The sequence below is a fragment of the Variovorax sp. 10L421 genome (genome assembly GCF_056395365.1).
Window position 1 is genome coordinate 1 of sequence record NZ_JBFTJJ010000021.1, and the last position, 55052, is coordinate 55052.

The 55052-nt window shown below is 68.4% G+C and carries 54 protein-coding genes (1 of these 54 running past the window's edge); 33 read left to right on the forward strand and 21 right to left on the reverse strand.

Features of this window, described 5'->3' with window-relative positions:
- Nucleotides 1-542, forward strand: a 542-nt coding sequence (locus AC1DFC_RS22515; RefSeq protein WP_478180031.1) for a tripartite tricarboxylate transporter permease, incomplete at its 5' end; no start/stop codon positions are given.
- 106 nt (nucleotides 543-648) lie between these two features.
- Here AC1DFC_RS22515 and chrA read toward each other — a convergent pair.
- Nucleotides 649-2013, reverse strand: coding sequence for a chromate efflux transporter (gene chrA / locus AC1DFC_RS22520; RefSeq protein WP_478180032.1), 1365 nt, complete (start codon nucleotides 2011-2013; stop codon nucleotides 649-651).
- Between the two features lie 20 nt (nucleotides 2014-2033).
- Nucleotides 2034-2792 (reverse strand): TSUP family transporter, encoded by a 759-nt coding sequence (locus tag AC1DFC_RS22525; protein WP_007833532.1) that lies wholly within the window; start codon nucleotides 2790-2792, stop codon nucleotides 2034-2036.
- Between the two features lie 444 nt (nucleotides 2793-3236).
- Between AC1DFC_RS22525 and AC1DFC_RS22530 the strand changes: the two genes are divergently transcribed.
- Nucleotides 3237-3536: a hypothetical protein gene (locus tag AC1DFC_RS22530; protein ID WP_413312313.1), complete on the forward strand. Its 300-nt coding sequence runs from the start codon at nucleotides 3237-3239 to the stop codon at nucleotides 3534-3536.
- Between the two features lie 22 nt (nucleotides 3537-3558).
- Here the strand turns inward: AC1DFC_RS22530 and AC1DFC_RS22535 are convergent, their stop codons facing one another.
- The 5 genes from AC1DFC_RS22535 to AC1DFC_RS22555 all read right to left on the reverse strand — a co-directional run bounded on the left by AC1DFC_RS22535 (nucleotide 3559) and on the right by AC1DFC_RS22555 (nucleotide 9713).
- Nucleotides 3559-5232: a thiamine pyrophosphate-binding protein gene (locus AC1DFC_RS22535; RefSeq protein ID WP_413336285.1), complete on the reverse strand. Its 1674-nt coding sequence runs from the start codon at nucleotides 5230-5232 to the stop codon at nucleotides 3559-3561.
- A 157-nt stretch (nucleotides 5233-5389) separates the two neighbouring features.
- The gene (locus tag AC1DFC_RS22540; RefSeq protein WP_007833529.1) at nucleotides 5390-6610 is read right to left on the reverse strand and encodes a pyridoxal phosphate-dependent aminotransferase; all 1221 of its coding nucleotides are present in this window, start codon (nucleotides 6608-6610) and stop codon (nucleotides 5390-5392) included.
- Nucleotides 6607-7503 (reverse strand): amino acid ABC transporter substrate-binding protein, encoded by an 897-nt coding sequence (locus tag AC1DFC_RS22545; RefSeq protein ID WP_007833528.1) that lies wholly within the window; start codon nucleotides 7501-7503, stop codon nucleotides 6607-6609. Before AC1DFC_RS22545 ends, AC1DFC_RS22540 begins: the two co-directional genes overlap by 4 nt.
- A gap of 129 nt (nucleotides 7504-7632) precedes the next feature.
- On the reverse strand, nucleotides 7633-9171 hold the full coding sequence (gene amaB / locus AC1DFC_RS22550) for an L-piperidine-6-carboxylate dehydrogenase (protein WP_007833527.1): 1539 nt from the start codon (nucleotides 9169-9171) through the stop codon (nucleotides 7633-7635).
- A gap of 122 nt (nucleotides 9172-9293) precedes the next feature.
- Nucleotides 9294-9713 (reverse strand): MAPEG family protein, encoded by a 420-nt coding sequence (locus tag AC1DFC_RS22555; RefSeq protein ID WP_007833526.1) that lies wholly within the window; start codon nucleotides 9711-9713, stop codon nucleotides 9294-9296.
- Between the two features lie 98 nt (nucleotides 9714-9811).
- Here AC1DFC_RS22555 and AC1DFC_RS22560 point away from each other — a divergent pair, with 98 nt between their 5' ends.
- Entirely contained in the window at nucleotides 9812-10357 is a 546-nt protein-coding gene (locus AC1DFC_RS22560) for a hypothetical protein (RefSeq protein ID WP_478180033.1), read from the forward strand.
- Nucleotides 10354-10665: a hypothetical protein gene (locus AC1DFC_RS22565; RefSeq protein WP_007833524.1), complete on the forward strand. Its 312-nt coding sequence runs from the start codon at nucleotides 10354-10356 to the stop codon at nucleotides 10663-10665. Before AC1DFC_RS22560 ends, AC1DFC_RS22565 begins: the two co-directional genes overlap by 4 nt.
- 2 nt (nucleotides 10666-10667) lie before the next feature.
- Here AC1DFC_RS22565 and AC1DFC_RS22570 read toward each other — a convergent pair whose 3' ends face one another.
- On the reverse strand, nucleotides 10668-11528 hold the full coding sequence (locus AC1DFC_RS22570) for an IclR family transcriptional regulator (protein ID WP_478180034.1): 861 nt from the start codon (nucleotides 11526-11528) through the stop codon (nucleotides 10668-10670).
- A 218-nt stretch (nucleotides 11529-11746) separates the two neighbouring features.
- On the opposite strand from AC1DFC_RS22570, the gene AC1DFC_RS22575 reads away from it, so the two are divergent.
- The 7 genes from AC1DFC_RS22575 (at nucleotide 11747) to AC1DFC_RS22605 (ending at nucleotide 18460) form a co-directional block, all read left to right on the forward strand.
- A complete protein-coding gene (locus AC1DFC_RS22575) occupies nucleotides 11747-12826 on the forward strand; it encodes an ABC transporter ATP-binding protein (RefSeq protein WP_478180035.1) in 1080 nt (359 codons plus the stop codon).
- The gene (locus tag AC1DFC_RS22580; RefSeq protein ID WP_413334194.1) at nucleotides 12823-13683 is read left to right on the forward strand and encodes an ABC transporter permease; all 861 of its coding nucleotides are present in this window, start codon (nucleotides 12823-12825) and stop codon (nucleotides 13681-13683) included. The genes AC1DFC_RS22575 and AC1DFC_RS22580 overlap by 4 nt, the downstream gene beginning before the upstream one ends.
- The gene (locus tag AC1DFC_RS22585) at nucleotides 13680-14474 is read left to right on the forward strand and encodes an ABC transporter permease (protein ID WP_007833510.1); all 795 of its coding nucleotides are present in this window, start codon (nucleotides 13680-13682) and stop codon (nucleotides 14472-14474) included. The genes AC1DFC_RS22580 and AC1DFC_RS22585 overlap by 4 nt, the downstream gene beginning before the upstream one ends.
- A complete protein-coding gene (locus AC1DFC_RS22590; RefSeq protein ID WP_007833505.1) occupies nucleotides 14475-14780 on the forward strand; it encodes a (2Fe-2S)-binding protein in 306 nt (101 codons plus the stop codon).
- Nucleotides 14777-16180, forward strand: a complete 1404-nt coding sequence (locus AC1DFC_RS22595; RefSeq protein WP_413334192.1) for an FAD-dependent oxidoreductase — start codon at nucleotides 14777-14779, stop codon at nucleotides 16178-16180. The genes AC1DFC_RS22590 and AC1DFC_RS22595 overlap by 4 nt, the downstream gene beginning before the upstream one ends.
- A gap of 61 nt (nucleotides 16181-16241) precedes the next feature.
- A complete protein-coding gene (locus AC1DFC_RS22600; RefSeq protein WP_007833500.1) occupies nucleotides 16242-17396 on the forward strand; it encodes an NAD(P)/FAD-dependent oxidoreductase in 1155 nt (384 codons plus the stop codon).
- A gap of 20 nt (nucleotides 17397-17416) precedes the next feature.
- Nucleotides 17417-18460, forward strand: a complete 1044-nt coding sequence (locus tag AC1DFC_RS22605) for an ABC transporter substrate-binding protein (protein ID WP_413312295.1) — start codon at nucleotides 17417-17419, stop codon at nucleotides 18458-18460.
- Between the two features lie 42 nt (nucleotides 18461-18502).
- Here the strand turns inward: AC1DFC_RS22605 and AC1DFC_RS22610 are convergent, their stop codons facing one another.
- The 3 genes from AC1DFC_RS22610 to AC1DFC_RS22620 form a co-directional block, all read right to left on the reverse strand.
- Nucleotides 18503-19333: an alpha/beta fold hydrolase gene (locus tag AC1DFC_RS22610; RefSeq protein ID WP_007833495.1), complete on the reverse strand. Its 831-nt coding sequence runs from the start codon at nucleotides 19331-19333 to the stop codon at nucleotides 18503-18505.
- Nucleotides 19334-19617: 284 nt separating this feature from the next.
- Nucleotides 19618-21246, reverse strand: a complete 1629-nt coding sequence (locus AC1DFC_RS22615; RefSeq protein WP_007833494.1) for a GMC family oxidoreductase — start codon at nucleotides 21244-21246, stop codon at nucleotides 19618-19620.
- Nucleotides 21247-21412: 166 nt separating this feature from the next.
- Nucleotides 21413-22921 (reverse strand): CoA-acylating methylmalonate-semialdehyde dehydrogenase, encoded by a 1509-nt coding sequence (locus AC1DFC_RS22620; RefSeq protein WP_478180036.1) that lies wholly within the window; start codon nucleotides 22919-22921, stop codon nucleotides 21413-21415.
- A 118-nt stretch (nucleotides 22922-23039) separates the two neighbouring features.
- Between AC1DFC_RS22620 and AC1DFC_RS22625 the strand changes: the two genes are divergently transcribed.
- The 6 genes from AC1DFC_RS22625 (at nucleotide 23040) to AC1DFC_RS22650 (ending at nucleotide 28090) form a co-directional block, all read left to right on the forward strand.
- The gene (locus tag AC1DFC_RS22625) at nucleotides 23040-23987 is read left to right on the forward strand and encodes a LysR family transcriptional regulator (RefSeq protein ID WP_007833492.1); all 948 of its coding nucleotides are present in this window, start codon (nucleotides 23040-23042) and stop codon (nucleotides 23985-23987) included.
- Between the two features lie 157 nt (nucleotides 23988-24144).
- A complete protein-coding gene (locus tag AC1DFC_RS22630) occupies nucleotides 24145-25311 on the forward strand; it encodes an MlaE family ABC transporter permease (RefSeq protein ID WP_478180037.1) in 1167 nt (388 codons plus the stop codon).
- A gap of 12 nt (nucleotides 25312-25323) precedes the next feature.
- Nucleotides 25324-26163, forward strand: coding sequence for an ABC transporter ATP-binding protein (locus AC1DFC_RS22635; RefSeq protein WP_007833475.1), 840 nt, complete (start codon nucleotides 25324-25326; stop codon nucleotides 26161-26163).
- Between the two features lie 14 nt (nucleotides 26164-26177).
- On the forward strand, nucleotides 26178-27137 hold the full coding sequence (locus tag AC1DFC_RS22640) for an MlaD family protein (RefSeq protein ID WP_007833473.1): 960 nt from the start codon (nucleotides 26178-26180) through the stop codon (nucleotides 27135-27137).
- A 20-nt stretch (nucleotides 27138-27157) separates the two neighbouring features.
- Nucleotides 27158-27838: an ABC-type transport auxiliary lipoprotein family protein gene (locus AC1DFC_RS22645; RefSeq protein ID WP_478180038.1), complete on the forward strand. Its 681-nt coding sequence runs from the start codon at nucleotides 27158-27160 to the stop codon at nucleotides 27836-27838.
- Nucleotides 27839-27868: 30 nt separating this feature from the next.
- Complete coding sequence (locus AC1DFC_RS22650) at nucleotides 27869-28090, forward strand: hypothetical protein (RefSeq protein WP_007833468.1); 222 nt, start codon at nucleotides 27869-27871, stop codon at nucleotides 28088-28090.
- A gap of 4 nt (nucleotides 28091-28094) precedes the next feature.
- On the opposite strand, the gene AC1DFC_RS22655 is transcribed toward AC1DFC_RS22650, so the two are convergent.
- Nucleotides 28095-28940 (reverse strand): IclR family transcriptional regulator, encoded by an 846-nt coding sequence (locus AC1DFC_RS22655; protein ID WP_007833466.1) that lies wholly within the window; start codon nucleotides 28938-28940, stop codon nucleotides 28095-28097.
- Nucleotides 28941-29083: 143 nt separating this feature from the next.
- Between AC1DFC_RS22655 and AC1DFC_RS22660 the strand changes: the two genes are divergently transcribed.
- The 6 genes from AC1DFC_RS22660 (at nucleotide 29084) to fahA (ending at nucleotide 35663) form a co-directional block, all read left to right on the forward strand.
- Nucleotides 29084-30043, forward strand: a complete 960-nt coding sequence (locus AC1DFC_RS22660; protein ID WP_007833464.1) for an MBL fold metallo-hydrolase — start codon at nucleotides 29084-29086, stop codon at nucleotides 30041-30043.
- A 138-nt stretch (nucleotides 30044-30181) separates the two neighbouring features.
- Entirely contained in the window at nucleotides 30182-31819 is a 1638-nt protein-coding gene (locus tag AC1DFC_RS22665) for an FAD-dependent oxidoreductase (RefSeq protein ID WP_007833462.1), read from the forward strand.
- A gap of 8 nt (nucleotides 31820-31827) precedes the next feature.
- On the forward strand, nucleotides 31828-32025 hold the full coding sequence (locus tag AC1DFC_RS22670; protein WP_007833460.1) for a DUF2783 domain-containing protein: 198 nt from the start codon (nucleotides 31828-31830) through the stop codon (nucleotides 32023-32025).
- A 47-nt stretch (nucleotides 32026-32072) separates the two neighbouring features.
- Entirely contained in the window at nucleotides 32073-33386 is a 1314-nt protein-coding gene (gene hmgA / locus AC1DFC_RS22675; RefSeq protein WP_478180039.1) for a homogentisate 1,2-dioxygenase, read from the forward strand.
- Nucleotides 33383-34360: a Bug family tripartite tricarboxylate transporter substrate binding protein gene (locus AC1DFC_RS22680; protein WP_413334180.1), complete on the forward strand. Its 978-nt coding sequence runs from the start codon at nucleotides 33383-33385 to the stop codon at nucleotides 34358-34360. The genes hmgA and AC1DFC_RS22680 overlap by 4 nt, the downstream gene beginning before the upstream one ends.
- 37 nt (nucleotides 34361-34397) lie before the next feature.
- The gene (gene fahA / locus AC1DFC_RS22685) at nucleotides 34398-35663 is read left to right on the forward strand and encodes a fumarylacetoacetase (protein WP_413334178.1); all 1266 of its coding nucleotides are present in this window, start codon (nucleotides 34398-34400) and stop codon (nucleotides 35661-35663) included.
- A 126-nt stretch (nucleotides 35664-35789) separates the two neighbouring features.
- On the opposite strand, the gene mrdA is transcribed toward fahA, so the two are convergent.
- The 4 genes from mrdA to AC1DFC_RS22705 form a co-directional block, all read right to left on the reverse strand.
- A complete protein-coding gene (gene mrdA, locus AC1DFC_RS22690) occupies nucleotides 35790-37760 on the reverse strand; it encodes a penicillin-binding protein 2 (RefSeq protein WP_007833442.1) in 1971 nt (656 codons plus the stop codon).
- A gap of 176 nt (nucleotides 37761-37936) precedes the next feature.
- On the reverse strand, nucleotides 37937-38458 hold the full coding sequence (gene mreD / locus AC1DFC_RS22695) for a rod shape-determining protein MreD (RefSeq protein WP_007833440.1): 522 nt from the start codon (nucleotides 38456-38458) through the stop codon (nucleotides 37937-37939).
- On the reverse strand, nucleotides 38455-39414 hold the full coding sequence (gene mreC / locus AC1DFC_RS22700) for a rod shape-determining protein MreC (protein ID WP_007833437.1): 960 nt from the start codon (nucleotides 39412-39414) through the stop codon (nucleotides 38455-38457). The genes mreD and mreC overlap by 4 nt, the downstream gene beginning before the upstream one ends.
- An 86-nt stretch (nucleotides 39415-39500) precedes the next feature.
- A complete protein-coding gene (locus AC1DFC_RS22705; protein ID WP_007833435.1) occupies nucleotides 39501-40544 on the reverse strand; it encodes a rod shape-determining protein in 1044 nt (347 codons plus the stop codon).
- Nucleotides 40545-40759: 215 nt separating this feature from the next.
- On the opposite strand from AC1DFC_RS22705, the gene gatC reads away from it, so the two are divergent.
- From gatC to gatB, 3 genes are read left to right on the forward strand one after another with little or no spacing between them, the layout of a single operon-like run.
- Nucleotides 40760-41059, forward strand: coding sequence for an Asp-tRNA(Asn)/Glu-tRNA(Gln) amidotransferase subunit GatC (gatC, locus tag AC1DFC_RS22710; protein ID WP_413334176.1), 300 nt, complete (start codon nucleotides 40760-40762; stop codon nucleotides 41057-41059).
- Nucleotides 41059-42549, forward strand: coding sequence for an Asp-tRNA(Asn)/Glu-tRNA(Gln) amidotransferase subunit GatA (gene gatA / locus AC1DFC_RS22715; protein WP_413334174.1), 1491 nt, complete (start codon nucleotides 41059-41061; stop codon nucleotides 42547-42549). Before gatC ends, gatA begins: the two co-directional genes overlap by 1 nt.
- 1 nt (nucleotide 42550) lies before the next feature.
- Nucleotides 42551-44041, forward strand: coding sequence for an Asp-tRNA(Asn)/Glu-tRNA(Gln) amidotransferase subunit GatB (gene gatB / locus AC1DFC_RS22720; protein WP_478180040.1), 1491 nt, complete (start codon nucleotides 42551-42553; stop codon nucleotides 44039-44041).
- 102 nt (nucleotides 44042-44143) lie between these two features.
- Here gatB and AC1DFC_RS22725 read toward each other — a convergent pair whose 3' ends face one another.
- Both AC1DFC_RS22725 and pyrE read right to left on the reverse strand, forming a co-directional pair.
- On the reverse strand, nucleotides 44144-44836 hold the full coding sequence (locus tag AC1DFC_RS22725; RefSeq protein WP_007838034.1) for a DUF4124 domain-containing protein: 693 nt from the start codon (nucleotides 44834-44836) through the stop codon (nucleotides 44144-44146).
- Nucleotides 44837-44850: 14 nt separating this feature from the next.
- Nucleotides 44851-45534, reverse strand: a complete 684-nt coding sequence (gene pyrE, locus AC1DFC_RS22730; protein WP_007838033.1) for an orotate phosphoribosyltransferase — start codon at nucleotides 45532-45534, stop codon at nucleotides 44851-44853.
- Between the two features lie 12 nt (nucleotides 45535-45546).
- Here pyrE and AC1DFC_RS22735 point away from each other — a divergent pair, with 12 nt between their 5' ends.
- Nucleotides 45547-46350 (forward strand): exodeoxyribonuclease III, encoded by an 804-nt coding sequence (locus AC1DFC_RS22735; protein WP_478180041.1) that lies wholly within the window; start codon nucleotides 45547-45549, stop codon nucleotides 46348-46350.
- Nucleotides 46351-46393: 43 nt separating this feature from the next.
- Here the strand turns inward: AC1DFC_RS22735 and AC1DFC_RS22740 are convergent, their stop codons facing one another.
- Entirely contained in the window at nucleotides 46394-47248 is an 855-nt protein-coding gene (locus tag AC1DFC_RS22740; RefSeq protein WP_007838031.1) for a M48 family metallopeptidase, read from the reverse strand.
- A gap of 61 nt (nucleotides 47249-47309) precedes the next feature.
- Between AC1DFC_RS22740 and AC1DFC_RS22745 the strand changes: the two genes are divergently transcribed.
- The 6 genes from AC1DFC_RS22745 to AC1DFC_RS22770 all read left to right on the forward strand — a co-directional run bounded on the left by AC1DFC_RS22745 (nucleotide 47310) and on the right by AC1DFC_RS22770 (nucleotide 54481).
- Nucleotides 47310-48695 (forward strand): AmpG family muropeptide MFS transporter, encoded by a 1386-nt coding sequence (locus AC1DFC_RS22745; protein WP_042674259.1) that lies wholly within the window; start codon nucleotides 47310-47312, stop codon nucleotides 48693-48695.
- Nucleotides 48696-48832: 137 nt separating this feature from the next.
- A complete protein-coding gene (locus AC1DFC_RS22750) occupies nucleotides 48833-50038 on the forward strand; it encodes a beta-ketoacyl-[acyl-carrier-protein] synthase family protein (protein WP_478180042.1) in 1206 nt (401 codons plus the stop codon).
- Between the two features lie 112 nt (nucleotides 50039-50150).
- Nucleotides 50151-51011, forward strand: coding sequence for a beta-ketoacyl synthase chain length factor (locus AC1DFC_RS22755; RefSeq protein WP_007838762.1), 861 nt, complete (start codon nucleotides 50151-50153; stop codon nucleotides 51009-51011).
- Nucleotides 51012-51128: 117 nt separating this feature from the next.
- On the forward strand, nucleotides 51129-51851 hold the full coding sequence (locus AC1DFC_RS22760; RefSeq protein WP_007838761.1) for a response regulator transcription factor: 723 nt from the start codon (nucleotides 51129-51131) through the stop codon (nucleotides 51849-51851).
- A 15-nt stretch (nucleotides 51852-51866) separates the two neighbouring features.
- Nucleotides 51867-53066, forward strand: a complete 1200-nt coding sequence (locus AC1DFC_RS22765; protein ID WP_478180043.1) for an ATP-binding protein — start codon at nucleotides 51867-51869, stop codon at nucleotides 53064-53066.
- A gap of 143 nt (nucleotides 53067-53209) precedes the next feature.
- Entirely contained in the window at nucleotides 53210-54481 is a 1272-nt protein-coding gene (locus tag AC1DFC_RS22770; RefSeq protein ID WP_042673984.1) for an O-antigen ligase family protein, read from the forward strand.
- A 45-nt stretch (nucleotides 54482-54526) separates the two neighbouring features.
- Here AC1DFC_RS22770 and AC1DFC_RS22775 read toward each other — a convergent pair whose 3' ends face one another.
- Nucleotides 54527-54736 (reverse strand): zinc-finger domain-containing protein, encoded by a 210-nt coding sequence (locus tag AC1DFC_RS22775; RefSeq protein ID WP_007836801.1) that lies wholly within the window; start codon nucleotides 54734-54736, stop codon nucleotides 54527-54529.
- An 8-nt stretch (nucleotides 54737-54744) separates the two neighbouring features.
- Nucleotides 54745-55052: the end of a branched-chain amino acid transaminase gene (locus tag AC1DFC_RS22780; RefSeq protein WP_007836800.1), read on the reverse strand. 643 nt of this gene lie beyond the right edge of the window; only the last 308 of its 951 coding nucleotides appear in the window; its start codon lies beyond the right edge, outside the window; the stop codon is at nucleotides 54745-54747.

Consider the following 55052-nt stretch of genomic DNA (forward strand, 5'->3'; position numbering starts at 1 on the left):
TGGGCATTCCGCCCAACGCGGTGATGGCGCTGATGGTGGGTGCGATGACGATCCACAACATCCAGCCCGGCCCGCAGGTGATGACCAGCAACCCCGAGCTGTTCTGGGGCCTGATCGCCTCGATGTGGATCGGCAACGCGATGCTGATCGTGCTGAACCTGCCGCTGATCGGCATGTGGATCAAGCTGCTGACGGTGCCCTACAAGTTCCTGTTCCCGGCGATCGTGCTGTTCTGCGCGATCGGCGTGTACTCGACCAACAACAACACCTTCGACATCTGGATGGTGGCGGCTTTCGGCTTCATCGGCTACCTGTTCCTGAAGCTGCGCACCGAGCCCGCCCCGCTGCTGCTGGGCTTCATCCTGGGCCCGATGATGGAAGAGAACCTGCGGCGCGCGCTGCTGCTGTCGCGCGGTGCGTGGAGCGTGTTCGTCACGCGGCCGCTGTCGGCGGGACTGCTGGTGGCTGCGGCGCTGCTGCTTGGCATCGTGCTGCTGCCGGCGATCAAGGCCAAGCGCGAAGAAGCCTTCGTCGAGGAGTAATTGGCTCGCCCCCAGGCTGCGCGCACTTCGTGTCGCTGCGCCAACCCCCTTCCGGGGGCAACACCTGCGGCCCGGCGGAGCCGGTTCCGCGGTGTTCCTGGAATAGTCAGCGCTGGAGTAGCGGCAGCAGCGCCTGTTGCCAGGCCAGTCCGAGCAGGGCCGCGCCGAGCACCACCGGGATCACCCCGGCCTTGAAGCGGAACAGCGCCACGGCGGCGATCAGCCCGATCGCCGCCGATGCCGCGTCGAAGCCACCGCCCGCGCCCTTCGGCCACAGCACGTGCCAGGCGAAGAACACCGCGAGGTTGACGATCACGCCCACCACGGCCGCCGTGATGGCCGTCAGCGGCGCGGTGAGCTTCAGGTTGCCGTGCGTCGATTCGATGAACGGCCCGCCCAGCAGGATGAACAGGAACGATGGCAGGAAGGTGAAGAAGCTCACCACCGTCGCCGCCACCGCGCCCGCCAGGAACAGCGACTGCCCGCCGAACAACGCCTGGTTCCAGCCGCCCACGAAGCCCACGAACGACACCACCATGATCAGCGGCCCCGGCGTGGTTTCACCCAGCGCGAGCCCGTCGATCATCTGCGTGGCGCTGAGCCAGCCGTAGTGGTCGACCGCGCCCTGGAACACGTAGGACAGCACCGCATAGGCGCCGCCGAAGGTCAGCAGCGCGGCCTTGGTGAAGAACCAGCCCATCTGCGTGAGCGCGCCGTGCCAGCCGAACAGTGCCGCGAGGGCGCCGATGGCGACGAGCCACAGCGCGAGGAACACGCCCAGCACGCGCAAGAAGCGGCCCCAGCCGAAGCGCGCATGCGCGGGCGTCGGCGTGTCGTCGTCGATCAGTGCGGGACCGACCGAGGCGGCCGCCGCGGCGTGAGCGCCGCCCGGCGCGAAGCGCTCTGGCGCCACCCGGCTGCCAAGGTAGCCGATGGCCCCCGCCACGAGCACGATCAGCGGAAACGGCACGCGAAGCGCAAAGATCGCCACGAAGGCGGCCGCCGCGATCGCCCAGAGCCAGGCGTTCTTCAGCACCCGCGAGCCGATGCGCCATGCCGCGAACAGCACGATGGCCGTCACCGCAGGCTTTACGCCGTAGAGCAGCCCCGCCACCGCCGGCACCTGTCCATACGCCATGTAGACCCACGACAACGCGATCAGGATGAACAGCGACGGCAGCACGAACAGCCCTCCCGCCACGATGCCGCCCCAGGTGCGGTGCATGAGCCAGCCGATGTAGGTCGCAAGCTGCTGCGCCTCGGGGCCGGGCAGCACCATGCAGTAATTCAGCGCATGGAGGAATCGCTTCTCCGAGATCCAGCGGCGGCGCTCCACCAGTTCCTGGTGCATCAGCGCGATCTGCCCGGCAGGCCCGCCGAAGCTGATGAAGCCCAGCTTGAGCCAATAGCCGAAGGCCTGCCAGAAGCTGACGGGGACGGGCGGCTCGGCAGGCGCTTCGGAGGAGGACATCGGCTGACTTTCGTGTTTCGCTATTTCAGGAACGCGTCGTAGGCGGTCTTCAGGATCAGCGCGCTCACCACCACGATGAACACCACCCGCACGAAGCCCGCCCCGTGCTTCAGTGCAACCCGCGTGCCGAGCAGGCTGCCCGCCACGTTGGCCACCGCCATCACCAGCCCGTAGTGCCACCAGACATGGCCCTTGGCAGCCAGCAGGATCAGCGCCGCGGCGTTGGTCAGCGTGTTGATGATCTTGGCCGAGGCCGAGGCGTTGAGGAAGTCGTAGCCCATCCAGCGCACGAACAGGAACACCAGGAAGCTCCCCGCGCCCGGCCCGAAGAAGCCGTCGTAGAACCCGATCGTCAGGCCGATGGTGCAGGCCGCCAGCGTCTCGGCCCGGCCGGAGAAGCGCGGCGCATGCATCCGCCCCATGTCCTTGCGCGCCAGCGTGTAGAGCAGCACGCCCAGCAGGATGACCGGCAGCGCCCGGCGCAGGAAGTCGCCCGGGAATAGCGTGACGCCCCAGGCGCCCAGCATCGAGCCGGCGAAACCGAGCACCGCGGCAGGCCAAAGCGCGCCCCAGCGCATCTGCACCCGCTGGCTGAACTGGGCCGCGGCGGCTGCCGTGCCCCAAATGGACGCACTCTTGTTGGTGCCCAGCAGCGTTGCCGGCGTCGCGCCCGGGAACACGGCAAACAGCGCCGGCACCAGGATCAACCCGCCTCCGCCCACGATCGAATCGACAAAACCCGCGAGCAGCGAAGCGCCCGTCACCACCAGCATTTCCATGGCGGCGATTGTCTCACTCGTGGCGCTATCGAAAATATAGCTTCATGTGCACGCGTGGCCTTTGTGGGAGGTCAATTTGGCACTGAGGAAAAACCCTTCGGGCACGGCGCGCGCGGGCATAAAAAAGGCGCCGACCAGCGGCGCCCTTCAAAGTCAAACACGGCATCTCGTACGGAGCCTTGGAAGCATTTTTATAGTTGCTCGAGATTTGTCTCCTCGGACCCTCGGCAGCACGAGCAGGGCCCGTTCGCGAGTGCGCAGACTTTAGGGGGCGCACCGCCTCAGTGCATTGGGAATTACCCGCTTTGCCGGCCCGGAAAGCCCGATTCGCAAACCAAAGTGTTTCCGATGGTTAACGGCGCGGCACAATTCATGCACGCGCGGTCAGGCCCCGATCTTGCACATCAGGAAGAACCCGGGAGTCGCCCACCCGACGGAGGAAGCATGCCATCCATGTCCGAAAGCGAACGCATCGCCCTCGCCGCGCGCCTTCATGTGGCGCTTCGGCGAAAGCACGGGCGCGTGACCGACACCGAATGGATGGCCACCAACGCCGAATACGCCGCCGAGATCGTGCGCATGACGCGCGCGCATGCCGCGGACACCAGGGACGAGGAGCTCTACCAGCTCGCGATGCGGCTCGAACAGGCGATGGAACCTTTGGCTCGGGCCAAGCGGCTGGCGGCGCGGCAGCCCGACGGCGCCCTGCCCACACCCACTCGCCACGCGGACGGACTGGGCTGACGCCTTCCTGCCGCGGCGCTGTTCAGGACGCGGCCAGCGCGGCCTTGCGGATCGACTGCAGCGTGCTGCCCGGCGTGATCGCTTCCGGATCGAGCAGGCAGTGCAGGATCGCCGGCTTGCCGCTCGCACGCGCACGGGCCAGCGCGGGGCCGAACTCTTCGGTGCTGGTCACGCGTTCGCCGTGGCCGCCGAACACTTCGGCATAGCCGCGGAAATCGGGGTTCTTCAATTGCGTGGCGCTGATGCGGCCGGGATAGTGCTTTTCCTGGTGCATGCGGATCGTGCCGTACATGGCGTTGTCCAGCAGCACCACGATGATCGGCAGGCCGTACTGCACGGCGGTGGCGAACTCCTGGCCGTGCATCATGAAGTCGCCGTCGCCCGCGAACACGACCACCTCGCGCTGCGGCCACAGCCTCTTGGCGCCGACGCCGGCCGGCAGGCCGTAGCCCATCGAGCCGCTGGTGGGCGCGAGCTGGCTCGCGAAGGCGCGGAACGGCCAGAAGCGGTGCACCCACGTGGCGAAGTTGCCCGCGCCGTTGCAGAAGATGGTGTCGGCCGGCAGCACTTCGCGCAGGTGCTGCATGACCTCGCCCATCTGCAGCGGGCCGGGAATGCGGATGGGGGCCGGGTCGCTCCAGCGCAGGAAGTCTTCGCGTGCGGTCTTTGTCTCTGCCTGCCAGGCCGGCGCTTGGGCGGGGCGCAGCGTGGACACCGCTTCGGCGAACGCCCGCGGCGTGGCGTGAATGCCCTGCGCCGGGCGGTAGAGCTTGCCGAGCTCGTTGGCATCGGCGTGCACATGCACCAGGGCCTGCTTCGGTTGCGGGATCGCCAGCAGTTCGTAGCCTTGTGACGGCACTTCCGACAGGCGCCCGCCGACCAGCAGCACGAGGTCGGCATTGCGGATGCGCTCCAGCATGCGCGGGTTGGCGCCCAGGCCCAGGTCGCCCGCATAGCAGGGGTGCTCGGCCGACATCAGCATCTGGCGGCGGAACGAGCAGTACACGGGCAGCGAGAACGCGGCCGCGAAATCAGCGAACTGCAGCGCCGCCTGCTCCGACCAGCGGCTGCCGCCGAGGATGACCACCGGGCGCTGCGCCTGCGACAACCGCTGCTGCAGCTCGGCGAGCTGCGCCGCGCCGGGATGGGTTTCGGTCACCGCGTAGGGCTGCGCGTCGGCCACCGCTGCGGCCTCGGTCAGCATGTCCTCGGGCAGCGCGATCACCACCGGCCCGGGTCGGCCGGAGGTGGCGACATGGAAGGCACGCGACACGAGCTCGGGCACACGCGCCGGATCGTCGATCTGCACCACCCACTTGGCCATGGTGCCGAACACCGCGCCGTAGTCCAGCTCCTGAAAAGCCTCGCGGCCCATGGCGTCGCGCGCGACCTGGCCCACGAACAGCAGCAGCGGCGTCGAGTCCTGGTGCGCGATGTGCACGCCGGCCGCCGCGTTGGTGGCGCCGGGGCCGCGCGTGACGAAGCAGATGCCGGGCTGGCCCGTGAGCTTGCCCTGCGCCTCGGCCATCATCGCCGCGCCGCCTTCCTGGCGGCACACGGTCACGTCGATCGATGCGTCATGCAGCGCGTCGAGCACGGCCAGAAAGCTTTCGCCGGGCACGCAGAACAGCTGCCTGACGCCGTGGGTGATGAGCTGGTCGACCAGGATCTGGCCGCCGGTGCGGGAGGAAGTCATGCTGTGTCCAATGGAATGAAGGTGTTGGGTCTTGCTCCTTCCCCCTCTGGGGGAAGGCTGGGATGGGGGCAAGCGGCGTGGGATGAGCCGACGGCAATTGACATGCCGCCTGCCCCAACCCCTGCCCTCCCCCAGCGGGGAAGGGAGAAATGCGGGGTCATTCGAGGGCTTCGCATGCAGCAGCGATGCGCTGGCATGCCTCTTCCAGCTGCGCCATCGACGTCGCATACGAGATGCGGAAATACGGCGCCAGCCCGAACACGCTGCCCGGCACCACCGCCACCTCGAACTCCTGCAGCAGGTAGCGGCAGAAGTCGCTGTCCGTCTGCAGCAGCGTGCCGCCGCGCGTGCGCTTGCCGAGCGCGCCGGCGCAGCTGGCGAAGGTATAGAACGCGCCTTCGGGCACGCGGCAATGCAGCCCCGGCGCGCGGTTCAGCGCGGCCACCACGAAGTCGCGCCGCGCCTGGAAGTCGGCGCAGCGCTCGGCCACGATCTCCTGCGGCCCGGTCAGCGCCTCGATGGCCGCGGCCTGGCTGATCGACGAAGGGCACGAGGTCGTCTGGCTCTGCACCACGGCCATCGCCGCGACCAGCGCGCGCGGCCCCGCGCCGTAGCCCACGCGCCAGCCGGTCATCGCATAGGCCTTCGATACGCCGTTGACGGTCAGCGTGCGTTCGCGCAGGCGCGGCTCCACCGCCACCGGCGTCGCGAATGCCAGTCCGTCGTAGAGGATGTGTTCGTAGATGTCGTCGGCCAGCACCCACACCTGCGGATGCCGCAGCAGCACCTCGCACAGCGGCTTCAGCTGCGCCGCGCTGTAGGCCGCGCCGCTCGGGTTCGACGGCGAATTGACGAACAGCCAGCGCGTGCGCGGCGTGATCGCCGCCTCGAGCTGCGCGGCATCGAGCCGGAAGCCATTCGCCTCGGTGCACGCCACCGGCACCGGCACACCGCCGCAGATCTGCACGATGTCGGCGTACGAGGTCCAGTACGGCGCGGGCAGGATGACTTCATCGCCCGGGTCCAGGCTGGCCATCAGCGCGTTGAAGATCACCTGCTTGGCGCCTGCGCTCACGCTGATCTCGTCGAGTGCAAAGTCGAGCGCGTTGTCGCGCTTGAACTTCAGCTGCACTGCCGCCTTCATCGCCGGGCTGCCGTCGAGCACCGTGTAGCGCGTGTCGCCGCGCCCGATGGCGCGCACCGCCGCGTCGCGCACATTCTGCGGCGTGTCGAAGTCGGGCTCGCCCGCGCCCAGCACGATCACCGGACGGCCCGCGCGCTTGAGCGCGTTGGCGTGGTCGGTGATGCGCAGGATTTCCGAGACGCCGATGGCGCGCACGCGCTGCGCCGGCGAGAAGACGACAGTGTCCGTGGTCACTTGGCGTAGGCCTCCAGTGGCTTGTCGTTGGGTTCGAGCATCAGCTGCTTGAGCGCCGTGCTCATCGGCAGGTTCAGGCTCGTGTTCTTCGGCGGGATGGCCGCCACGAACCACTTGGCGTAGATCTTCTCCAGGTCGCCGCTCTTCATCATGCGGCGCAGCGAATCGTCCACCGCGGCCTTGAAGGCCGGGTCGTCCTTGCGGAACAGCAGCGCGATCGGCTCCGAGCCCAGCGGCTCGCCCACGATGCGGTAGGCCGCGGGGTTCTTGGAGTTCGCGATGATCCCGGCCAGCAGGTTGTCGTCGAGCACGAAGGCGTCGGCGCGGCCCGACTCCATCAGCAGAAAGCTCTCGAGGTGGTCCTTGCCGAGCATCGTGTTGTACGAGACGTTCTGCGCGCGCTCGCGCTTGCGCAGCAGCTGCACGGCGGTGGTGCCGGTCGATGCCGACACGTTGCGGCCCGCGAGCTGGTCGAGGTTGGCGATGCCCGAGTCGACCTTGGTCGCCATGCGCACTTCGCTCACGTACGTGGTGAGCGCGAACGCCACCTGCTGCTGGCGTGCGGTGTTATTGGTGGTGGGGCCGCAGCCGATGTCGAGCGTGCCGTTCTGCACCAGGGGGATGGTGTTCTGCGCGGTCACGGCCATGTATTCGAGCTTCGCCTGCGGCACGATGTCCTTCAGCACGCGCTCGCACAGCTCGACGTGGTAGCCCACGTACTTCTCGCCCGCGCCCAGCATGTAGGCCATCGGCGGCGAGGCTTCGCGCACGCCGAGCACCACCTTGCCGCTGGCCTTGATCTTGTCGAGCGTGCCGCCGGCGGTTTGCGCGGCGGCGCCCAATGCGAACGCGAGCGATGCTGCGGCGGCGATGGTCTTGAATCTCGTCCTCATGTCTTCTGTCTCCTGGTGGTTATTCTTGATTCGCGGGACATCGCGGAACCAGCTTCGCCGGGCCGCAGATGCCGCCCCCCAAAGGGGGTTGGCGCAGCAACACGAAGTGCGCGAAGCCTGGGGTGAGTCTTACTCTCCGATGTCGAAGGTCACGCCCTGCGCCAGGGGCAATGCCGTCGAGTAGTTGATGGTGTTCGTCGCACGGCGCATGTACGCCTTCCAGCTGTCGGAGCCGGCTTCGCGGCCGCCGCCGGTTTCCTTCTCGCCACCGAAGGCGCCGCCGATCTCCGCGCCGCTCGGGCCGATGTTGACGTTGGCAATGCCGCAGTCCGAGCCCGAGCTCGACATGAAGCGCTCGGCCTCGCGCACGTTCAGCGTGAAGATCGACGACGACAGGCCCGCGCCCACCGCGTTGTGCCATTCGATGGCCTCATCGAGCGAGCTGTAGCGCACCACGTAGAGGATGGGCGCGAAGGTCTCGCGCAGCACCGGGCCGTCGTGCGTCTTCAGCTCGACCAGCGCGGGGCGCACGTAGTACGCGTCCTTGGTGCCGAGGCCTTCGACGCGCTGGCCGCCGTGCACCGTGGCGCCGGCCTCGCGGCTTTCGCCGAGCGCCTTCTGCATGCCGTCGAAGGCTGCGCGGTCGATCAGCGGGCCGACCAGCGTGCCGGCCTCGCGCGGATCGCCCACCTGCACGTTGCCATAAACCTTCGCAAGCTTGGGCACCAGCGCGTCGTACACGCTGTCGTGCACGAACAGGCGGCGCAGCGTGGTGCAGCGCTGGCCGGCCGTGCCCATGGCAGCGAACGCGATGCCGCGCAGCGTGAGGTCGAGGTCGGCCGAGGGCGTGACGATGGCCGCGTTGTTGCCGCCGAGTTCGAGAATCGCGCGGGCGAAGCGCGCGGCCAGCTTCGGTCCCACCTGGCGGCCCATTGCCGTCGAGCCGGTGGCCGAGAGGATCGGCACGCGATGGTCATCGACCAGCACCTCGCCGATGTCACGCTGGCCCAGCAGCAGGCCGAGCAGGCCCTCGGGCGCATCGCCGAAGCGCGCGACGGCGCGCTTCGCGATGGCATGCACGGCCAGTGCGGTCAGCGGCGTCTTCTCGGAAGGCTTCCACACCACCGAGTCGCCGCACACCAGCGCCAGCGCCGCGTTCCACGACCACACGGCCACCGGGAAGTTGAAGGCCGAGATCACGCCGCACACGCCCAGCGGATGCCAGGTTTCCATCATGCGGTGCTCGGCGCGCTCGGTGGCCAGCGTGAGGCCGTAGAGCTGGCGCGAGAGGCCGACCGCGAAGTCGCAGATATCGATCATTTCCTGCACTTCGCCCGCGCCTTCGGACGGGATCTTGCCGGCCTCCAGCGTGACGAGGCGCCCGAGGTCGCCCTTGGCGGCGCGCAGCTCTTCGCCGAGCAGGCGCACCAGCTCGCCGCGGCGCGGGGCCGGCACGCTGCGCCAGGCCTTGAAGGCTTCGTGCGCGTGGCCGATGGCAGCGGTGGCCTCGGCCGGCGTGGTCTGCGGCACCTGTGCGATGACCTCGCCGCTGACGGGCGAGCGCACCGTCAGCGCGCCCCCGGTGTGGGCCTCGGGGGGCACGCCCAGGCGCTGCAGCAGCTGCTCGACTTCGGTGGGGACGGAGGGGGAGGTGTTGGCTTCGGACATGGACGCGCTCCGGGAAGGAGGAGAAAGGAGGACCCGGCCAATATCTGCGAATCCCGCGCGCTTGCCTAGTGAAAATATGGAAGGACCTGATGCGTTTCAGGAATGAACTCGCACGTTCATGGCTAGCGCACCAACCGGGCGGCAGCCATCACCCACAGCACCACCAGCATGCCGTTGCTCGCGGCGAACAGCACCAGCCGGTGGATCACGTGGTTGTAGGTCAGGTGCACCACGCTGTGCAGCGCGCGCAGGCCGACGTACACCCAGGCCAGCCAGATCGCCGCGGGCGTGGGAAGCGCCGCCACGTAGAAGAGCAGGCACACCACATAGAACAGCACCGGCAGCTCCAACAGGTTCATGTAGTTGCGATTCGGGATACGCACGGCGTCGGGCACGGCAGCCGATTCGCCCAGCTTGAAATCGATGCCCCGGACCTCGCGGCGCCGCACGGCACGGATGCGCACGATGGGGATGAGCAGCAGCACCAGGCCAGTGAGGCCGGCGAGGGCGAATACGGGGTAGAGGATCGAGGGGTTGTTCATGAATGGGACTCCTCGCGCGGACACGAGGAAAGCTGAAATTTCCGCTCGATATGATGCCCGCGACGCCTCAGCGTCAAGAACTAAAAAAGGGAGTAACAGTGACGACAGAAGCAGTCTCGGTCGGTCGAATCCAGCATTCGGCACCGACCTTCACGCTCTATGGGCGCATCGCCGCAGCACCCATAGGCAAAGTTGGCAAGCCGCATCCAAGCTTGCACATTTCGCTCATCATTGACGACGCATACAACGGCATCACCGTCATTGACGGGCAACCCACAATGGCGGAAGCGGGCCTGCGCAACGTGCTGCGGATCAGAACCAACATGTACACAAATTCGCTGCCCCCGGGTGTCGTGGTCAAGATTCCATTGGCGGCGCCCAATGGCATGAGTCCCGAGACGTTCTCTCAGGAACTGATAAAGCGGGACCTGAATTTTTCTAGCTACGTGTCGCCCTACAGCTTCCCTGCACGGCTGCGGGGCGACAGGATGAACCCCGGCGAATACAACAGCAGCTCGTATCTCGCCGCGCTTCTCAAAAGCGTGATGGGCTACGTTCCCGAGCTCAGAGTCGCGGGCTACCAGACGCCCGGCTGGGAAGAGCCCATGCCGCTGCACTTCTTCAAAGGTGAGGCGATCCGATGAAGCCCGGCTGGCGTCTCGGGCTGAATGTTGCCGCCTGGACCGTGGCGATCCCGATCCTGGGGATCATCGGCTCGGTGCTTGGCAAGACGATGTTCCGCTCGGGCGAAGCCGAAGTGATCATGGCCCACGCCATAGAGGTGGTGCTCGTTCTGTGGGCGGCCGTCATTTATTGGCGCTGCGTTCCTTCGACACCGAGCGTGCTGCGGCGCGCGATCTACCTTGCGCTTTTTGTGGCGACGATGCTTGTCGTGGGCTACTTCGCACTGGGCGCGGCCGTCATGGTCGTCGTCTTGCTCTTCGGCCTCTGACTTCAGGCCGGAGCCTCGGGCAGGCTGATGCGCTGCCCAGCCGGCGAGCTTGCCAGGCTCTGCGCGGGCCTCCTCAACGTCGCATCGAACGGATTGATCTTCGGCCCGATGGCCGCGGCCTCGCGCTTGAGCAGTTCGACCACCGTCGGCATGCGGTCTGCATTGAGCCGGTCGGCAATCGTGCCCACGCTCAGTGCCGCCACGGCACGCCCCTCGCGGTCGAGGATCGGCACGGCCACGCCCGCCATGCCTTCGAGCAGGCCCGTGTTGCGCCCCGCATAGCCCGCCTGCCGCACGCGCTCGATCTCGGTGCGCAGGTACACCTCGTCGTACACGCCGTACTCGCGCACGCGTGAGAGGTTGAAGCGGATCACCTCTTCGCGCTCGGCCTCGGGCAGGAAGGCCAGGATCGCCAGCGCGCCCTGCCCCACGCCCAGCGCGATGCGCCCGCCGATGTCGCCTGTAAACGAGCGAATCGGGAACGGCCCTTCGCTGCGGTCAAGGCACACCGCGTCGAAGCCACTGCGCGCCAATAGAAAGATGCTGTCGCCCAGGCTCGCGCACAACCGCAAGAGCACCGGCCGGCAAATGGAGCGCAGGTCGCCCGGGTTGCCCGCGCTCGCGGCGAGCGCGAAGAAATCGATGCTCAGCCGGTAGAGCTTGCTGCGCTCGTCCTGCTCGACCATGCCTTCGGCCATGAGCGATTGCAGCAAACGGTGCGTGGTGGCCTGCGTGAGGCCCACGGAACGTGCGATCTGGGTCACGCGGCCGCCTTCGGCCTGCACCGCGCCGAGCGCGCGGATCACCGAAAAGACGCGCGGCACGCCGCCGCTGGCCGCCGGCGACGCCGAAGAGGTCTCCATACCTTGCTCCTGTGGAATCCGATGTATCAATCGCAGCCATCATATTCCATTGATCGGAATAAATTGAATAAAGATTCTGATTAATGGAATACCCGAGGCGATCTGGCGCAATCGTTGCAATAGAGTGAATCAAGAGCAGCAAGCTGTCCATGGCCCGCACCAGGATGAATCCAGGTGCCTGGAGCCATCTTTTTCGCCCCCGAAGAAAGGCCCGTTCCATGTCATTCCTCCGGCTTACCGACGTGACCAAGTTCTATGGCGCCACCCGCGCGGTGTCGGCCATGAACCTCACGGTAGAAAAGGGCGAGTTCGTCTCGCTGCTCGGCCCTTCGGGCTGCGGCAAGACCACCACGCTGCAGATGATTGCGGGCTTCGAGGCGGTGAGCAGCGGCCGCATCGAGCTCGCGGGCAAGGACATCACGCACGCCAAGGCCAACACGCGCGGGCTGGGCATCGTGTTCCAGACCTATGCCCTGTTTCCGCACATGACGGTGGCCGACAACGTGAGCTTCGGCCTCGAGATGCGCAAGATGCCCAAGGCCGAGCGCGCCGAACGCGTGAAGCAGGCGCTGGCGCTGGTGCACCTCGAAGCGCATGCCACGCGCTATCCGCGCGAACTCTCGGGCGGCCAGCGGCAGCGCGTGGCGCTGTCGCGCGCGCTGGTGATCGAGCCGCCGGTGCTGCTGCTCGACGAGCCGCTGTCCAACCTCGACGCCAAGCTGCGCGAGGAGATGCAGTTCGAGCTGCGGCAGATCCAGCGCAAGGTCGGCACCACCACGGTGATGGTCACGCACGACCAGAGCGAAGCCATGTCGATCAGCGACCGCGTGGTGGTGATGGAAGGCGGCTGCGCCACGCAGATCGACCATCCGCAGCGCGTGTACGAACACCCGAGCACGCGCTTCATCTCCACCTTTGTCGGCAAGGCCAACCTGCTCGATTGCCGCGTGTCCGGCAGCGGCGCCGCGCGCACCTGCGTCGAAGTCGGCGCGCTCTCGCTCGACGTGGACGACACGGGCTTCGGCGTCGACACGGCCGCGCTGCTGAGCGTGCGGCCCGAGAAGCTGCAACTCGTGCCGACGAGCCGGGGCCGGCTCGACGGCGAGGTACAGGAACGCTTCTTCCTCGGCAGTCAGTGGCTCTACCGCGTGGCCACGCCCATCGGCGACCTCACGGTGCTGAGCCCCAACGATGGGCGCGATGCGCTCGAAGAAGGCGCCCGCACCGGCATCGACTGGCCGGCGCACTGCATGCGGCTGCTGCCCGCGGACGCCACCGCGAAGGCCGTGATGGCATGAGCACCTTGCAGAACAAGGCCACGCCCTGGTGGCTCTCCGGCCCCGCGCTGCTGCTGTTCAGCGCGCTGCTGCTGGTGCCGCTCGCACTCACGGCCGTGCTGTCGTTCAACGTGTACGACCCGGCCACCGGCCCGAAGTCCGGCGAGTTCACGCTGGCGCACTACGCGCTGGTGTTCTCCGACTCGTACTACCTCGGCATCTTCTGGCGCACCTTCTGGGTCTCGGGCCTGGTCACGCTGATCTGCGTGCTCGTCGGCGCACCCGAGGCCTACGTGCTGAGCCGCATGCGCAACCCATGGCGCTCGGTGCTGCTGCTGGTGGTGCTCGCACCGCTGCTCGTGTCGGTGGTGGTGCGCGCCTTCGGCTGGAGCATGCTGCTCGGGCCCGAGGGCGCGGTGAACGCACTGCTGCAATTGCTGGGCGTCGGGCCCGTGAAGATCCTCTACACCAACACGGCGGTGATCATCGCGCTGGTGCACGTGATGCTGCCCTTCATGGTGATCCCGGTGTGGACCTCGCTGCAAAAGCTCGACCCCGGCGTGGAGAACGCGGCGCTCTCGCTCAATGCCACGCCCTTCACCACGCTGCGGCGCATCGTGCTGCCGCAGGTGATGCCGGGCATTCTCTCGGGCAGCCTGATCGTGTTCGGCCTGGCCGCGAGTTCGTTCGCGATTCCCGGCTTGCTCGGCGGGCGCCGGCTGAAGATGGTCGCGACCATCGTCTACGACGAATACCTGAGCGAACTCAACTGGCCGCTGGGCGCGGCCGTGGCGCTGGTGCTGCTGGTGGCCAACCTCGTGGTCATGCTCAGCTACAACCGCCTGGTCGAAGGCCGCTACAAGAAGGCATTGGGATGAAAAGAAACGGCCCCATCGCCCTCGCGTTCAACGCGCTCGTCATCACCTTCATGCTGGCGCCGCTGGTGGTCGTGTGCATCGTGGCGTTCACGCCCGAGAACACGCTGACCATTCCGACCACCAGCTTCTCGCTGCGCTGGTTCAAGGCGGTGTTCGCGCACCCCGACTTCATGCAGTCGTTCTGGAACAGCCTGTGGCTCGCACTGAGCTCGGCCACCATCGCCACGCTGCTCGCGGTGCCGGCCGGCATGGCGATCACGCGCTACGCGTTTCCGGGGCGCGACTTCCTCAACGGCCTGTTCCTCTCGCCGCTGATCGTGCCGCACCTGGTGCTGGGCGTGGCGCTGCTGCGGCTGTTCGCGCTGGTCGGCGGCACCGGCAGCTTCGGCTGGCTGGTGATGGCGCATGCGCTCATCGTCACGCCCTACACGCTGCGGCTGGTGGTGGCGGCGCTGGTGGGCTTCGACCGCAGCGCCGAGCAGGCCGCGCTGTCGCTGGGCGCGAGCCAGGCCACGGTGTTCCGCCGCATCACGCTGCCGATGATCCTGCCGGGTGTCACGGGCGGCTGGATGCTGTCGTTCATCAACAGCTTCGACGAAGTGACGATGTCGATCTTCGTGACCGCACCGAGCACGGTGACGCTGCCGGTGCGCATGTACATGTACGCGACCGAGTCGATCGATCCGCTGATGGCCGCGGTGTCGGCGCTGATGGTGGCCGTCACGGCCTTCGCAATGGTGCTGCTCGACCGTGTCTACGGACTCGACCGCGTGCTGGTGGGGCGCAGATAGATGACCATGACTGCACACGCCCTGCTTCACCGCGTGGCCGAGAAAAGCGGGCGCGAAGCCGTGCCCTTCACCCTCGATGGCGCGCCCGCGAGCGCGCTGGCCGGCGACACCGTGCTGACTGCCGTGCTCACGCAATGCGACCAGCTGCGGCGCAACGAATTCAGCGGCCTTCCGCGCGCGGGCTTCTGCATGATGGGCGCCTGCCAGGACTGCTGGATTGCCACGGACGAAGGCGAGCGGCTGCGCGCCTGCTCGACCTTCATCGCGCCGGGCATGGCGCTGGTCACCGGAAAGAACGGCGCATGACGAAGGCAGACGCAATCCGCCCCGTGATCGTCGGCGCCGGCCCGGCCGGTGTGCGCGCCACGCAGACACTGGTGGCGCATGGCCTGCGGCCCGTGGTGATCGACGAGGCGCCGCGCGCCGGCGGGCAGATCTACCGCCGCCCGCCAGCCGGCCTCGCGCAGCGCACGGCGCGAACGCTCTATGGTTTCGAGTCGAAGCGCGCCGATGCCGTGCACGCGGCCTTCGACGCGCTGCAGGGCCGCATCGAGCATCTGGGCGACAGTCTGGTGTGGAACGCCCAGGACCATCGGCTCGACGTGATGCACAACCCCACGCGCAGCAACCGCCGCGTGCCCTACAGCCACCTGATCGCGGCGACGGGCGCCACCGACCGCGTGCTGCCGGTGCCGGGCTGGACGCTGCCCGGCGTCTACACGCTGGGCGGCGCGCAAGTGGCGCTCAAGTTCCAGGGCTGCGCCATCGGGCAGCGCGTGGTGTTCATGGGCACGGGGCCATTGCTGTACCTCGTGGCTTATCAATATGCAAAGGCCGGCGTGAAGGTGGCCGCGGTGCTCGACACCGCGCGCCTTGCCGACCAGCTCGCGGCCACACCTGCGATGCTGACCCAGCCCGCGGTGTTCGCGAAGGGCGTGTACTACGTCGGCTGGCTGCGCGCGCACGGCGTGGCCTTGCACAGCGGCGTGCGTCCGTTGCGCGTGCTCGGCGACGAACAGCAAAGCCGCGTGACCGGCGTGGCCTGGCAGGACGGTGCCGGAGAACGCACGCTGGCCTGCGACGCCGTCGGCTTCGGCTACGCGCTGCGCTCCGAAACACAGCTGGCCGACCTGCTGGGCTGCCGCTTCGACTACGCGCCGCTGCACCGCGCGCACCTGCCGGTGCGCGATGCGGCTGGGCGCTCCAGCGTCGAGGGCGTGTACCTCGCGGGCGACGGCGCCGGCATCATGGGCGCGGACGCGGCCGAGTGGGCGGGCGAACGAGCGGCGCTGGCGCTGCTGGCGGACAACGGCGTGGCGGTCGATACGGCACGCGCAGCCGAACTCGAACGCAGGCTGCACAAGCTCGCTGGCTTCCGCCGGGGCCTCGAACGCGCCTTCCCGGTACCGCAGGACTGGGCCGCGCATGCGCCCGACGAGCTCGTGATCTGCCGCTGCGAAAACGTCACGGCGGGCACCTTGCGCCAGACCGTCGCCACGGCCGGTGCCGACGAGCTGAACCGGCTCAAGGCCCTGTCGCGCGTCGGCATGGGCCGCTGCCAGGGCCGCATGTGCGGCGTGGCCGCGGCCGAGATCCTCGCGCATGCGACGCAGCAGCCGCTGCAGCAGGTCGGCCGCCTGCGCGGGCAGGCGCCGATCAAGCCGATCCCGATCCGGCTCGTGCCCGCCGAGGGGGCCGACGCATGAGTGCCGCGCCGGGCCGCCCCAAGCAAGCGCGCACCGCAGCGCGAAGCGCGGAGGTTATTGAATGAGCTCGATCAAGAAGTTGCAAACCGACGTCGCCATCATCGGTGGCGGCATCGTCGGCTCCTCCGCCGCGCTGGCCTTGCGCCGCATGGGCGCCAGCGTGGTGCTTCTCGAGCGCGACCTCTGCGGCTCGCGCTCCAGCGGCGTGAACTTCGGCGGCGTGCGCCGGCAGGGCCGCTCCCTGAGCCAGTTGCCGCTGACGCAGCGCGCGCACCGCATCTGGGGCCGGCTGCCCGAGCTGCTGGGCACCGACGGCGAATACGTCCGCTCGGGCCATTTCAAGATCGCGCGCAGCGAAGCCGACATGGCCTCGCTGGAGCGCTATCGCGCGATGAGCAGCGACTTCGACCTGGGCCTCGAACTGATCTCCGCCACGCGCCTGCGACAGCAATGCCCCTGGCTCGGCACTCGCGCCGTGGGCGGCTCGCTGTGCGCGGAAGACGGGCAGGCCAATCCGCGTCTCGTGTCGCCGGCCTTCGCGCTGGCGGCGCAGCGCGCGGGTGCGCTGGTCTTCGAGCGGCATAAGGTCGACGAGGTCGCGCACGACGGCGCCACGTTCATGGTGCGCAGCGGCAACGCGCTCGAAGTGCAGGCGCCCCTGCTGCTCAACTGCGCGGGCGCATGGGCCGGCGCCATCGCGGCGCAGTTCGGCGAGAAGCCGCCGATGTTCTCGCGCAGCCCCATGATGGCAGTGACCGAGCCGGTGCCGCACTTCATGCAATGGAGCCTCGGCGTGGAAGGCGGCGGCATCTACTGCCGGCAGGTGGCTCGCGGCAACCTCGTGATGGGCGGCGGCACGGGCATCACGCTCGATGCCGAACGCGCTCGCGCCGAAAGCGACGCCATCGCCGTGCTCGCGCGGCAGGCCGTCGAGCTGCTGCCCGCGCTGCGCCACGCGCACATCATCCGCACCTGGGGCGGCACCGAAGGCTACCTGCCCGACCGCGAACCAGTGCTCGGACCGAGCCGCACCACACCGGGGCTGTTCCACGGCTTCGGCTTCGCGGGTGCGGGCTTCCAGATCGGCCCGGCCGCCGGCGAAGTGCTGGCCGAGCTGGCGCGCGACGGCCGAAGCGACACGCCCATCGACGCCTTCGCCATCGAGCGCTTCGACGAAGAACCCGTTTCCCCATCCCTCGCCGCTTCCCCCACCTGAACTGATTGGAGAGCATCACCATGTCCCGCACCGCCAAGTCCCCCTTCCTCCTCGCCGCGCTGCTCGCAGCCGCGGGCATCGCCAGCGCGCAGACCAAGACCATCTACATCGGCATGAACGGCGGCACCATGGAGAAGGCGTACACGCAGTATGTGTTCCCCGCCTTCGAGAAGGCCTACGGCGCGAAGGTGGTGGTGGTGCCCGGCACCTCCTCCGACATCCTCGCGAAGGCGCAGGCCAACAAGGACAAGCCGCAGATGCACGTGATGTTCCTGGACGACGGCATCATGGTGCGCGCCATCGGCATGGGCCTGTGCCAGAAGCAGAAGCCCAGCCAGTCCCTCAGCGAGATCTACCCGGCCGCGCGCTTCAAGGACGACATGGCCAGCGGCGTGAGCCTGGGCATGACCGGCCTCGCCTACAACGCCAAGATGTTCAAGGAAAAGGGCTGGGCGCCGCCCACCTCGTGGATGGACCTGGCCGACCCGAAGTACAAGGGCAAGGTGGTGTTCCAGTCGATGTCGTCCTCGTCCTTCGGGCTGCACGGCTTCCTGATGTTCAACCGCATCCAGGGCGGCAACGACAAGAACGTGGAGCCCGGCTTCAAGGCCTGGCCCACCACCATCGGGCCGAACGTGCTGGAGTACATCCCCAGCTCGGCCAAGCTCTCGGAGATGGTGCAGACCGGCGAAGCGGCAATCTTCCCGCTCACGCCCACGGCCGTGGCCGCGCTCAAGACCAAGGGCATTCCGGTCGAGTACGCACCGCCCAAGGAAGGCGCCGTGGTGCTCATGGTCGGCCAGTGCGTGATCGCCAACAACAGCGAGCCCGAGCTGTCGCAGAAGCTCGCCGAATTTTTGCTGAGCCCCGTGGCTCAGGCCAACGTGCTGCAGTACGGCGCGCAGATCCCGACCAACCCCAAGGCCCCGGCCGTGGGCGAAGGCGCGGCGCAGGTGGCGGACATCAACAAGTGGATGAAGACCGCCGTCACCATCGACTGGGAAAGCATCAACGCGAACCGGCCGGCGTGGAACGCGCGCTGGAACAAGACCATCGAGCGTTGATGCGACACGCCGCGGTGTTCGCACACCGCGGCGCGCCCGGCCTCAGCTCTTCACGAACGCCAGCAGGTCGGGGTTGATCACGTCCGCATGCGTGGACAGCATGCCGTGGGGGTAGCCCTCGTAGCTCTTCAGCGTGCCGCGCTTGAGCAGCTTGGCTGCGAGCGGCCCCGAATTCGCATAGGGCACGACCTGATCGTCGGTGCCGTGCATCACGAGCACCGGCACGTCGATCTTCTTCAGGTCTTCGGTGAAGTCGGTCTCGGAGAAGGCCTTGATGCACTCGTAGTGCGCATTGGCCGCGCCCATCATGCCCTGCAGCCACCAGCGGTCGATGAGGCCCTGCGAGACCTTCGCGCCCGGCCGGTTGAAGCCGTAGAACGGGCCGGTGGGTATGTCGATGAAAAACTGCGTGCGATTGGCCGTGAGCGCGGCCCTGAAGCCGTCGAACACCTCCATCGGCAGGCCGCCGGGGTTGGCCGCTGTCTTGAGCATGATGGGCGGCACGGCGCCCACCAGCACGGCCTTGGCCACGCGGCCCGGTTTGGCGCGCGCCACGTAGCGCGCCACCTCGCCGCCGCCCGTCGAATGGCCGATGTGCACGGCGTCCTTCAGGTCCAGCGCGTCGGTCAGCGCCGCCACGTCCGACGCGTAGGTGTCCATCTCGTGCCCGCCCGCGGTCTGCGAGGAGCGGCCGTGGCCGCGGCGGTCGTGCGCGATCACGCGGTAGCCCTTGCCGATGAAGAACAGCATCTGCGTGTCCCAGTCGTCGGCGCTCAGGGGCCAGCCGTGATGAAAGACGATGGGCTGCGCGTTGCGCGGTCCCCAGTCCTTGTAGAAGATGTTCGTGCCGTCCTTGGTGGTGACAAAGCTCATGGTGGGGGATCCTTTCGTGTGGTCAGCGTGCTTTTGCGCGGCAGCCGCGCTCGAAGTACCGAGGGCGGACACGGTCGCGATGCCGGCCGCGCCGGCCAGAATACGTCGCCGCGAGGCACCTGTCGCGGGGGTCGTCTTGATGTCGGACATGCTTCTTTCCAGGGCAGGGTTGTTGGGCAGCGAAAGCGGATTTGCCTCGCCGGACAACGCACTGTCGGCTAAACGGCGCGGCAAATCTTGAACAAAATGCCTGCGCCTTTCACGTTGTCACCCTGCGCGCGACCTCAGCGGTTGTCTTCGACGATCCAGCCTGCTGCCTTCTCGGCCATCATCAATGTCGGGCTGTTGGTGTTGCCGCTGGTGATGGTCGGCATCGCGCCGGCATCGACCACGCGCAGGCCCTGCACGCCGCGCACGCGCAGCCGCGAATCGAGCACGGCCATCGGGTCGCCCTCGGCGCCCATCTTCGTGGTGCCGACCGGATGGAAGATGGTGGTGGCGATGTCGCCGGCCAGCCGCGCGAGATCTTCGTCGCTCTGGTACTGCACGCCGGGCTTCCATTCCTGCGGGTTGTACTTGGCCAGTGCGGGCTGCTCGGCGATGCGGCGCGTCACGCGCAGCGAGTCGGCTGCCACCTTGCGGTCTTCGTCGGTGCTCAGGTAGTTGGGCGCGATGGCCGGCGCATCTTCAAAGCGCTTGCTCTTGATGCGCACCGAGCCCCGGCTCGTGGGGTTGAGGTTGCACACGCTCGCGGTGAAGGCCGGAAAGCTGTGCAGCGGATCGCCGAAGGCATCGAGCGACAGCGGCTGCACGTGGTACTGCAGGTTGGGCCATTCGTGCTCGGGCGAGCTGCGCGTGAAGGCGCCCAGCTGCGAGGGCGCCATGCTCATCGGGCCGCTGCGCTTGAGCAGGTATTCGAGGCCGATCTTTGCCTTGCCGACCATCGACGAGGCCATCACGTTGAGCGTGGGCGCGCCGGCGATCTTGTAGACCGCGCGGATCTGCAGGTGATCCTGCAGATTGGCGCCGACGCCAGGGGCATCGAGCACCACGTCGATGCCGTGCTGGCGCAGCAGCTCGGCCGGGCCGACACCCGAGAGCTGCAGGATCTGCGGCGAGCCGATGGAGCCTGCGCTCAACACAACCTCGCGCGACGCGGTCGCGGTGGTCATCTCGCTGCCGTTCCACACTTCCGCGCCCGTGCAGCGACGCGTGCCGTCGGGCAGCGTCTCGAACAGCAGGCGCGAGACCTGCGCGCCGGTCCAGAGTTCGAAGTTGGGCCGGCCGTAGCAGGTCGGGCGCAGGAAGGCCTTGGCGGTGTTCCAGCGCCAGCCGTTCTTCTGGTTGACCTGGAAGTAGCCCACGCCCTCGTTGCTGCCGCGATTGAAATCGGTGGAGTGCGGCACGCCGGCCTGCACCGCAGCTTCGGCAAAGGCGTCGAGGATGTCCCAGCGCAGGCGCTGCTTCTCCACCCGCCATTCGCCGCCCGCGCCGTGCATCTCGTCGGCGCCGAGGTAGAAGTCCTCGTGCTTCCTGAAGGCCGGCAGCACGTTTTGCCAGCGCCAGCCGTCGTCGCCGGTGAGGTCGGCCCAATGCTCGTAGTCACGCGACTGGCCGCGCATGTAGATCATGCCGTTGATGCTGGAGCAGCCGCCCAGCGTCTTGCCGCGCGGGTAGCGCAGCACGCGGCCGTTGAGGCCGGCGTCGGGCTCGGTGCTGTAGAGCCAGTCGGTGCGCGGGTTGCCGATGCAGTAGAGGTAGCCGACCGGAATGTGGATCCAGTGGTAGTCGTCCTTGCGGCCGGCCTCGATGAGCAGCACGCGCTTGCTCTTGTCGGCACTGAGCCGGTTCGCCATGAGCGAGCCGGCAGTGCCGGCGCCGATGATGATGTAGTCGAAGGTGGTGTCGCTCAATTGGTTGTCTCCTTCTGCTCGTTCTTATTTGCCCACGGCGCCCCACCGCGCCGTTGCCATTTGCCAGTACCAGTGCTCCCGCGGAACCGGCTCCGCCGGGCCGCCGGGAGCGCCCCCTTGAGGGGGGATGCGAGCGACACGAAGTGCGCGAGAGTCGGGGGTGAGCCTATTTTGCCGTCGGCATCACGAACTCGGCGCCCTTGCCGATGCTCTCGGGCCAGCGCTGCATGATCGACTTCTGCTTGGTGTAGAAGCGCACGCCCTCTTCGCCATAGGCGTGCATGTCGCCGAACAGCGAGCGCTTCCAGCCGCCGAAGCCGTGCCAGGCCATCGGCACCGGGATCGGCACGTTGATGCCCACCATGCCCACCTGGATGCGGCGGCCGAACTCGCGCGCCACGTTGCCGTCGCGGGTGAAGCAGCTCACGCCGTTGCCGAACTCGTGCGCGTTGATCAGGTCGACCGCGTCCTTGAAGTTGGCCACGCGCACGCAGCCGAGCACCGGGCCGAAGATCTCTTCCTTGTAGATGCGCATCTCGGGCGTGACGTGGTCGAACAGCGTGCCGCCCATCCAGAAGCCGTCGCCGCAGCCTGCGCCGGCCTTGTTGCCGTCGAACTCGCGGCCGTCGACCAGCAGCTTCGCGCCTTCCTTCTCGCCCAGATCGATGTAGCCCGTGATGCGCTCGTGCGCGGCGCGCGTGACGATCGGGCCCATCTCGGCCGCGAGGTTCTCGCCATCGAGCACCTTCAGCGTCTTCGTGCGCTCGATCAGCTTGGGCAGCAGCTTGTCCGCCACGTCGCCCACCAGCACCGCCACCGAGATGGCCATGCAGCGCTCGCCGGCCGAGCCGTAGCCCGCGCCGATCAGCGCGTCCACCGCCTGGTCGATGTCGGCGTCGGGCATGACCACCATGTGGTTCTTCGCGCCGCCCAGGGCCTGCACGCGCTTGCCGTGGCGCGCGCCGGTCTCGTAGATGTAGTTGGCAATCGGCGTGGAGCCCACGAAGCTGATGGCCTTGACGTCGGGGTGCTCGAGCAGCGCATCCACCGCCGCCTTGTCGCCCTGCACGACGTTGAACACGCCGTCGGGCAGGCCGGCTTCCTTCAGCAGCTCGGCCATGCGCAGCGATGCGCTCGGGTCGGTCGGGCTGGGCTTGAGCACGAAGGTGTTGCCGGCGGCAATCGCCACCGGGAACATCCACATCGGCACCATCACCGGGAAGTTGAAGGGCGTGATGCCGGCGACCACGCCCAGCGGCTGGCGCAGCGTCCAGTTGTCGATGCCGGTGCTCACCTGGTCGGTGAAGTCGCCCTTGAGCAGCTGCGGAATGCCGCAGGCGAACTCGACGATGTCGATGCCGCGCGAGACCTCGCCCTGCGCGTCGGTAAACACCTTGCCGTGCTCGGCGGTGATGAGGTGGGCCAGCTCGTCCTTGTGCTCGTTGAGCAGTTGCAGGAACTTGAACATGACGCGCGCGCGGCGGATCGGCGGCGTGTCGGCCCAGGCCGGGAAGGCGGCCTGCGCGGCGGCCACGGCAGCCGAGACCTGCGCGGCGTCGGCCAGGCCGACCTTGCCGGTCACGGCGCCGGTGGCGGGGTTGGTCACGTCCTGGGTACGGCCGGAGGTGTTGGCGGCGGGCTTGCCGCCGATGAAATGATCGATGGAGGTGGGCATGGAGAAGGCTTTCGCTGACGCAGAAGAATGAGGGGGTGCGGCCAGTTTAGGCAGCACCTCGGCGCGCGCCTAGACGCGAAGCTTGAACTTATTGTTCATCCTGCTGAACAATGGATACATGAAACCCCAAAATATCGAAGCGCTCTGGACGCACCTGCACTGGCTCACGGTGCTGGCGCAGCAGGGCAGCTTCACGGCGGCGGCGCTGCGCCTGGGCGTGAGCAAGGCGGCCATGAGCCAGCGCATCGCCGAGCTGGAGCGCGCGGCCGGTGCGCCATTGGTGCAGCGCACCACGCGCAGCGTGCGGCTCACCGAGGCCGGCCAGCGGCTGGTGGAGGACATGCGCGGCCCCTTCGAGCAGATCGCCCACAGCTTCGCCGGCGTGCGCGACCTCGCGGGCGTGCCGCGCGGGCTGGTGCGGGTGACGGCGCCGGTGGCTTTCGCGCGCCAGCAGCTGGTGCCCCGGCTGGCTGACTTCCTGCGCGCGCAGCCGGAGGTGCGCATCGAGCTCGACCTGTCGGACCGGCTCAGCTCGCTCGCGATGGAAGGCTTCGATCTGGCCATCCGCCACACGGCCGCGCCGCCGGACACGCACGTGGCCTGGACGCTGTGCGAGACCCGCTCGGTGCTGGTGGCCAGCCGCGCCTACCTGCGCCGCCGCGGCACGCCGCGCGAGCCGCAGGCGCTGGCCGGCCACGACTGCCTGCACTACCCGCGCGCGCAGGAAACGCCGACCTGGCATTTCGAGGCCCGCGCGCCGCAGAAGGGCAAGGCCGCGGCGCCGCGCATCACGGTGCCGGTCTCGGGCCCGCTGGTGGCCAACAACAGCGAGGCGCTGCGCGACGCCGCCCTCGGCGGCCTGGGCATCGCGCTGGTGCCGGACTTCAGCGCCCAATCGGCGCTGCAGTCGGGCAAGCTGCAGCAGGTGCTGCCGCAATGGCGTTCGGTGGGCGCGTTCGGCGAGCGGCTGTATGCCATCCGGCCCTATGCCACGCACGTGCCGCAGGCAGTGACGGCCTTCGTGGCGTGGCTGCGCGAGGCGCTGGCGGCGGGCTTCGCGGCATGAGCGGGCCGCGGCCGTCGCGAATCGTGAAAAAGGAAACCGAAAAACGGCGTCGCGCCCTACGCAAACGAGGGGTCTGCGACACATGGCGCACGGATGCACCCGGTTACGATGCGCGCATCCAGCCCTGCACCTGTTAACTTTCCCTCTCATCCGCCCTATGTCCCCTGCCACATCGCCTGCCGACGCTCCCGCCGCCGACGGCGCGCGGCCCCGCGTCGGGCAGCGGGAGCAGGACAGCCGCCAATGGACGGTGGCCAGCGGCTGCTGGACCACGCTGGCAATGTCGTCCAAGCCGGCCTGGCAGGCACTGGTGAAAGACCTGGCAGCCGCCCCGCCCGCGGACGACCGCGCCTGGGACCTGCGCCCCATCGAACAGCTCGACCACATCGGCGCGCAGCTGCTGTGGGAGCACTGGCACCACCAATGGCCCGCGACGCTCGAGATGTCGCCGCAGCACAAGGCGGTGCTCGACCAGGTGGCGCAGTACACCGTGCCGACGCCGGCCGAACCCGGGCCTTCGCTGAACGACCGCGTCCGCGCGTTCACGCACCTCGGGCCGCGCGCGATGTTCGTCATGCGCGACCTGACGGAACTCATTGGCCAGCTCGCGCTCGACATCGGCAAGCTGATCCGCGCGCCGCACCGCGGGCCGTGGCGCGATTTCTCGGGGCACCTCTACCAGTTCGGCGCCACGGCGCTGCACATCACGGCGCTGGTCGGGCTGCTGATCGGCGTGGTGCTGGCCTACCTGATCTCGCAGCAGCTGCGCCAATATGGCGCAGAGACTTTCGTGGTGAACATCCTCGGGCTGTCGCTGGTGCGCGAGCTCGGGCCGGTGCTGGCGGCCGTGCTGATCGCCGGGCGCTCGGGTTCGGCCATCACGGCGCAGATCGGCGTGATGCGCGTGACGGAAGAGCTCGACGCGATGCGCGTGATGGGCATTCCGCACGGCTTTCGCCTCGTGATGCCGCGCGTGCTGGCGCTGGCCATCGCCATGCCGCTGATCAGCCTGTGGACCTCGATGGCCGCGCTGGCAGGCGGCATGCTGGCGGCCGACGCGGCGCTGGACATCTCGCCGGCCTACTTTCTCTCGGCGTTGCCGCGCGCGGTGCCGATCTCGAACCTCTGGCTGGCCACGGCCAAGTCGGCGGTGTTCGGCATCCTGATCGCGCTGATCGGCTGCTACTTCGGCATGAAGGTCAAGCCCAACACCGAAAGCCTCGGGCGCGGCACCACTTCGTCGGTGGTCACCTCGATCACCGCGGTGATCCTGGTCGACGCGTTGTTCGCCGTGCTCTTCAAGGGCATCGGCTTCCGTGCATGAGGGCGTGAAACCATGAGCATGCCCGTGCGCCCCGACACCGACACCACCGTGGTGGACATCCGTGGCCTGTGGACGGCGTTCCAGAGCGCCGATGGCGAACAGGTGGTGCACCGCGACCTGCAGCTGCACATCGACCGCGGCGAGGTGCTCTCGCTGGTCGGCGGCTCGGGCACGGGCAAGACGGTGCTGCTGCGCCAGATCCTCGGGCTCGAAAAACCCACGCGCGGCCATGTCGAGGTGCTGGGCCAGGAGCCCGGCGAGCTCAGCGCCTCGGGCGCGGCCAACGTGGGCATGCTGTTCCAGCACGGCGCGCTGTTCTCGGCCTTCAGCGTGCTGGAGAACATCGCCTTTCCGCTGCGCGAGCTGAAGCTGCTGCCCGACGAGCTGATCCGCCACGCGGCGCTGGTGAAGCTGCAGATGGTGGGCCTGGGTCCGCAGCATGCGAACAAGAGCCCGGCGGACCTGTCGGGCGGCATGATCAAGCGCGTGGCGCTGGCGCGCGCGCTCATCATGGACCCGCCGCTGCTGCTGCTCGACGAGCCCACGGCCGGCCTCGACCCCGAGGCCTCCGACAGCTTCTGCGACCTGCTGCGCGGCCTGCACCGCGAGCTGGGCCTCACGGTGGTGATGGTCACGCACGATCTGGACACGCTGTTCGACCTGAGCACCCGCATCGCGGTGCTGGCCGACCAGAAGGTGATCGTCACCGGCACGGCGCGCGAGGTCATCGCGTATCCGCACCCCTTCATCCACGAATACTTTCTCGGCGGGCGCGGCCAGCGCGCCCTGGAGGCGCTACACGACAAGCCCGCCGATGCACCATCGCAGCCCGCCAGCGCGGGCGAACGCTGAAAGGCAGACACACCATGGAAAACAAGGCCCACGCCCTCGCCGCCGGCGCCTTCGTGCTCGGCCTGATCGCCGCGCTCGTCGCGCTGGTGATCTGGTTCACGCGCGACAACACCGTGCGCAACATCTACGAGCTCTCCACGCGCGACGCCGTGAGCGGCCTGCAGCCGCAGGCGACGGTGCGCTACCGCGGCATCGCGGTGGGCAAGGTGACGTCGATCGACTTCGACCCCAAGGTCAAGGGCAATGTGCGCGTGCGCATCTCGGTCGACGAGCGGGTGCCGCTCACCACCTCCAGCTTCGCCACGCTGAGCTACCAGGGCGTGACCGGCCTGGCCTTCATCGCGCTGGACGACAAGGGCGAGTCGAACGTGGCGCTGAAGCCGGACGACGACAACCCGCCGCGCATCCCGCTCAAGCCGTCGATACTGGCGCAGCTGCAGGACCGCGGCGAAGCCATCATCAACCAGGTCGAGGAAGTGACGAAGCGCGCCAACACGCTGCTGAGCGACCCCAACCAGAAGCGTGCGGCCGACGCGCTGGAGAGCATCGCGGCCGCCTCGGCCAGCGCCAACACGCTGCTGAAGACGCTGGACAACACGGTGAAGACCGGCCTGAACCCTGCGCTGACCAAGTTGCCGGACACGATGGCCTCGGTGAAGAAGGCGGCCGGCGACGTCTCGCGCGTGGCCAACAACTTCAACACCACCGTGGGCCGGCTGAACGCACCCGAAGGCCCCGTCGAACGGCTGAGCGAGGGCACCAAGGCGCTGGCGCAGGCGGTCGATTCGTTCAACGCGGCCACACTGCCGCGCGTGAACCGCGTAGCCGACGACACCTCGCACGCCGTGCGCCGGCTGGGCCGCGCGGCGGACAGCATCAACGACAACCCGCAATCGCTACTGTTCGGCAACGGCGGTGCGGCCGCGGGTCCGGGCGAACCGGGTTTCAGCGCGCCGGCCGCGACACGGCCCTGATTGAGGGAGGACCATCGACCATGAACGCCATTCGCTCCTTGATGAACCCGGCTGCCGCCGTCCTGGGCTGCGTGCTGCTGGCCGCCGGCTGCGGCGCGCTGCCCGACAAGCCCACGCGCGCCACGCTCTACGACTTTGGCCCCGGCCTGGCGGCGCCTGCCGCGGCCGCGCCCTCCTCCGCCGCCCCTCTCCCCACGCTGGCGCTGGCCGAGTTCGACAGCAACACGCGCCTGGACGGCACGCAGATCCTCTACCGGCTGGGCTACGCAGACGCCAACGAGCTGCGCCCCTACGGCCAGTCGCGCTGGAGCCTGCCGCCGGCGCAACTGCTGCGCCAGCGGCTCAGCGACACGCTGGCCGAACGCCGCACCGTGCTCGGCCCGGCAGAAAGCGCCACCATCTCGCGCAGCAAGGGCGAGGTGCCAGACATGCTGCGCATCTCGCTCGACGAATTCAGCCAGTACTTCGACTCGGCAAGCGCCAGCGTCGGCCTGGTGCGCCTGCGCGCCACGCTGGTCCGCAGCACGGCCGGCGGCGACCGCGTGCTGGGCCAGCGCGTGTTCACCGTGCGCCGCCCCGCGCCCAGCGCCGACGCGCCCGGCGGCGTGAAGGCACTGATTGCAGCCAGCGATGCCGCGGTGGCCGAGGTGGTGCAGTGGGTGGGGCAGCTGCAAGAGCAATCGCCGCAGGCGCCCCGGTAGTCACAACCTGATGGACGGAGGATCGATCCCATGAACGCGACACGCATCGTCGGCATCCTGCTGATCGTGGGCGGCATTGCCGTCCTGGGCCTCGGCAGCTTCAGCTTCACCAAGGAAACTCATCAGGCCAAGCTGGGCCCGCTGGAGCTCTCGATGAAGGAGAAGCAGACCGTCAACCTCCCGGCCTGGGCCGGCGTGGCCGCCATCGTGGTGGGCGGCGCGCTGGTGCTGCTGGGCGGCAGGAAGGGCTGAACCTTCAGCCCGGGGTGGCCGGCGCAGGGGTGGCGCCCAGCCGCTGCGACACCGTGCCCGCGCAAGCCTTGAGCGCACGGGAAATCTCGCCATCCCACGCGGTATCGAAGATGCCCGCCGGGCCGATGGCGGTCAGGGCCAGCACGATGGCACCGGTGTGGTCGAAGACGGGCGCGGCCATGGCGCTGACACCCTGGATGACCTCGCCGTCGGAGCGGCTGATGCCGTGCGTGCGCACTTCCTGCAGCTGGCGCTCGAAATCGCTCCACGACGGCAGAGGCTGCACCGGCGGCATGCCGGCGGGCGGGTTCGGCTCTGCCCCCTTGCGCTGGCCCCGGCGCTGGCGCTCTTCCTCGAGCAGCTGGCGCACCGCGTCGGCATCGAGGTAGGCGGCGAACACCCGGCCCGAAGCCGTGTTGGTCAGCGAGAACACCGTGCCGTGCCGCATGTTCACGTGCACCGGCGACGGCGACTCGGCCGTGCGCACGATGGTCGCGCCGCGCGCGCCCCACACGGCCAGCGCCACGGTGTGGCCGGTCTGCTGGGCCAACTGGCCGATCAGCGGGGTGGCGATGTGCACCGGGTCAGCCTGCTGCAGGCTGATGAGGCCCAGTTGCAAGGCGAGCGGGCCAAGCAGATAGTGGCCGCTGGCGCGGTCCTGCTCGATCAGGCCCAGGCGCCCGAAGCTGACCATGTACGGATGCGCCTTGGCGGCCGTCATGTCGGCCTCGCGCGCAAGGTCCTTCAGCGCCATGGGCCGGCCGTGGTGCACCAGCGCGCGCAGCAGCTGGCCGCCGACTTCGATGCTCTGGATGCCGCGCTGGGCGCGGTCGGTGTCATTGGCTGCCATGGCCGGCCTCGCCTTCTGGTCGTTCGTTCATGAAGAAGGGATTAGACATTAACTGATCCGCGGTTTACACTGCGGAAATTCGTTAACCGCGAATTCGTTTGCTTTAAACGAATCAAAGACCCACCCACCGACGGAGACACCCGATGAGCCAAGCCAAGAAATTCGCCAGCCAGGCCGACATGGAAGAGAAAAAGGTCACCTTCAGCCAGATCTCGGAACATGCCTGGGCCTACACCGCCGAGGGCGACCCGAACACCGGCATCGTCATCGGCGACGACTGCGTGCTGGTGGCCGACACCCAGGCCACGCCCGCCATGGCGGCCGACGTGGTGCGCCGCATCCGCGAAGTGACCGACAAGCCCATCAGGTACGTGGTGCTCACGCACTATCACGCGGTGCGCGTGCTGGGCGCAGCGGGTTACGGTGCCGAGCACATCCTGGCCAGCCAGGACACGCGCGACCTGATCGTGGAGCGCGGCGAGGAAGACAAGGCCAGCGAGATCGGCCGCTTCCCGCGCCTGTTCCAGAACGTCGAGACCGTGCCGCCGGGCCTGACCTGGCCCACCATGACCTTCACCGGCAAGATGACGCTGTGGCTCGGCAAGCTGGAAGTGCAGCTGATCCAGCTGGGCCGCGGCCACACCAAGGGCGACACCGTCGTCTGGCTGCCGCAGGAGCGCACGCTGCTGTCGGGCGACCTGGTCGAGTTCGGCGCCACCCCGTACGCCGGCGACGCCTATTTCAAGGACTGGCCGCAGACGCTGGACAACATCGCCGCGCTCAAGCCCGTGGCGCTGGTGCCGGGCCGCGGCGCCGCGCTGACCACGCCGGCCCAGGTGGCCGAGGGCCTGACGGGCACGCGCAACTTCATCTCCGACGTGTACGCCAGCGTGCAGGAGGGCGTGAAGGCCGGGCGCGACCTGAACACGGTCTACAAGGACACGTACGCAAAGCTCAAGCCCAAATACAGCCAGTGGGTGATCTTCGACCACTGCATGCCGTTCGACGTGAGCCGGGCGTACGACGAAGCCTCGGGCCATGCAGACCCGCGCGTGTGGACGGCGCAGCGCGACATTGACATGTGGAAGGCCCTCGAAGGCTGATCCCGCATTGCTCCCTCCCCCGCTGGGGGAGGGCTGGGGTGGGGGCAGGCAGAGCGCCAGTTTCGAGCGCCGTCGAGCCCCCATCCCGACCTTCCCCCAACGGGGGAAGGAGCAAGACAAAAGACACGGAGACAACACGTGATCGACTATCAAAGTCTGCGCTTCGACTACCGCCGCCACGCCGACCAGGACGCTGCCACACCCGCCCATCACCCCGTGGTGATCGTCGGCGCCGGCCCCGTCGGCCTCGCGCTCGCCGTCGACCTCGCGCTGCGGCAGGTGCCCGTGGTGCTGCTGGACAACGACAACACCCTGTCCAGCGGCTCGCGCGCCATCTGCTTCGCCAAGCGCACGCTCGAAGTGTTCGACCGCCTCGGCTGCGGCGACCGCATGGTCGACAAGGGCGTATCGTGGAACGTGGGGAAGGTGTTCTTCCACGACGAGCAGGTCTACCGCTTCGACCTGCTGCCCGAGCCCGGCCACGAGCGCCCGGCCTTCATCAACCTGCAGCAGTACTACGTCGAGGGCTACCTCGTCGAACGCGCGGCCACGCTGCCGCTGATCGACCTGCGCTGGAACAACAAGGTCACCGGCATCGCGCAGCGCGGCGACGGCGCGGTGCTCACCGTGGAGACGCCCGAAGGCAGCTACCAACTGCAGGCCGGCTACGTCGCCGCCTGCGACGGCTCGCGCTCCAACCTGCGCCAGCTGCTGGGCCTGGAAGCCAAGGGCCGCGTGTTCCGCGACCGCTTCCTGATCGCCGACATCACGATGGACGCGCACCTGCCGACCGAGCGCCGCTTCTGGTTCGACCCGTCGTTCCATCCGGGCCAGAGCGTGCTGCTGCACAAGCAGGCCGACGGCATGTGGCGCATCGACTTCCAGCTCGGCTGGGACGCCGACCCGGTGGAAGAACGCAAGCCCGAGAACATCACGCCGCGCGTGCGCGCGCTGCTCGACAGCATCGGCTTCGAGGGTGTGCAGTTCCAGATCGGCTGGGCCAGCGTCTACACCTTCGCCTGCCAGCGCATGGAGCACTTCCGCCAAGGCCGCGTGCTGTTCGCGGGCGACTCGGCGCACGGCGTGTCGCCCTTCGGCGCACGCGGCGCCAATTCGGGCGTGCAGGATGCGGACAACCTGGGCTGGAAGCTCGCGGCCGTGGTGCAGGGCCACGCGCCCGACACGCTGCTCGACAGCTACGCCAGCGAGCGCGAATACGCGGCCGACGAGAACATCCGCAACTCCACCCGTGCCACCGACTTCATCACGCCCAAGAGCGAGGTGAGCCGCCTGTTCCGCGACGCGGTGCTGGAGCTGACGAAGCGCCACGCCTTTGCACGCACGCTGGTCAACAGCGGACGGCTGTCGGTGGCCACGGTGCTGCGCGATTCGCCTTTGAACACGGCCGATGCCGACACCTTCTCGGGCGCGATGGTGCCAGGCGCCGCGGCGGCCGACGCGCCGGTGGTGCATGCGGACGGCAGCACCGGCTGGCTGCTGCGCGAATGCCACGTCTCGCAATTCACCGCGCTGGTTTTCGGCGAGGGCGAGGCGGCCGAGCGCAGCCTGGGCGAGCTCAAGGCCTGCGACCTGCCGCTGCACGTGGTGCGCGTCGAGGACGGCGCCCGGGGCAGCGAACTCGCCGCGCAGCGCTACGACGCCCGGCCCGGCACCGTGTACCTGCTGCGGCCCGACCAGCATGTGTGCGCGCGCTGGCGCCAGCCCGCGGCGGCGGACATCCGCGCGGCCATCGACCGCGCACTCGCAAAGGCGTGAAGAACACCATGCAGCAACAACACCTGATCACCGCGCCGAACCTCGACGCCCCCGACGATTTCTACGAAGCGCTCATCGAGGCGCACCAGGGGCTCTCGACCGAGGAGAGCCACGCCTTCAACGCGCGCCTCGTACTCGTGCTGGCCAACCACGTCGGTTCGCTGGCCGTGCTGCGCGAAGCCTTCGACGCGGCCCGCGCGGGCTGAGCACCACCGCATTCCAACCTCATCGCGACTCCCGAAAGAGCAAGCACATGACCCAAGCAACCCGGTCCCCCGAACGGCGCTACCAGAGCGGCTTCGGCAACGAATATGCCTCCGAGGCCGTGCCCGGCGCGCTGCCGCAGGGTCGCAACAATCCGCAGCGCGGCCCCTTCGACCTCTACACCGAGCTGATCTCCGGCACCGCCTTCACCGCGCCGCGCCACGAGAACCGCCGCACCTGGCTGTATCGCCGACAGCCCTCGGTGGTGTCAGGCCGCTACCAGCCGTACGCCCAGCCGCTGTGGAGCACCGGCGCCGACCGCGAAGTCGCGCTGCCGCCGGAGCCGCTGCGCTGGCACCCGCAGCCGCTGGACGAAGCGGCGGCCAAGGCCGACTTCATCGACGGCATGCGCACCATCGCGGCCAATGGCGACGCCGAATCGCAGGTCGGCATCGGCTCGCTGATGTACCTCGCGGGCCGCTCGATGGAGCGCCGCGCCTTCGTCAACGCCGACGGCGAGATGCTGGTGGTGCCGCAGCAGGGCCGCCTCGTCATCACCACCGAACTCGGCGTGCTCGACGTGAAGCCCGGCGAGATCGCGCTGCTGCCGCGCGGCATGGCCTTCAAGGTGGCGTTGCCTGACGGCCTCTCGCGCGGCTACGTCTGCGAGAACTACGGCGCGCACTTCCGCCTGCCCGAACTCGGCCCGATCGGCTCGAACGGCCTGGCCAACGCGCGCGACTTCCAGGCGCCGGTGGCGGCCTTCGAGACCGAGGAAGGCGGCTACGAGATCGTCAAGAAGTTCGGCGGCCGCTTCTGGCAGGCGCCGATGAAGCAGTCGCCCTTCAACGTGGTCGCCTGGCACGGCAACCTCTCGCCGGTGAAGTACGACACGGCGCACTTCATGGTGATCGGCTCGATCAGCTTCGACCATCCCGATCCGTCGATCTTCACCGTGCTGACCTCGCCGAGCGACACGCCCGGCACCGCCAACTGCGACTTCGTGATCTTCCCGCCGCGCTGGATGGTGATGGAGAACACCTTCCGCCCGCCGTGGTTCCACCGCAACCTGATGAGCGAGTTCATGGGCCTGGTGCTGGGCGAGTACGACGCCAAGCCGGGCGGCTTCAAGCCCGGCGGCGCGAGCCTGCACAACTGCATGGTGCCGCACGGCCCCGACGAGGAAGCCTTCGACAAAGCCACGCACGCCGACCTCAAGCCGCACAAGCTCGACAACACGCTGGCCTTCATGTTCGAGAGCCGCTATCGCTTCGTGCCGACGAACTTCGCGCTGAAGAGCCCGGCGCTCGACACGGACTACGCCGATTGCTGGGCCGGCCTCAAGGACCAGTTCAAGGCATGACGAAGACACCGTTCACCCTCACGCGCCGCGCTGCGGCCGTGGCATTGCTGGCCGCGCCCCTGTTCGCGCAGGCCGCCGACTACCCCTCGAAGCCCATCCGCTTCATCGTGCCCTATACACCCGGCGGCACCACCGACCTGGTGGCACGCACCGTGGGCCAGAAGGTGTCGGAAAAACTGGGCCAGCCGGTGCTGATCGACAACCGCGGCGGCGCGGGCGGCAACATCGGCATGGACGCGGTGGCCAAGGCCCCGCCAGATGGCTACACCATTGGCTTCGGCGCGATCTCGACCAATGCGCTGAACCCGCACATCTACAAGTCGATGGCCTTCGATCCGCGCAAGGACTTCACCGCCATCAGCCTGCTGGGCACCTCGACCATCGTGCTCGAAGTGCCGGCGGCCTCGGCCGTGAAGTCGGTGCCCGAGCTGATCGCGGCCGCGAAGAAGAACCCCGGCCTGCCCTACGCCACCGCGGGCGCCGGCACCTCGATGAACCTGGCCGGCGTGATGTTCGCGCAGATGACCGGCACCGAGTTCGTGCACGTGGCCTACAAAGGCAGCGGCCCGGCCATCACCGACATGCTGGGCAACAACATCGGCGTGATGTTCGACAACCTGCCGGCCTCGCTGCCGCACATCCAGGCTGGCAAGCTGCGCGCGCTGGCGGTGGCGGGGCCGAGCCGCTCGCCCTCGCTGCCCGACGTGCCGACGATGGCCGAGGCGGGCCTGAAGGGCTACGCGCTGGAGCCGTGGTTCGGCGTGTACGGGCCGGCGAAGCTGCCGGCATCGGTCGTGAAGGCGCTGAACGAAGCCTTCGTCGAGGCGCTCGCGATGCCCGACGTGAAGGCCAAGCTGGCGCAGGCCGGCTTCTCGCCGCGCGGCTCGACGCCGCATGAGCTGGCGACGCTGACCGAGACCGAATACCAGCGCCTGGGTGACGTGGCCAAGAAGGCCGGCATGACCGCAGACTGATCAGACAGACAAACAGACATCGAGCAGAAAGACATCCATGACCGCACTGAACGCCACCCATGACCCGAAGCTGCGCAGCTGGGTCGCATCGGCCAACGAGGCCGGCTGCGACTTCCCGATCCAGAACCTGCCCTTCGGCCGCTTCCGCTTCGCCGGCAGCAATGAAGCCTTCCGCATCGGCGTCGCCATCGGCGACCAGGTGCTGGACCTGCGCGCGGCGGGCCTCGTCGACACCGACGACATGAACGCGCTGATGAACGCCAGCGTGAAGGACCGCCAAGCCCTGCGCGCAGCGATCTCCGCCGGCCTTGCGGAAGGCAGCGACAAGCAGGCCGCGTGGTCGAAGGCGCTGCTCGCGCAAGCCGAGGCCGAGATGACCGTGCCCTGCCGCATCGGCGACTACACCGACTTCTATACCGGCATCCATCACGCGACCACCATCGGCAAGCTGTTCCGTCCCGACCAGCCGCTGATGCCCAACTACAAGTGGGTGCCTATCGGGTATCACGGCCGCGCATCGTCCATCGGCGTGAGCGGCCAGGTCTTCAAGCGCCCGCAGGGCCAGACCAAGGCGCCCGACGCAGCCGAGCCGAGCTTCGGCCCGTCGAAGCGGCTGGACTACGAGCTGGAGCTGGGCTTCCTGGTGAGCCGCGGCAACGCCCAGGGCGAGCCCATCGCCATCGCCGATGCCGAGGAACACCTGTTCGGCGTGACACTGCTCAACGACTGGTCGGCACGCGACCTGCAGGCCTGGGAATACCAGCCGCTCGGCCCCTTCCTCTCGAAGAACTTCGCGAGCACGCTGTCGCCCTGGATCGTGACGATGGAGGCGCTGGCGCCCTTCCGCGCGAAATTCGAGCGTCCCGCCGGAGACCCGCAGCCGCTGCCGTACCTCGACTCGGCGTCGAACCGCGAGAGCGGCGCGCTCGACATCACGCTCGAAGTGCTGCTGCAGACCGCGAAGATGCACGCCGAGGGCGTCGCGCCCGTGCGCCTCACGCGCGGCAACACCACGGAGGCCGCCTACTGGACAGCCGCGCAGCTGGTCGCGCACCACACGGTGAACGGCTGCAACCTGCAACCGGGCGACCTGCTGGGATCGGGCACGCTGTCGGGCCCCAAGGCCGACGAAGCCGGCTCGCTGATCGAGCTGACGCTGGGCGGCAAGCAACCGATCACGCTGCCGAACGGCGAGAAGCGCACGTTCCTGGAGGACGGGGATACGCTGGTGATGCGTGGCTGGTGCGAACGTGACGGTGCGGTGCGCATCGGCCTGGGTGAAGTCACCGGCACCGTGGTCTGACGTCTTGTCCCCTCTCCCTCTGGGAGAGGGCCAGGGTGAGGGCAGCCGGCCTTGCAACATCGTGCGGGCTTCATTGCCGCTCACCCTCACCCCAACCCWCTCCCCAAGGGGAGAGGGAGCAGGAGATCAGGGCGCGGCTGCGGGAGTCGCCGCAGCGGCAGGCCATGCCACTTCGCTCGCCACGCGCGGCTTGCCCATCGGCGCGGCGGCCTTGCCGATCTTGATCGCGGCCATGTCGGCTTCGCTCGGGTATTGGTCCATCAACCAGTAGTCGAACACGCGGCGCGCAATGGGCGCCGCGGCGCCGGCGCCCCAACCCGCGTTTTCCACGATCACCGCGACCGCGATCTTCGGATCGTTCACCGGTGCGAAGGCCATGAACAGCGCATGGTCGCGCTGATGCTCTTCGAGTGCGCGCGCGTTGTACTTGGTGTTCTGCGCCTGCGTCACCGCCTGCGCCGTGCCTGTCTTGCCGGCCGCCTGGTAGCCCGCGCCCGCGAACACACCGCGCGCGGTGCCGCTGGTGACCACGCTGGTCAGGCCCTCACGGACCACCGCCACGTTGGCTGCCGCGAAGCCGAGGTTTTCCGCCGGGGGCTGGGGCAGCGGAACCACCTGCCCGCTCACCGTGTTGCGCGTGGCCAGCACGAGGTGCGGCTTGTGCTTCATGCCCCCGTCGGCCACGATGGACGTGGCCTGCGCGAGCTGCAGCATCGTGAAGGCGTTGTAGCCCTGGCCGATGCCCAGCGAGATGGTCTCTCCCGCGTACCATTTTTTCTGCTCGGGCCGCTTGTAGGTGTTGCGCTTCCACTCGGTGCTCGGCAGCACACCGCGCACTTCGCCGCCCAGGTCGATGCCGGTGATCTGGCCGAAGCCCAGCGGCTTCATGAAGTCGTGGATCAGGTCCACGCCCATCTCGTTGGCCAACGAGTAGTAGTAGATGTTGCTCGACAGCTGGATCGAGCGGCGCATGTCGACGCCCCCGATGTTGCCTTCAGGGCTGCCGAAGCGGTGGCCGCCGAAGTTGAAATAGCCCGGGTCGTTGATCACCACGCTGGGCCCGCGCTTGCCCGTCTGCAGCGCGGCGAGCGCCATGAAGGGCTTGTAGGTCGAGCCGGGCGGGTAGGTGCCGCGCAGCGCGCGGTTCAGCAGCGGCTTGTCGATGGACTCGGTCAGCGCCGCCCAGCTTTCGTTGTCGATGCCTTCGACGAACAGGTTCGGGTCGAAGGTGGGCTTGCTTACGAAGGCCAGCACCTCGCCGGTCTTGGGGTCGATGGCCACCAGCGCGCCGCGGCGGTCGCCGAACATGTCTTCCACCAGCTTCTGCAGCTTGATGTCGAGCGACAGCATCACCGTGTTGCCCGGCGTGGCGGGGTGGCTCGCGAGCCGGCGCACGGCGCGCCCACCGGCCGAGGTTTCCATTTGCTCCACGCCGGTCTGGCCGTGCAGCGTCTTCTCGTAGCTCTGCTCGATGCCGAGCTTGCCGATGTAGTCGGTGCCCTTGTAGTTGGCCTGGTCTTCCTCGTCCCAGTCTTCCATCGCGGTCTTCTCGCGCTGGTTGATGCGGCCGATGTAGCCGAGCACGTGCGAGGCCAGCTCCCCCTGCGGGTAGTTGCGGAACAGGCGCGCCTTGATCTCCACGCCCGGAAAGCGGTAGCGCTGCGCCGCGAAGCGCGCGACTTCCTCGTCGCTCAGGCGGGTGCGGATCGGAATGGAGTCGAAGCTGCGCGAATCCTCGCGCAGGCGCTTGAAGCGGCGGCGGTCGCGCGGCGAGACTTCGAGCACCTGCGTCAGGCTGTCGATGGTCTCCTCGACGTCGCCCACCTTCGAGGGCGTGATCTCCAGCGTGTAGGCCGAGTAGTTGGAGGCCAGCACGATGCCGTTGCGGTCGAGGATCAGCCCCCGGTTGGGCACCACCGGCACGATGGCCGTGCGGTTGCTCTCGGCCTGCTCGGCCAGGTCTTCGTGGCGCACGACCTGCAGGTACACCAGCCGCGCGCACAGCAGGCCGAAGGCAAACAGCACTGCAAGACCGATGACGATCACGCGGCGCTTGAAGCGCGCAAGGTCGGCGGCTACGTTGCGGATTTCGGTCATGGCGGAGGGAGCTTAGGCGCGCACAGGTGCGATGGCAAATGCGCCTCCCGAGCCGAACGGAAGCGGCGCGGATTCATCGCGAAACACCGCGGAACGGGCTTTGCCCGGCCGCTGGTGTTGCCCCCGGCGAGGGGGTTGGCGAAGCGACACGAAGTGCGCGAAGCCTGGGGGAGAGCTCATAGCGGACGGTTCTCGTCGGGTTCCGGGGTGCGGCGCTGTGGTGCGAGCAGCAAGGCGGTGACCAGTGGCCAGAGCGCAGCCTCGATGGCAGGCGAGACCAGCACCGTCCAGCCCGGGAACACGCCGCCGCCGACCATCCGCGTGATGACCTCGATCAGCTGCGACAGCGCGAACAGCGGCAGCACCTGCAGCGCCTGCGACGCCACCGGGTACCAGAGCAGGCGCCGGTGGATGGTGATCGCAAAGAAGCCCAGCGTCGTATAGGCCAGCGCGTGCTGGCCCAGCATCGAGGCCTGGTGCACGTCCATGCACAGCCCGAACACGAAGGCCGCGCCGACGCCCACGCGTGCGGGCTGGTGCACGCCCCAGAACACGATCACCAGCGCCAGCAGGTCGGGCATCCAGACGGCGCGGCCAATGGGAATCATGTTGACGAGCAGCGCCACGATGAGGCTCGACCACATGAAGACGGGGCTGACGGGCAGCAGGAGCTGCTGCTGGCCGGGACGCTTGATCATTGGCGCGCTCCCGGCTTCTTCTCGTTCTTGCCCGCGCCGGGCTTGCCTTCAGGCCGCTTGCGCTGCGTGGCCGCCGCGGGCGCGGGCGGCGGCGCCATCGGGGCACCGGTGGGTTCGAGCACCAGCACGTAGCGCGCGGCCGTCACGTGGGCCAGCGGCACGCAGTAGATGCGGGCGAAGGCGGAGTCGGCGCGGCGCTCGATGCGCTCGATCTTCGCCACCGGCAGGCCGGCCGGGTAGATGCCGTCGACGCCGCTGGTGGAGAGCAGGTCGCCCTCCTGCAGGTCGGCGTTGGCGGCCATGAAGCGCAGCTCCAGCCCGCCACCGTGGGCCGAGGCGTCGCCGAAGGCCACGCTGCGCACGCCGGTACGGGTGTTCTGCACGGGAATGGAAAGGTCGCGGTCGATCACCAGCGTGACCTCGCTCGTGAAGGGCAGCACCTGCGTGACCTGGCCGAGCACGCCGCGCGCGTCGATCACCGGCGAGCCGGGCGCCACGCCCTGGGTCATGCCCTGGTCGATGACGATCTTGCGGGTGTAGGGGTCGGCCGCGTCGTAGAGCACCTCCGCCGCGCGGCCCGGCGTCGTGGTGGTCTGGCGCAGTTCGAGCAGTTCGCGCAGGCGGGCGTTGTCCTGCGTCAGCGTGTCGGCCTGGGCGGCGCGTTCGGCCTGCATCATCAGCGCCTTGCGCGCGTCTTCCTCGTTGCGCTGGGCGGTCTGCAAGTCTTCGAGGTAGCGCCCGCCGCCGAGCACGGCCTGCACCGGCTTCATCGCCACCCATTGCACCGGGTAGAGCACCGCGCCGATACCTGCACGGATCGGCTGCACGATGCGGAAGCGTGAATCGGCCACCATGAGGAACAGGGCGAGCGCGCCGAAGAAGATCAGCTTGCTGAGTGCCGACTGCCCCTGGTTGAACAGGGGTGGCGCTGTGCGATCGAGCGTGCCCAGAGGCATGAATTCAGACCCGGCGGTGGTGCGGAATCAAATAACAAAAAGCCGGCCTGCGCAAGCAGAGGCCGGCCGATGATGGCTTTCGCGTTTTACTCGCTCGTGAAGATGCTGCCGAGACGGTCCATGCGTTCCAGCGCGATGCCGCAGCCGCGCACCACGCAGGTCAGCGGGTCTTCGGCCACCAGCACCGGCAGGCCGGTTTCCTCGGCCAGCAGGCGGTCGAGGTCGCGCAGCAGCGCGCCGCCGCCGGTCAGCATCATGCCGCGCTCGGCGATGTCGGCGCCCAGCTCGGGCGGCGTCTGTTCCAGCGCGTTCTTCACGGCCGAGACGATGTTGTTGAGCGGATCGGTCAGGGCTTCCAGCACTTCGTTGCTGCTGATGGTGAAGCTGCGTGGCACGCCTTCGGACAGGTTGCGGCCCTTGACTTCCATCTCCTTGACTTCGGAGCCCGGGAAGGCCGAGCCGATGTTCTTCTTGATGACTTCGGCCGTCGGCTCGCCGATCAGCATGCCGTAGTTGCGGCGGATGTAGTTGATGATGGCTTCGTCGAAGCGGTCGCCGCCCACGCGCACGGAGCCCTTGTAGACCATGCCGCCCAGGCTGATGACGCCCACCTCGGTGGTACCGCCGCCGATGTCCACCACCATCGAGCCCGAGGCTTCGCTGACGGGCAGGCCAGCGCCGATGGCTGCAGCCATGGGTTCCTCGATGAGGTAGACGGAGGTGGCGCCTGCCGCCTCGGCCGCGTCCTTGATGGCGCGGCGCTCGACCTGGGTGGAGCCGCAGGGCACGCAGATGATGATGCGCGGGCTCGGCGTGAGCAGCGTGCGCGGGTGCACCATCTTGATGAACTGCTTGATCATCTGCTCGGTGATCACGAAGTCGGCGATCACGCCGTCCTTCATCGGGCGGATCGCCTCGATGTTGCCGGGCACCTTGCCCAGCATGGCCTTGGCTTCGCGGCCGACGGCCTGGATCACCTTCTTGCCGTGGGGGCCGCCTTCGTGGCGGATCGCGACAACCGAGGGTTCGTCCAGCACGATGCCCTTGTTGCGAGCGAATATCAGGGTGTTGGCGGTGCCGAGGTCGATCGCAAGGTCGGTGGAAAAGTACCGACGAAAAGCTCCAAACATGTGCGGAATCCTCTGAGCACGGCCTGCGCATCGGCAGGTCGTCGCTCTATTTTTTGGGTCGTGTGACGGGGTGAATTGATCGTTTTTGGCGCAAAAGCCGGCGTGTTCGCGGGGGTTGCGGCAAAGGCGGGATAATAACCGAATCCCCTCTGATTCCTGTATTAGCACCCGTTTCGGCGTGCGATTACCCCCGCTTTTTTGGGCCGTCCCGACCTATGTCACTCTCCGCTTCAGATATTGCGCGCATTGCCTCGCTGGCGAGGCTGCAGCTTGCTTCCGGTGAAAGCGAGCGCATGCTCAGCCAGATCAACGGCTTCTTCGATTTAGTCGAACGTATGCGTTCCGTGGACACCACCGGCGTCGAGCCCCTGGCCCATCCCGTGGCCGCGCTCGAAGACATCACGCTGCGCCTGCGCGACGACGTGGTGAGCGAACCGGACAACCGCGAAGCCAACCAGAAGAGCGCCCCGGCCGTCGAAGCCGGCCTGTTCCTCGTGCCGAAGGTGATCGAATAATGAGTGGCGAACAATTGCACCAGATGGGCGTGGTCGCCCTGGCCCGCGCCCTGGCCGAACGCAAGGTCTCGGCCGTCGAAGCCTCGCAGGCGTTCCTGGGCCGCATGAAGGCGCACGAATCGCTGGGCACTTTTGTCGACATCAATGAAGAAGTCACGCTGGCCCAGGCCCGCGCCGCCGACACACTGATCGCCAAGGGCAATGCCCCCGCACTGGCCGGCGTGCCGATCGCGCACAAGGACATCTTCGTCACCACCGATTTCGCCACCACCGCCGGCTCGAAGATGCTCGCGGGCTACCGCTCGCCCTTCGACGCGACCGTGGTGCGCCGCCTGGCCGAAGCTGGTGCAGTCACGCTCGGCAAGCTCAGCTGCGACGAGTTCGCGATGGGCTCGGCCAACGAGAACGTCGCCGTGCCCGCCGTCGGCCACGACACCGCCGTGCCGGTGCAGAACCCGTGGAACCGCGAGCGCATTCCGGGCGGCTCGTCCGGCGCCAGCGCGGCGGCCGTCGCGGCACGCCTGGCCCCCGCGGCCACGGGCACCGACACCGGCGGCTCGATCCGCCAGCCCGCGTCGTTCTGCGGCGTGACCGGCATCAAGCCGACCTACGGCCGCGCCTCGCGCTACGGCATGGTGGCCTTCGCATCGAGCCTCGACCAGGCCGGCCCGATGGCCCGCTCGGCCGAAGACTGCGCGCTGCTGCTGTCGGCCTTCTGCGGCCCCGATCTCGACCGCGATTCGACCTCGCTCGACAAGCCCGCCGAGAACTTCGGCCGCTCGCTGAACGACTCGCTCGACGGCCTGCGCATCGGTGTGCCGAAGGAGTTCTTCGGCGAAGGCGTGGCGCCCGGCGTGCGCGCGGCCATCGATGCGGCGCTCTCGCAGTACGAGAAGCTCGGAGCGAAGCGCGTCGAAGTCACGCTGCCGCGCACCGAGCTGTCGATTCCCGTGTACTACATCCTGGCCGCGGCCGAGGCCTCGAGCAACCTGAGCCGCTTCGACGGCGTGAAGTTCGGCCATCGCGCGAAGCAGTACAAGGACCTCGCCGACATGTATGAGAAGACGCGCGCCGAAGGCTTTGGCGACGAAGTGAAGCGCCGCATCATGATCGGCACCTACGTGCTCTCGCACGGCTACTACGACGCCTACTACCTGCAGGCGCAGAAAGTGCGCCGCATGATCGCCGACGACTTCCAGCAGGCCTTCAAGCAGTGCGACGTGATCGCCGGCCCCGCCGCGCCCACCACCGCCTGGAAGATCGGCGAGCACGGCGGCGACCCCGTGGCCGACTACCTCGCCGACATCTTCACGCTGCCCGCATCGCTGGCCGGCCTGCCCGGCATGAGCGTGCCCGCGGGCTTCGACGGCGGCATGCCCGTGGGCCTGCAGCTGATCGGCAACTACTTCGGCGAAGCGAAGCTGCTGAACGCGGCGCACCGCTTCCAGCAGGCCACGGACTGGCACGCACGCACGCCGGAGGGCTTTTGAGATGAGCGAAACCGTGAACACATTCGAAGCACAACAACAGGGCCGCCCGACCGGCCCGCTGGTGCGCGGCTATGAAGTCATCATCGGCTTCGAAACGCACGCGCAGCTGTCGACCGCGAGCAAGATCTTCAGCCGCGCCTCCACCGCCTTCGGCGCCGAGCCCAACACGCAGGCCTGCGCGGTCGACCTCGCGCTGCCCGGCACGCTGCCCGTGATGAACAAGGGCGCGGTCGAACGCGCCATCAAGCTCGGCCTCGCGCTGGGCTCGCACATCGCGCCGCGCAGCGTGTTTGCGCGCAAGAACTACTTCTACCCCGACCTGCCCAAGGGCTACCAGATCAGCCAGTTCGAGATTCCCGTGGTACAGGGCGGCACGGTGTCGTTCTTCCTCGGCGAAGAGCAGAAGACCGTGCGCCTCGTGCGCGCCCACCTCGAGGAAGACGCGGGCAAGTCGCTGCACGAGGACTTCATCGGCCAGAGCGGCATCGACCTGAACCGCGCCGGCACGCCGCTGCTTGAAATCGTGACCGAGCCCGACATGCGCTCCACCGCCGAGGCCGTGGCCTATGCGAAGGAACTGCACAAGATCGTCACCTGGATCGGCATCTGCGACGGCAACATGCAGGAAGGCAGCTTCCGCTGCGACGCCAACGTGTCGGTGCGCAAGCCCGGCGACAAGCTAGGCACGCGGCGCGAGATCAAGAACCTGAACAGCTTCAAGTTCATGCAACAGGCGATCGACTACGAGATCCGCTGGCAGATCGAGGAGATCGAGGACGGCCGCAAGATCGAGCAGGCCACCGTGCTGTTCAACCCCGACACCGGCGAGACGCGTGCGATGCGCGCCAAGGAAGACTCGGCCGACTACCGTTACTTCCCCGACCCGGACCTGCCGCCGCTGGTCATCGCTGCCGACTGGATCGAGCGCGTGAAGGCCACCATGCCCGAGCTGCCGCGCGGGATGGCCGAGCGCTATGTGCGCGAGCACGGCCTGTCGGCATACGACGCCGCCCAGCTCACGCAGAGCGCTGCGCTGGCCGCCTACTTCGACGAAGCCGTGAACGCGGGCGCCACGCCCAAGCTCGCGAGCAACTGGATCACCGGCGAGATGGCGCGCCGCCTGAACGCCGCCGAGATCGGCATCGAGGCCGCGCCGGTGAAGGCGCAGCAGCTGGCCCAACTGGTGAAGCGCATCGCCGACGGCACACTGCCGAACAACGCTGCGCGCCAGGTGTTCGACGCGCTGTGGACCGGCGAAGGCAGCGATGTCGACGCGATCATCGAGGCCAAGGACCTGAAGCCGATGGCCGACACCGGCGCGCTCGACAGGATCCTCGACGAGGTGATCGCGAAGAACGCCAAGAACGTCGAGGAATACCGCGGCGGCAAGGAGAAGGCGCTCAACGCCCTCGTGGGCCAGGTCATGAAGGCCAGCGGCGGCAAGGCCAATCCGGCGCAAGTCACCGAGTTGCTCAAGGCGAAGCTCGGCTAAGGCCCTTCGGGGAACACCGCGGAACCGGCTTCGCCGGGCCGCCGGTGTTGCCCCGGCAAGGGGGGCGGGCGAAGCGACACGAAGTGCGCGAAGCCTGGGGGGTTACCTGGGATTCCCGCCGTTCTGCGGCGACCACAGCGTTTTCAAGCGCGTGCGCTCTTCATCGAAGCGCGCATTCACCCGCTTCTTCTCTTCTTCCTGCTCACCGATGAAGCGATTCTGCACCGCCACGCTCTGCGTGTTGTCTTCGAGCTTGCGGCGCACCGCGCCCGGCGCCTTGCTCGTGTCCTGCTTGTAGAACTCGAGCTCCTCGTCGATCTTCTTGCGGTCTTCGCCGAGTTCGGCGATGCGCTTCTTCGCGGCCTGCGTCACTGCGTCGATCTGTGACAGCGCCTCGGCGCGTTCGCGGTCGTGCGTGGCGGCATTGGGGTAGCGCACCAGCAGGGCCCGCTCGCGGCGGCGCTCGTCGGTCTGGCGCGCGGCCTGGATGGCGGCCTCGCGGGCGCGGTCTTCGCGCTCCTGCAGTTCGCGCGCGGTATAGGTCGGCTCGACCTTGCGGCGGGTGGAGCCGCTCGGGTTCAGCTCGCGCTGCTCGCGGTCGCTGCACTCGGCAATCGGCCGGTCGGCGGTCAGCGTGCGGCCGCGGGCGTCGGTGCAGGTGTAGATGCCGGGGGAGGCGCCCTCCACTTTCGGGGACTGCGCCTGCAGCGCGCCGCAGAACGAAGAAACAACCAGGAACAGGGAGGCCGACACCAACCGGCGGATCGGCAGGCCAGGGGCGCTTGCGTCGTGCATCGGGCGGCCTTGCCTCAGCTGGCGCCGTAGCGCGTGCGGTAGGCCAGCACGCGCTCGCGGTGCGCGCCCAGGTCGGCCGCGGCATTGCCCGAGAGGTAGCTCAGCAGGTCGTCCAGCGTGGCGATGGCGATCACCGACAGGCCGAGCTGGTTGCGCACGTACTGCACGGCGCTGTGGTCCACGTCGACGCCGTTCTCGGTCGCCTTCTCCTGCCGGTCGAGCGCGATGGCCACAGCATGCGGCGTGGCGCCGGCCGCCTGGATCGCCGCAATCGACTCGCGCACCGCGGTGCCGGCCGACATCACGTCGTCGACGATCAGCACGCGGCCCTTGAGCGGGGCGCCCACGAGGTTGCCGCCCTCGCCGTGCGCCTTGGCTTCCTTGCGGTTGTAGGCAAAGGGGTAGTTGCGTCCGCGCCGCGCGAGTTCCGCGGCCACCGTGGCGCCCAGCGGGATGCCCTTGTAGGCGGGGCCGAAGATCATGTCGAATTCGAGCCCGCTCTCGATCAGCCGGTCTGCATAGAATCCGGCGAGCCGGGCGATCTTGCCGCCGTCGTCGAAGAGTCCCGAATTGAAAAAATACGGGCTCATCCGGCCGGCCTTGGTCTTGAATTCGCCAAAGCGCAGCACGCCGGCATCCAGGGCGAACTGGACGAAGTCCTGTGCAACCGCGCTGCTTTTCTCACCATCTACAGCCATCGGGAATTCCTTGTGTTCAAACTGACCAGTCTCAATCTCAATGGCCTGCGTTCGGCCGCTACCAAAGGCGTGGCCGACTGGGTGGCCGAACTTGCGCCGGATTGTATTTGCATGCAGGAGATACGCGTCCAGGCCAGCGACATCGAGGGCCGGTTCGAGGAAATGGCCGGCCTCAAGGGCCATTTCCACTTCGCCGAGAAGAAGGGCTACGCCGGTACCGCCGTGTACACCAAGCACGCTCCGAGCCAGGTCGTGGTGGGCTGGGGCGACGCCGAGTTCGACGCCGAGGGCCGGTATCTCGAACTGCGCTTCGACACACCCAAGCGCAAGTTCTCCGTCATCAGCTGCTACTTCCCGAGCGGCAGCTCGGGCGAGGAGCGCCAGGAAGCCAAGTTCCGCTTCCTCAAGGGCTTCTTCCCGCACCTGGTGGCGCTGAAGAAGGAGCGCGAGTTCGTGCTGTGCGGCGACATCAACATCGCCCACAAGGAGATCGACCTGAAGAACTGGCGCGGCAACCAGAAGAACAGCGGCTTCCTGCCCGAGGAGCGCGCCTGGATGACGAAGCTGCTCGACGCCGGCGCCGACGGCGCGGGCCTGGTGGACGTGTACCGCATGCTCAAGCCCGACACCACCGCCGAGGCCTACACCTGGTGGAGCAACCGCGGCCAGGCCTACGCGAACAACGTGGGATGGCGGCTCGACTACCACCTGGCCACGCCGGCCATGGGCGCGCTGGCGCGCACCGAGGCGATCTACAAGACCGTCAAGTTCAGCGATCACGCGCCGATCACGGTCGAGTACGACTTCAAGCTCTGAAGGCCCGCCCCGGTCGCCGCTGGGGGATGCAGGCAAGCCTTGGTCAGCTCTTCTTCGCGTCGCGGTAGAGCGTCTCCACTTTCGGCAGGTTCGCCTCCAGCTTCGCGATGCGGTCCGGCCCGCTCGGATGCGTCGAGAGGAAGCTCAACCCGCCCTGGTTCTTCGACGCCGTGGCCATCTTCTGCCACAGCGACACCGATGCCTTCGGGTCATAGCCCGCACGTGCCGCGAGTTCGAGCCCCACGAGGTCGGCCTCCGACTCGTCGCTGCGGCTGAACTTGAGCGTGAGGAGCTGCGTGCCGGCGCGCGCCGCCAGGTCGCCCATCTGCCCCAGCCCGAGCAGCTGCGCACCGATGGAGAGCGCCGCGCCCGTGCCCGCGCTCTTGGCCATTCGGGCACGCGCATGCTCGCGCAGCGCGTGGGCCATCTCGTGGCCCATGACCATCGCGACCTCGTCGTCCGTGAGCTTGAGCTGTTCGAGGATGCCGGTGAAGAAGGCGATCTTGCCGCCGGGCATGCAGAAGGCGTTGATCTGCTTGCTGCCGATCAGGTTGACCTCCCACTTCCAGTCGCGGGCGCGCGAATTCCAGGGCGTGGCGAAGGGAATGAGGCGCTTCGCGATGGCGTGCAGGCGCTGCAGCTGCGGGTTGCCGTCGCCCGCGAGCGCGTTCTTGGCGCGCGCCTGTTCGAGCAGCTGGCCGTACTGCTGCACGCCGGCCGCCTCGATCCTGTCGGCCGGCACGAGGTTGCGCGCCACCGAGGCATTGCCGACATTGACCTGCGCCAGCGCCCTACCGCTGAGGGCGGCGCCGGCGGCCGCCAGCAGGAAGGCCCGCCGGGGATTCCATGCGGAAGCGGTGGAGATGGCGGAAACAGGGCGATCACATCGTGTGCACATAGGAGCCGGATCATAGGAACAAATGAAGACAAAGGGCCGGGGCGAGGCCCCCCCGGCACTCATGGACAATCCGAGGCTCATGTCCGTACCTTCCGCAGAAACCCCCACCGCCTCTTCCCCGCCCTGGCGCGACGCGCTGAAGGTCTACCTGGAGCCCGCCACCCTGCGCATGCTGGCGCTGGGCTTCTCGGCCGGGCTGCCGCTGCTGCTGGTGCTGGGCACCCTGAGTTTTCGCCTGCGCGAAGCGGGCATCGACCGCACCACCATCGGCTACCTGAGCTGGGTCGGGCTGGCCTACGGCTTCAAGTGGGTCTGGGCGCCGCTGGTCGACCGGCTGCCGCTGCCGCCGTTGACCACGCTGCTCGGACGCCGGCGCGGCTGGCTGCTGCTGGCGCAGTGCGTGGTGATCGCCGGCCTGATCGGCATGGCGCTGAACGACCCGCGCCAGGGGCTCACGCCGCTGATCTGGTGCGCGCTGCTGGTGGCCTTCGGCTCGGCCACGCAGGACATCGCGCTCGACGCCTTCCGCATCGAATCGGCCGAGACACGCAAGCAGGCCGCGCTGGCCGCCGCCTACCAGACGGGCTACCGGCTCGCGATGATCTGGGCCGGTGCGGGCGTGCTGTGGGTCGCGGCCTGGGCCGAGGTGGCGCCGGCGGCCGCGGTCACGGGTGCGGCGGCGTACCAGAACGGGGCGTGGAAGACGGCGTACCTGGTGATGGCCGCTTCGATGGCGGTGGGGGTGCTGACGGTGCTGCTGTCGCCCGAACCGGTGCCGCGCGTGCTGCCCAAGGCAAAGAATGCCGCCGAGTGGCTGCGCAGCGTGCTCATCGAGCCCTTCGCCGACTTCATCCGCCGCTACAGGTGGCAGGCCGCGCTGATCCTCTCGCTGATCGCCATCTACCGCATCAGCGACGTGGTGATGGGCATCATGGCCAACCCTTTTTACGTGGACATGGGCTTCACCAAGGATCAGGTGGCCACGGTCAGCAAGATCTACGGCGTGATCATGACGCTGGTGGGCGCCTTCGTCGGCGGCGTGCTGTCGATGCGCCTGGGCGTGATGCGGGTGCTGATGCTGGGCGCGGTGCTGAGCGCGGCCAGCAACCTGCTGTTCGCCTGGCTGGCCTCGCGCGGGCACGACCTGACGGCGCTGATCGCGGTGGTCTCGGCCGACAACCTGGCCGGCGGCATCGCCTCGGCGGCCTTCATCGCCTACCTGTCGAGCCTCACCAACATCAGCTACTCGGCCACGCAGTACGCCCTGTTCAGCTCGCTGATGCTGCTGCTGCCGAAGTTCATCGCCGGCTATTCGGGCGCCTTCGTCGATGCCTATGGATACAGCACCTTCTTCGTCGCCACCGCGATGCTCGGCCTGCCGGTGCTGGTGCTGGTGGCTTTGGCCTCGCGGCTGACGACGACCACAAGGCCCGCGGACCGTCAATAGGGCCTGGGCCTTATAGGAAACAGCCGACATTGCGCGCACCGCGCAACTGGTAGGCTGCGGGCGCTATACATTCGTTTTCTTTTCCCTTCCTGCGCCACTTCCCGCGCACCCGTCTGCCAGCAAGCCCCTACAAGATCGTGCCGTCCCGAATTTCTCCTCTCCAAATCAGCGCCTACACGGCGACTTCCGCCGTCGGCGTCGGCAAGGAAGTGCTGGCCGACGCGCTTGCGCAGTCGCGCAGCGGGCTGCGCGCCAACGACTTCGGCGATGCGCCGCTGCCCACCTGGATCGGCCGCGTCGATGGACTCGAAGAAGTGCGCCTGCCCGAATCGCTGGCCCACTGGGACTGCCGCAACAACCGGCTCGCGTGGCTGGGCCTGCAGGCCGATGGCTTCCTCGAGGCGGTGGCTGCGGCGCGCGAGAAGTACGGTGCTTCGCGCGTCGCGCTGATCCTGGGCACCTCGACCGCCAGCATCGGCGAAACCGAACTGGCCTACACGCAGCTCGACGAACAGGGCATGTTCCCGCCCAACCAGCGCCGCGCCAGGGTGCACACGCCGCATTCGCTGGCCATGTTCACGCAGCAGCTGCTGGGCATCAGCGGCCCGAGCGAAACCATTTCCACCGCCTGCTCGTCGAGCGCCAAGGTGTTCGCCTCGGCCGAGCGGCTGATCCGGCTGGGCCTGGCCGACGCGGCCGTGGTCGGCGGGGCCGACACGCTGTGCGGCAGCGTGCTGTTCGGCTTCAACTCGCTCGAACTGGTGTCGAGCGAGCCATGCCGGCCTTTCGACGCCTCCCGCAAGGGCATCAGCCTGGGCGAGGCCGCGGGCTTCGCGCTGGTCGAGCGCGTGCAGGCCGGCGCCGATGCCGCACCGCTGCACCTGCTGGGCTACGGCGAGGCCAGCGACGCGCACCACATGTCGACGCCCCACCCCGAGGGCCTGGGCGCCGAGCGCGCGCTCGACGAAGCGCTGGCGCGCGCCGGCCTGCCACCCGAAGCGATCGACTACATCAACATGCACGGCACCGCGAGCCAGAAGAACGACGAGGTCGAAGGCGCGCTGGTGGCGCGCCGCTTCCCGGCGCGCACGCACGCCAGCTCGACCAAGGGCTTCATGGGCCACACGCTGGGCGCGGCGGGCATCGTCGAGGCTGTCATCAGCCTGCTGGCCATCGAGCGCGGCCTGATGCCGGGCACGGTCAACACCCGCACGCTGGACGAAGGCTTCGGCCCGCAGATCAAGCTCGAACCGGCGCTCGGCGAGGTGCGCTATGCACTGTCCAATTCGTTCGGCTTCGGTGGCAACAACTGCTCCCTCGTTTTCGGCAAGGCGGAATCATGAGGCTCGCCCCCAGGCTGCGCGCACTTCGTGTCGCTTCTCCTCCCCCCGACCGGGGGCAACACCAGTGGCCCGGCAAAGCCGGTTCCACGGTGTTCCGCGAGAAGGCAATCCAATGACAACCACGACAAGCGTCCCTACCCGCCCGACCCTCTACATCGAAGGCCCCGCCTTCTGGACGCCCACGCTGCCCGGCTGGGAAGCCGCGCGCGCCGCCTTCCGCGGCGAAGGCGCGCTGGCCGACCCGCCCGCGAAGCGCCCGTCGCCGCAGGTGCTGGCCCCGGCCGAGCGCCGCCGCGCGCCCGACACGGTGGCGCTGGCGCTCGAAGTGGCGGCCGCCGCCATGGCCGCTTCGGGCCGCAACGCGGCCGACGTACCCTGCGTGTTCACGTCGGCGCACGGCGACCTGTCGATCAACGACTACATGTGCAGCACGCTCGCGAGCGATCCGAAGATGCTGTCGCCCACCAAGTTCCACAACTCGGTGCACAACGCGGCCGTGGGCTACTGGACCATCGGCACCGGCTGCATGGCGGCCAGCAACGCGATTTCGGCCTACGAGCACAGCTTTGCCTCGGGCCTGCTCGAAGCGGCGGTGCAGTGCGCCTGCGACCAGGAGCCGGTGCTGCTGGTGGGCTGCGACACGCCCACGGTGGGCGCACTGGCTTCGGTCACCGACAGCCGCGGCCTGCTGGCGGTGGCGCTGGTGATCGCCCACGAGCCGACGCAGCGCACCGTGGCGGCGCTCGACTGGTCGCTGGCCGGCGAGGGCGGCACGGCGCCCGCAGCCACGCCACCGAGCTCGGAAGCGGCGAAATCGCTGGCCGAGATCAACCCCATGGCCCAGGCGCTGGCGCTGTTCGAATCGCTGGCGCACCTGGCGCACTCGGGAAACGGCGCGGGCACGCCGGTTGACCTGCCGCTGTCCTCGTCCCTGTCGCTGCGGCTGCAGTTGCGGCCGCTCGAGCGGGGCTGAGCCCACGCCCTCTGGAGTCGGCGCTATGCTTTTCGCAGCATCGCCGGTTGACAGGGGTGTTCGAGGTTTACCCAACTTTACGGAGCGTTCAAGCCCGCTTGCTCCCTTTGGACGACCATGAAGCGCATGAGCACCCCCCAACTCCTGATGATCGAAGACGACGCCCGCCTGGCGCAGATGGTGGGCGAGTACCTGACGCAGTCGGGCTTCGCGTTCAACCATGCCGGCGACGGCGCGAGCGGACTCGAGCAGCTGCAGCAGCACGCGCCCGACCTCGTGATCCTCGACCTGATGCTGCCCGACACCGACGGGCTCGAAGTGTGCCGCCGCATCCGCGCGCTGCCTGCTCCGCTGTCGAAGGTGTCGGTGCTGATGCTGACGGCCAAGGGCGACCCGATGGACCGCATCATCGGCCTGGAGATCGGCGCCGACGACTACCTGCCCAAGCCCTTCGAGCCGCGCGAGCTGCTGGCGCGCATCCGCGCCGTGCTGCGCCGCCGCAGCGAGAACGCCACCGAGGCCGAAGCCTCCACCGTGATGCGCTTCGGCACGCTGGAGATCGACCGCAACGCGCGCACCGTGTCGGTGGCCGGCGCGCTGGCCGACCTCACCTCCTACCAGTTCGACCTGCTGGTGGCGATGGCCGAACGCGCGGGCCGCGTGCTCACGCGCGACCAGATCATGGAAGCCGTGCGCGGCCGCGAACTCGAGGCCTTCGACCGCTCCATCGACGTGCACATGGGCCGCATCCGCGCGGCCATCGAGGTCGACGCGAAGAACCCGAAGCGCATCCTCACGGTGCGCGGCGTGGGCTACGTCTTTGCCAAGCAGCAAGATTGACCCGACCCCGGCCCGATGCTGCGCAACCTCTATTCCCGCCACCTCTACGTCCGCATCTGGCTCGCGGTGGTGGGTGGCGTCGTCATCCTCACGCTGATGGCCAACTGGATCGTGCGCGAAGCGGCGGAGGCCGAGCGCGAGCGCCTGGCGCCGGTGCCGCGCCACGTGGTGGTGCTCGACGCGCAGGACAAGCCCATCGGCGCAGGCACCGCGCTGCGCGTGCCGGGCCAGGGCCTGGAGTTCGACGTGACGCTGAGCGACGGCAAGGCGCTYACGCTGCGCGTGGCGCCGCGCGAACGGCTCCCGGGCTCAGCCGGCTTCGCGCCATGGCGCACGCCGTTCGGGCTGGGATGGATGATCGCGCTGGTGGGGGTAGCGGTGGCACTGGGCGTGTATCCGATCGTGCGGCGCATCACGCAGCGGCTGGAATCGCTGCAGCGCGGCGTGCAGCGATGGGGCGAAGGCGATCTCTCGGTGCGCGTGACCGAAGAAGGGCAGGACGAAGTGACCGATCTCTCCAAACGATTCAACGCGTCGGCCGAACGCATCGAGCAGCTGGTGCGTTCGCACAAGTCGCTGCTGGCCAACGCCTCGCACGAGCTGCGTTCGCCGCTCACACGCATCCGCATGGGCCTGGAGCTGATGGGCGACCACCCCAGCCCGAAGGCGCGCGAAGAGATCTCGCGCAACATCGGCGAGCTCGACCAGCTCATCGACGAGATCCTGCTGGCCAGCCGCCTCGACGCCAGCGAGGCCGACATGGGCACCATCGAGGCCGTGGACCTGACCGGCCTCGCGGCCGAGGAATGCTCGCAGGTGAACGCCGAACTCGACCTGGCCGCAGGCACCGACAACGCCACGCTGACCGTGCCGGGTGTGTCGCGCCTGCTGCGCCGCGCGATCCGCAACCTGCTGGAGAACGCCCGCCGCTACGGTGCCGGCGAGATCGCCGTGGAGCTGGGCAGCGCCAACGGCTACGCCACCGTGCGCGTCAACGACCGCGGCCCGGGCGTGCCCACGGCCCTGCGCGAACGCATCTTCGAGCCCTTCTACCGGCTGCCCGGCGCCAGCGAGCGCAACGGCGGCGTCGGCCTGGGGCTGGCGCTGGTGAAGTCGATCGCCGAGCGCCACGGCGGCACAGTGCGCTGCGAAGACCGCCCGGGCGGCGGCGCGAGCTTCGTGATCCGCCTGCCGGTGGCCGCGCGCGGGCACTGAGCCCCCGGTCCTGTTGGCGGGACGCCGCGGAACCGGCTTCGCCGGGCCGCAGGCGTCGCCCCCGGCGAGGGGGAAGGAGAAGCGACACAAAGTGCGCGAAGCCTGGGGGAGTACCAAGCCCGTCCACCTAAAATCCCGCCCCTATGCAGAGATCGCACATCGTTCGGCCCGCGGCCATGTTCTGGGGGCTGGTGGTGTTCATGCCGGTCGGCGTCACCTATCTTTCGGCCATCCTGCTGCTGCTCACCATGCTGGTGGCCGGCGGCCTGGACAAGCGCTATGCGCGGCTGCGCGCCAACCCGCTGTGGTGGCCGGTGATGGCCTACCTGGCCTGGACCCTCATCGTGCTGGCCATCGGGCAGCACTATCCCGAGACCGGCTCCAACCTGTTCCACGGCATCCGCATCGGCCTCACCATGCTCATGGCGATGGCGCTCACGCGCGAAGAGGCCATCTGGGCGCTGCGCGGCTTCCTGCTGGTCGCCGTGCTGAACATCCTGCTGGTCAGCTTCTTCTACGCGGTCGGCGGCTTCAACATCTGGTTGCCGCTGCGCGCTGTGGTGATGGAAGTGGGCAACAAGTCGATCAGCAACGCACTGCTGTTCAGCGTGGTGGCGTCCACGGCCGCCGTATGGGGCATCGCGCAGATCGCCGCGCACAGGCCGCTGCGCTCCATTCCCGCCTTCGTGCTGATGCTCGGACTGGGCCTGGTGGTGGCGCTGCCGCTGACCTCGCGCACCTCGGTGCTCGCGCTGCTGCTGGTGATTCCGGTGGTCTGCGTCCATCAGTGGCGCAATCACCTGAAGATGCTGGTGGGCGCGCTGGTGCTGGGGGCTGTGGTGCTCGGGGCGGCGCTCTATCAGGTGCCGCAGCTGCAGCACAAGGTCGAGACCGGCGTGCAGGAACTCGAGGAGGCGCAGGCCGGCGCGGTCTTCAAGGGCAGCTGGGTCATCCGCTACTACATGTACCGCGACACCGGCCTCATGATCGCCGATCGACCGTTCACCGGCTGGGGCATCGGTGGCTGGACCGACCAGTGGCACAAGCGCGGCCCGGCGCTGCTCGCCGACTCGAACATGCCGCACAACGACTTCCTGTGGGCCGGCGCGCAAGGCGGGCTGCCTGCCCTGCTGAGCCTGCTCATCATCATGGTCGCCGCCGTCTGGCAGGCATGGAAGCGGCCCGACATCGCGGGCCGCTATGCGCTGGCCGCGACGCTGATCGCGCTGATCGCATCGAGCGTGAATTCGGCCATGCGCGACGCGCAGATCGGCCTGGCGCTGCTGTTCGTCTCGATGGTCTACCTGCGGCTCGCGCAGGAGAAGAACGACCCGGATCCATGGCGCGGACTGCTGTCCTCGCGCTTGAAGAGCCTGGAAAACCCGGAAAAAGACCCCACCCGCCCGGCTGCCTGAAGAGGCATCGGACGGCCGGGGCCGGATGGCTCGGCGGCCGGCGGCTCAGTGCCGCGACGACACCGTCTCGCCGGCCTTCAGCCGGTACACCGTGCCGCAATACGGGCACTTGGCCTCGCCGGTGCGCGCCACGTCGAGGTAGACCTTCGGGTGGCTGTTCCAGAGCTTCATGTCGGCCTTGGGGCTGGGGCAGAACACGCCGCCTTGATGATTGAGCTCCTTGGCCAGGAGTTCGACGACTGCATTGGTGGACATGGGTTTTCTCAGACTTTCGTGAGCCAGTGGGCGTACTTGGGATTCTTGCCGTTCACGATGTCGAAGAAGGCAGACTGGATTTTCTCGGTGATCGGGCCACGGGCGCCGCCGTCGCCGCGGTTGCCGATCTCGACGCGGTCGAGTTCGCGGATGGGCGTCACTTCAGCGGCGGTGCCGGTGAAGAAGGCTTCGTCGGCAATGTAGACCTCGTCGCGCGTGATGCGCTTCTGCACCAGCTCCAGGCCCAGGTCCTTGCACACGTGCAGGATGGTGTTGCGCGTGATGCCGTTGAGCGCGCCGGCCGACAGGTCGGGCG

What these genes read in the sequence shown, in the direction of transcription:
- AC1DFC_RS22660 (WP_007833464.1), top strand. Translation starts at nt 29,084, where the DNA reads ATGAGCCAAGCCAAGAAATTCGCCAGCCAGGCCGACATGGAAGAGAAA.
- gatC (WP_413334176.1), top strand. Translation starts at nt 40,760, where the DNA reads ATGTCACTCTCCGCTTCAGATATTGCGCGCATTGCCTCGCTGGCGAGG.
- AC1DFC_RS22775 (WP_007836801.1), bottom strand. Translation starts at nt 54,736, where the DNA reads ATGTCCACCAATGCAGTCGTCGAACTCCTGGCCAAGGAGCTCAATCAT.
- fahA (WP_413334178.1), top strand. Translation starts at nt 34,398, where the DNA reads ATGACCGCACTGAACGCCACCCATGACCCGAAGCTGCGCAGCTGGGTC.
- gatB (WP_478180040.1), top strand. Translation starts at nt 42,551, where the DNA reads ATGAGCGAAACCGTGAACACATTCGAAGCACAACAACAGGGCCGCCCG.
- AC1DFC_RS22645 (WP_478180038.1), top strand. Translation starts at nt 27,158, where the DNA reads ATGAACGCCATTCGCTCCTTGATGAACCCGGCTGCCGCCGTCCTGGGC.
- AC1DFC_RS22670 (WP_007833460.1), top strand. Translation starts at nt 31,828, where the DNA reads ATGCAGCAACAACACCTGATCACCGCGCCGAACCTCGACGCCCCCGAC.
- mrdA (WP_007833442.1), bottom strand. Translation starts at nt 37,760, where the DNA reads ATGACCGAAATCCGCAACGTAGCCGCCGACCTTGCGCGCTTCAAGCGC.
- AC1DFC_RS22745 (WP_042674259.1), top strand. Translation starts at nt 47,310, where the DNA reads ATGGACAATCCGAGGCTCATGTCCGTACCTTCCGCAGAAACCCCCACC.
- AC1DFC_RS22575 (WP_478180035.1), top strand. Translation starts at nt 11,747, where the DNA reads ATGTCATTCCTCCGGCTTACCGACGTGACCAAGTTCTATGGCGCCACC.
- mreC (WP_007833437.1), bottom strand. Translation starts at nt 39,414, where the DNA reads ATGCCTCTGGGCACGCTCGATCGCACAGCGCCACCCCTGTTCAACCAG.
- AC1DFC_RS22725 (WP_007838034.1), bottom strand. Translation starts at nt 44,836, where the DNA reads ATGCACGACGCAAGCGCCCCTGGCCTGCCGATCCGCCGGTTGGTGTCG.
- AC1DFC_RS22650 (WP_007833468.1), top strand. Translation starts at nt 27,869, where the DNA reads ATGAACGCGACACGCATCGTCGGCATCCTGCTGATCGTGGGCGGCATT.
- AC1DFC_RS22635 (WP_007833475.1), top strand. Translation starts at nt 25,324, where the DNA reads ATGAGCATGCCCGTGCGCCCCGACACCGACACCACCGTGGTGGACATC.
- AC1DFC_RS22605 (WP_413312295.1), top strand. Translation starts at nt 17,417, where the DNA reads ATGTCCCGCACCGCCAAGTCCCCCTTCCTCCTCGCCGCGCTGCTCGCA.
- AC1DFC_RS22755 (WP_007838762.1), top strand. Translation starts at nt 50,151, where the DNA reads ATGACAACCACGACAAGCGTCCCTACCCGCCCGACCCTCTACATCGAA.
- AC1DFC_RS22640 (WP_007833473.1), top strand. Translation starts at nt 26,178, where the DNA reads ATGGAAAACAAGGCCCACGCCCTCGCCGCCGGCGCCTTCGTGCTCGGC.
- chrA (WP_478180032.1), bottom strand. Translation starts at nt 2,013, where the DNA reads ATGTCCTCCTCCGAAGCGCCTGCCGAGCCGCCCGTCCCCGTCAGCTTC.
- AC1DFC_RS22760 (WP_007838761.1), top strand. Translation starts at nt 51,129, where the DNA reads ATGAAGCGCATGAGCACCCCCCAACTCCTGATGATCGAAGACGACGCC.
- AC1DFC_RS22535 (WP_413336285.1), bottom strand. Translation starts at nt 5,232, where the DNA reads ATGACTTCCTCCCGCACCGGCGGCCAGATCCTGGTCGACCAGCTCATC.
- AC1DFC_RS22585 (WP_007833510.1), top strand. Translation starts at nt 13,680, where the DNA reads ATGAAAAGAAACGGCCCCATCGCCCTCGCGTTCAACGCGCTCGTCATC.
- AC1DFC_RS22545 (WP_007833528.1), bottom strand. Translation starts at nt 7,503, where the DNA reads ATGAGGACGAGATTCAAGACCATCGCCGCCGCAGCATCGCTCGCGTTC.
- AC1DFC_RS22740 (WP_007838031.1), bottom strand. Translation starts at nt 47,248, where the DNA reads ATGTGCACACGATGTGATCGCCCTGTTTCCGCCATCTCCACCGCTTCC.
- AC1DFC_RS22705 (WP_007833435.1), bottom strand. Translation starts at nt 40,544, where the DNA reads ATGTTTGGAGCTTTTCGTCGGTACTTTTCCACCGACCTTGCGATCGAC.
- AC1DFC_RS22530 (WP_413312313.1), top strand. Translation starts at nt 3,237, where the DNA reads ATGCCATCCATGTCCGAAAGCGAACGCATCGCCCTCGCCGCGCGCCTT.
- AC1DFC_RS22655 (WP_007833466.1), bottom strand. Translation starts at nt 28,940, where the DNA reads ATGGCAGCCAATGACACCGACCGCGCCCAGCGCGGCATCCAGAGCATC.
- AC1DFC_RS22525 (WP_007833532.1), bottom strand. Translation starts at nt 2,792, where the DNA reads ATGGAAATGCTGGTGGTGACGGGCGCTTCGCTGCTCGCGGGTTTTGTC.
- AC1DFC_RS22770 (WP_042673984.1), top strand. Translation starts at nt 53,210, where the DNA reads ATGCAGAGATCGCACATCGTTCGGCCCGCGGCCATGTTCTGGGGGCTG.
- pyrE (WP_007838033.1), bottom strand. Translation starts at nt 45,534, where the DNA reads ATGGCTGTAGATGGTGAGAAAAGCAGCGCGGTTGCACAGGACTTCGTC.
- AC1DFC_RS22595 (WP_413334192.1), top strand. Translation starts at nt 14,777, where the DNA reads ATGACGAAGGCAGACGCAATCCGCCCCGTGATCGTCGGCGCCGGCCCG.
- AC1DFC_RS22630 (WP_478180037.1), top strand. Translation starts at nt 24,145, where the DNA reads ATGTCCCCTGCCACATCGCCTGCCGACGCTCCCGCCGCCGACGGCGCG.
- amaB (WP_007833527.1), bottom strand. Translation starts at nt 9,171, where the DNA reads ATGTCCGAAGCCAACACCTCCCCCTCCGTCCCCACCGAAGTCGAGCAG.
- AC1DFC_RS22680 (WP_413334180.1), top strand. Translation starts at nt 33,383, where the DNA reads ATGACGAAGACACCGTTCACCCTCACGCGCCGCGCTGCGGCCGTGGCA.
- AC1DFC_RS22600 (WP_007833500.1), top strand. Translation starts at nt 16,242, where the DNA reads ATGAGCTCGATCAAGAAGTTGCAAACCGACGTCGCCATCATCGGTGGC.
- mreD (WP_007833440.1), bottom strand. Translation starts at nt 38,458, where the DNA reads ATGATCAAGCGTCCCGGCCAGCAGCAGCTCCTGCTGCCCGTCAGCCCC.
- AC1DFC_RS22620 (WP_478180036.1), bottom strand. Translation starts at nt 22,921, where the DNA reads ATGCCCACCTCCATCGATCATTTCATCGGCGGCAAGCCCGCCGCCAAC.
- AC1DFC_RS22580 (WP_413334194.1), top strand. Translation starts at nt 12,823, where the DNA reads ATGAGCACCTTGCAGAACAAGGCCACGCCCTGGTGGCTCTCCGGCCCC.
- gatA (WP_413334174.1), top strand. Translation starts at nt 41,059, where the DNA reads ATGAGTGGCGAACAATTGCACCAGATGGGCGTGGTCGCCCTGGCCCGC.
- AC1DFC_RS22625 (WP_007833492.1), top strand. Translation starts at nt 23,040, where the DNA reads ATGAAACCCCAAAATATCGAAGCGCTCTGGACGCACCTGCACTGGCTC.
- hmgA (WP_478180039.1), top strand. Translation starts at nt 32,073, where the DNA reads ATGACCCAAGCAACCCGGTCCCCCGAACGGCGCTACCAGAGCGGCTTC.
- AC1DFC_RS22590 (WP_007833505.1), top strand. Translation starts at nt 14,475, where the DNA reads ATGACCATGACTGCACACGCCCTGCTTCACCGCGTGGCCGAGAAAAGC.
- AC1DFC_RS22555 (WP_007833526.1), bottom strand. Translation starts at nt 9,713, where the DNA reads ATGAACAACCCCTCGATCCTCTACCCCGTATTCGCCCTCGCCGGCCTC.
- AC1DFC_RS22565 (WP_007833524.1), top strand. Translation starts at nt 10,354, where the DNA reads ATGAAGCCCGGCTGGCGTCTCGGGCTGAATGTTGCCGCCTGGACCGTG.
- AC1DFC_RS22570 (WP_478180034.1), bottom strand. Translation starts at nt 11,528, where the DNA reads ATGGAGACCTCTTCGGCGTCGCCGGCGGCCAGCGGCGGCGTGCCGCGC.
- AC1DFC_RS22610 (WP_007833495.1), bottom strand. Translation starts at nt 19,333, where the DNA reads ATGAGCTTTGTCACCACCAAGGACGGCACGAACATCTTCTACAAGGAC.